Raw genomic sequence first — 57,671 nt, 5'->3', positions numbered from 1 at the left:
GCAACAAACCCGAGGCATGCTCACCAATAATCTGCGCGCCAATTTCCACGTGCTGACGCATCACCGCCCACTCTTGTTCATCGAGTTTGCCCGGCTTGCGCAGTACTGCATCGGGGATGCCGATTTTGCCGACATCGTGCATTGGCGCGGCATTGAGCAACTCTTCGGCTGCGGCCTCGCTGAAACCGGCAGCCAAAGCCAGGACCTTGGAAAAATGGCTCATGCGGATGACGTGTAAGCCGGTCTCGTTGTCCTTGTACTCGGCCGCCATGCCGAGACGCTGGACGATCTGCAGGCGGGTCTGGCGCAATTCATCCATGCGCACCAACGACAGATGCGTACGTACCCGTGCGCGCACAATCGGTGGGCTGACTGGCTTGGTGATGTAATCGACTGCGCCGACGGAGAAGCCACGTGCCTCGTCCTCAACATCGGCCAGGGCGGTGACAAAGATCACCGGGATCGCCCGCAACGGCTCCTGCGCCTTGAGCGACTCACACACGGTATAGCCAGTCATACCCGGCATCATGACGTCCAGCAGGATCAGGTCAGGCCGCTCGCGCTCGGCCATTTCCAAGGCCTTGGTTCCATCCTTGGCAAACAACAAGCGATAGTCATCTTGCAGAATGTGGCGAAGTACCTGCAGGTTGGTTGCCTCATCGTCGACCAGCAAGAGCAACGGGCGAGTATCAACTGGCGTCATCATGGCGTTAGGTTTTCCTCGTCTTGCAACAGACTCAGCAGCTCACTCAGTGATTGCTGCGCCCGGTCAAAGTCAAAATCGTCTAGCGCCAGGCGCATTTGCTCCATGGCCACTTTTTGCGCTGCGCTGTGCAAGCCCTGGTTCAGATAGTTGAGTGCCTGGTCATCCAACCCACCACGACTGAAAGTCTCCTGCAGGCGCTGTAGAGCCCCACGCATTAGCTCAACGTTGTGCGTTTGCGTACTCACAGCGACGTCGGGAACCTGCGGCAAAGCTTCGGCAACCGCCGACAACGCCCGGGACAACTCTTCCAGCAAGCTACGCAGATATAAACTCTTGCGCTGGCTAAACCCTTGCTCGATAGCCAGCCCCAGGCCTGCCAGATGTGTCAGTGCCAGGTTACCCGCAGCCCCGCGGAAACGGTGTGCCAGGCTACATCCGGTATCCCAATCATTCTTCTCCAGCATGCTGCCCAGTTGCTCAACCAGCGCGCTTTGATCGTCGAGAAAGCGCTGGATTGCCTGACTCATTGGCACCGGACCGCCCCACAAAGCAGCGCCGCGCCGCCAGTCAAAGTGCTCGCCATCGATAAACTCTTGGTTGACCGCAACAGGCTCGGGCGTGGCAACCCCCAGTAAACGAGCCATTTCCGCCAGCAGCGCAGCCATATCGAGCGGTTTGGAAGCAAAACCATTCATCCCGGCATCTAGGGCCGCCTGGCGGTCCTGGTCGAGCACGCTGGCGGTCAACGCGATAATTGGAATTGGCTCACGTGGATGAGTCGCCTCAAACGCGCGGATCCGTCGAGACGCTTCCAGCCCATCCACCAGCGGCATCTGCACATCCATCAAGATCAAATCAAAATCTTGGCTGGCAAAGGCCGCGACGGCCGCCTGGCCATCGGCCACACACGTTACCTGATGGCCTAAACGCTGCAGATTAAGCTGCAGCAGCTCCAGGTTTTGTGGCACGTCGTCAGCGGCGAGAATGTTCAGCGGGGGCAGTTGCGGCAGAGCCTGGCGCGACTGAGGCGCTAAGCGCTGCCCCGCCGATAATGACAACTCGACAATAAACCGGCTGCCCTCGCCCAGCGTGCTTTCAACCCGCAGTCGCCCGCCCATTAGCTCGACCAGTTGCCGTGAAATAGTGGTCCCCAACCCGGTCCCGCCAAAGCGCCGGCTCATGGACGCATCCGCTTGGGCAAAGGGTTCGAAGATCTTATCCAGACGGTCGGCTGCAATGCCGATCCCCGTATCCTCAACGGTTAACCGGATTGCACCTGGCTCGCCTTGCACGCGCAGGCATACGCGCCCTTGAGCGGTGAACTTAATCGCGTTACCCAGCAAGTTGGTCAATACCTGTTGCAAACGCAGTGCGTCACCACGGTAAAACTCTACCAGGTGCTGGGGATACTCCAGTTTGAGCAGTAGCCCCTTACTTTCGGCCGTTAAGCGCTGGGTCGCACAAACTTGCTCACACAGTTCGCGCAGGGAGAAATCCAGGTCTTCCAGCTCGATGGCGCCACGGTCCAACTTGGAGGTATCGAGAATGTTGTTGAGCAAGCCAAGAAGTGAGCGCGAGGCCTGCTGCACCGTCTGTAAGTGCCGTCGCTGGCCATCGGCCAGGGGCGTATCAATAAGCAGCTCGGTGAAGCCGATAATGGCGTTCATCGGTGTGCGAATTTCGTGGCTCATATTCGCAAGGAAACTGCTTCGCGCAGCCGCTGCGGCCTCGGCACGATCCCGTGCAGCACGTGTCTCCTGCTCCATCAGGCGCCGAGGCGTCAAGTCAGTGGCCAATTTGACCACTTTGAAAGGCTTGCCATCGATATCGAGAATCGGGTTGTAGGTCGCCTGAATCCACACCTCGCGCCCGCCGTAACCAGTACGCCGGTATTCACCAGCAAAAAACAGCCCATTGCGTAACGTCGCCCAGAACTCTCGATACTCGTCACTATCAGCATATAGCGGGTCGCAAAACAGGCTGTGATGCTGGCCGATAACATCCGCACGCTGGTAGCCGAACAGGTCCAGCGCATTGTCATTGATTTCCAGCACATGGCCGTACAAATCAAACTCAATTAACGCCATGGCTTTGCTGAAGGCATTCACCTTGCCCTCGTACTCAGCATTGCGCAGCTTGTTGTCCGTCTGGTCGAGCAATACGCCATCGATCCAACGCGGTATACCTTGCTCGTCACACACGGCACTGCCGCTTTCCCATATCCAATGTTCCTTACCATCACGATCAAATAGACGGTACTCGACGGTGTAATTGCGCCCCTTATTTATGGCATCCAGCACTTGATCAGCCACCGGCTGATAATCGTCAGGATGATAGAGTGCGCTGATCGACAGCCGCTTACTGATGAAATCATCAGCGCTCCAGCCTGTCAGGGTTTGCACAGCGTCGCTGACAAACAGCATGGTCCAGTCGGCATCCAGCAAACAGCGGAAGGAAACCCCCGGAATATTGCTGATCAAAGAACGGTATTGCTGCTCGCTATCACGCAAGGCCCGCTCCATCTGGATACGCTCACTGATATCCGCCATAAACACCACGAACAGCGGGTGATTGCCCGACTTAGTGATGCCAATGCTAATGCGTACTGGTTTTTCCTGGCCGTCGCGAGCAATGCATTGCAACTCTTGCTCGAAACCCGAGAGCTGGGCGACGCCGCTCTGCAAGTAAGCCCGCAGGTGCGCCTCATACAAATCGGCGTCCCGCTCATTAAGTAACCTACGCAGGGAAAGACCAATGAGTTCATCCAGCGGCCAGCCAAACAGACGTTCTGCAGCACGGTTAGCTGAACGGATAATCCCGGTGTGATCGATGGTCATGATCGCGTCGAGCGCAGTGTCGAAGATCGAGCGCAGATGTTGTTCACTGGCCTGTAACTGACGACTCAAACGGCGGTATCGCAGTAGGGTATTAACGGCGACTACAAATACCGTCAACGCGACCGTAATTAGCGATATGGCGCTACCTAGGTACAAACTATCGACCACCGCTATCGGCTGCTGCGACTCTGCTACGCCAACAAAGCGAGCGGCCGCCATGCCAATGTAATGCATGCCGCTGATGGCCAGGCCCATCACCAAAGCACTGAGCAACAAGGCCGAGAGTGCAGGTAAACGCCCTTCCAGACCAAAGCGCACCCATAGAGAGAGAATGGCCAAGCAGACAGCAACCAGAATCGACAGGGCAAACATCCAAGGGTCGTAGCGCAGCAGCGGAGCCATCTGCATCGCTGCCATACCGCTGTAGTGCATAGCGCCGATACCCAGCCCCACCAACACACCACCGAGGCACAACTGCGGCAGAGTCAAATTCCGTCGCGCCAACACGGTTAATGCCACCCAGGAGGCCGCCAAGCTAGGCAACATCGACAAGAGCGTTACATCAAGATCAAAGCGCACTTCTGCACACAACTGAAAAGCCAGCATGCCGAGAAAATGCATGGCCCAAACCCCAGCACCTAAGGCCAATGTGCCGGTAAGAATAGTCATCTGCCGTGGCCAGGCGGCCTCACTGCTACGGGCAACCCCTGCCAGTTGCAGGGCCATACCTGAAGTGAACACCGCGATGCACAGCGACATTACGACTAACAGGGGGTCGTAATTACTGAGGACAAGAACACTAGGATCGGAGCCGGTAACGAAAAATTGATCAAGAAACTGCATACCACTCCAGGGCTACATCGATTGTGCATGCGCGCCAGTGGCGCAATGACAGCATGACAAACGACCCTGGCTAACCTGTCAATCAGCCGTCAACAAAAAAGCCCGCCGAAGCGGGCTTTCTATGTGCGCAAACAGATCAGGCAGAAAGCTCGACCAACAGCTTGTTCAATCGCTGCACGTAAGCGGCCGGATCTTTCAGGTTGTCCCCGGCGGCCAGTGCGGCTTGGTCGAAGAGGATGTGGCTCAGATCAGCAAAACGCTCTTCGTCAGGCTCGGCATCCAGCTTTTCGATCAGCGGGTGGCCAGGGTTGAATTCGAAGATCGGCTTGGAGTCAGGCACTTTCTGCCCGCTGGCTTCGAGGATCTGGCGCATCTGTAGGCCCATATCCTGTTCGCCAATGGCCAAAATCGCCGGCGAGTCGGTCAGGCGATGCGATACCCGCACCTCGGCAACCTGCTCACCCAGTGCGGTTTTCAGACGCTCGACCAAACCTTCTTTGGCTTTGGCGACTTCTTCCTGGGCCTTTTTGTCTTCTTCCGAATCCAGCTTGCCGAGGTCGAGATCACCACGCGCGACATCAACAAACTGCTTACCATCGAACTCGGTCAGGTAGCTCATCAGCCACTCGTCGATACGGTCGGTGAGCAGCAGTACTTCGATGCCTTTCTTGCGGAATACTTCCAGGTGCGGGCTGTTCTTCACCTGCGCGTAGGATTCACCGGTGAGGTAGTAGACCTTGTCCTGGCCTTCGGCCATGCGCGCGATGTACTCGCCCAAACCAACGCTTTGCTCGCCGTCTTCACTGCGAGTAGAGGCGAAACGTAACAGAGCGGCGATCTTCTCCTTGTTGGCGAAGTCTTCCGCCGGACCTTCCTTGAGCACCTGGCCGAAGTTCTTCCAGAAGCTTTTGTATTCTTCCGGCTGGTTCTTCGCCAGTTTCTCCAGCATATCCAGTACGCGCTTGGTCAGCGCCGACTTCATCGAATCGATGATTGGGTCTTTCTGCAGAATTTCACGGGAGACGTTCAACGACAGATCGTTGGAGTCGACCACACCCTTGATAAAGCGCAGGTACAACGGCAGGAACGACTCAGCCTGATCCATCACGAATACGCGCTGCACATACAGCTTCAAGCCTCGCGGCGCTTCACGCTGATACAGGTCGAACGGAGCGCGGGCCGGGGTGTACAGCAGCGAGGTGTATTCCAGCTTGCCTTCGACCTTGTTATGGCTCCAGCTCAGCGGGTTCTCGAAGTCATGGCCGATGTGCTTGTAGAACTCCTGGTATTCCTCGTCCTTGATCTCGGTACGTGGACGGGTCCACAGCGCGCTGGCACGGTTGACGGTTTCCCACTCAAGCGCTGGCGCCTCTTCCCCTTCTGCAGCCGCTTGTTCTTTCGGCAGCTCGATAGGCAGAGCGATATGGTCGGAGTATTTTTTGATGATATTACGCAGACGCCAGCCATCGGCAAACTCGTCTTCAGCAGCCTTCAGGTGCAGGACGATGCGCGTGCCACGCTCGGCTTTCTCAACGGTGGCAACTTCAAAATCGCCCTCGCCTTTACTCGACCAGTGCACGCCTTCGCTAGCCGGGCTACCGGCGCGACGGCTGAAAACGTCGACTTTGTCGGCGACGATAAAGGCTGAGTAGAAGCCCACGCCGAACTGGCCGATCAGGTGCGAATCCTTCTTCTGATCACCGGTTAGGTGCTGCATAAAGTCGGCGGTGCCGGACTTGGCAATGGTGCCCAGGTGGGTAATCGCATCTTCGCGATTCATGCCAATGCCGTTGTCTTCGAGGGTGACGGTCTTGGCGTCTTTATCAAAGCTCACACGAATTTTCAGCTCAGCGCCGCCTTCGAGCAGCTCAGGCTTGGCCAGCGCTTCGAAACGCAGCTTATCGGTGGCATCGGAGGCGTTGGAAATCAGTTCGCGAAGGAAGATTTCCTTATTTGAATACAGCGAATGGATCATCAGGTGAAGCAGTTGCTTCACCTCTGTCTGGAAGCCCAGGGTTTCTTTTTGAGTTTCCACACTCATGCTCTCTTACTCCACTTTGTTGACGAAGCCGCAGCGCGGCGGATGTCATAGAAGTGGGGGCATGTTGTGGGATTTCAAGTGGTTGACTGTGCTTTGCGTCAGGGCTCCAGTAACTCGATACGACTAATCTCTTGCGGGAGCAGGTTATAACTGACCTCCCCCTGCGCGCCCATGCGTTGGCGCAGGACGATTCGCCCCTCTTGATCGATACCCTGAAAGCGCCCTTCCGCGCTGTTGCCACGCTCGGTAGTGGCTCGCATGTTGAGATTCTGGTAGCGGCTCGGGCTACGCAACAAACCTTCGAGACTGAAACGAACACGGCGATCCAAGGGCCGGCTGACCCGCTCTGGCATAGCAGCGGCGCTGATTACGGTTTTAGCGGGCACAGCGGGAGCCGCGTCGACAGTAGGCAATACAGGGAATCGGTCATCTGCCACCTGCCACCCACGCTGATCCTGTTTTTCTAGCAGCACGGGGAGCTGCTGCAGCTCGCCATTGATCCGCGCCTGCACATTCAGGTCGATGCGCTGCTGGGGGAAACTAAAATTGCCCAGCGGTAGCACCTGCACCTTGCGCGTAGCAAAACGGCGCTGCAGGTAATCTTCGATGACAAAGCTCAGGGTATCTGCCGAGTCAAACTGGCGGTCCACCGCGCCTTTGCGATAACGCAAACCATTGCTGAACAACTCGACCTTGCCGCTAAGCGTCGTTTTGTATTGTGCAGGTAGAACTAAGTGCAAATCCCCGACCAGCTTGTTAGGCGGCACCGGTTGTAGATCCAAGTGCAAGGTATAGCCACGGCTCAAGCGCCGCGCTTCGGGTAACTCCTGCTCCGGCAGTAACCAACTGACTTCGACTTCGGGCAACACGCCCTCATCAGAGGGCAGGACATCAACTCGCACGGGCCCTGGTGAGACCGTCGGCAGGCGAATCAGCAACTCACTCTGCGCAAAAAAATCCGGGCCTTCACGCAGGCTCAATACGCCATCAATTAGCTCGGCTTGTTTTGGGGAGAATTCCCGACCATGCAGCACTCCCCGCAAATCGATAGCTAAGTCAGCCTGTACGGGCGTTTCCGGCTGCAGCCATTGCAAGCTAAGGATGGCTTCCAAGCGTTGAGCATCTTTGCTGGCCAACAAGGCCACACCGACTACTAGCGGGATAATGCCCAGCCCGGACAGAAGCAGTGCTGGACGCGCTGAACGCCAATGACGGACGACATACAGCAAAGTAAACGGTGGTAGAAGACTGGCCCAGCCCCACAACAGGCTGGTAGCAAATGCACGCATAACCAACCAGACCAGGCCGGCAAGTATCAGCAGCAAGCCACCCAGAATCAGCAGCGCATCCATTCAATATTCCTTTGCGGTAGTCGAGCGGCTTGCCAGAAGCATACTCAGGGCTCATCGACTTTGAAGTGCGCCCGGGCAGTGGCAATAGGCTCGGTCTGACTAGTTTGCCAGGCAGTAATAGCCACGTTGGCAACCCTGCGACCCTGCCGCCAAACCTGACATTTTACGAAGGTGTCACGATAAAGGCCGGCGCGAAGGTAATCTATCGAGAAGTCGATAATTTTCGGTAAATGTGGAATACCCATAAATATCAGCAGATGGAGCATTGCCGCGTGCTCCATAAAACCAGCAATCACCCCGCCATGCAGCGCCGGCAAAGTTGGATTGCCAATGCAGTCCTTATTGGCCGGCAAGCGAAACACCATGTCATCGCCGAGCCGCAAACACTCAATACCCAGAAATTTGGCATAGGGCATCAGGTTGAGCAGCGGGTCGTAGTTGTTCTGCTCGTGAGCATCACGTACCAGCTGGTTGAGGTTCAGTGTGCTCATTGGCCACCGTCCTTGGGTGTGCGTTGCAGATCCGCCGGTTTACCCATACGCATAAACGTCCCCACCACATGGGCAATGGGCTGAGAAGGATCATCCTGATAGGCATAGCCACGGGTGAAGATGATGTTCGGCGTTACCCGATAGCATTCGGCAAAGCCATAAACATCCTTACCGGGTTCAGCTGGATGCATGTAATCGATACGTAGATCCAGAGTCGGGCAAATCTCAAACTCCGGCAGTACACAGACGATCGAGATACCACAGGTGGTATCCATTAACGTCGTAATGGCTCCGCCATGAATAACTCCGGTTTCTGGATTACCCACAATCTGCGGGCTGTAGGGTAAGCGCAGCACAAGCCCTTGTTGATCGGCACTGTGCACCGCCATCCTAAGCACCTGGCAATGACGCAACACCGATAGAAAACGCTGCGCCCGCTCAAGAATCGGCGAATTGCTCATGATTTCAGTCCCGCAATCACGTTAAGAGGGCGAGCATGATAGCCCCTGACAATGCTCGCCACACCTCGACACAGCGGCAATCAGGTGAACATATAGAGAAATGCCAGGGAACTTCGGCGAAAGCACAGTGTTTAATGGCTATGCCTGGTAAATCCAGCATTGCGATCACTTACAAGGAGTACTAACCGTGCAAAAGCCATTCACCTACGCCCTGCTTCTCGCCTCCATGCTTGCCCTGACAGCCTGCGAGAAAACCCCAGAAGACAAACTAGAGTCAGCCAAGGAGTCCGCTTCTGAAGCCGTCGAGTCCATGGGTGATGCCGCAGAGGAAGCAGGCGAAGCTATTGAGCAGAAAGCCAACGAAGTGACCGGTCATGAGCCAACCACTGGCGAAAAAATTGAAGATGCTGCGAATGACGCAGCAGACGCCATCGAAGAGACCGGCGATGAAGTCAAAGATGCCGTTGATGGCAAGTAAGCCGTCTAACACGTAAAACCAACAGGCCCGCTTAATGCGGGCCTGTTGGTTTATAGCGCAATCAAAGCGCCGGTGTGAGCATAAGTAGCAAGCTGCACAACAACCCGACTACCCAGACCAGGCTGCGCTGCCAATGCAAATCGGCCCAGTAAAAAACCAGATACAGCACGCGCGCCACCACAAAGGTCACCGCCAGAACATCCACCAAAATGCCGTGATTATTGGTCACATGCGCCATTAGCACGCCCACGGCGAACAACGGAAATGCCTCAAAACTGTTCATATGAGCAGCTAGCGCACGCGCGCCAAAACCGCTCAAGCGCGCCTGCTGAGCGCGAGGATGGTGGTTATCGTAATGCCCATCTCCCTCCCGAGCCATAGCCCTAGCCACGGGTGCCTTAGCGATGAAAATCAGCAGCGCACTGATAAAGATGCACCAAAACGGCAGGCTCATTCGCTTTTCTCCTTGGGTGGGTCAAATGCCGGAGTTTGGGTATACACCATTACTTCCAGCACATCAGAGTGAAACTCGCGGTGGTACAGAATAAGCACGACGCCAGCGCTCACCAGCATGAAAAACCAGGGATTGATAAACCAAGCCAGTGTTGCCATACCAAAATAATAGGCGCGTAAGCCCTGGTTAAACTGGTTGGCTGCCATCGAGATAACCCGCGCAGTGCGTTCGGCAAAAGCCTTGCGTTCCTGCTCGGTGACATGCCGTTCACCAATCATCGGGGCCGAGCCCACTAGCACCGCTGCGAAATTGTACTGACGCATGCACCAACTGAAGGTGAAGAAGGCATAGACAAATACCATCCCCAGGCACAGCAGCTTGACTTCTGACATGCCGCGAGTGGCCTGTTGCACGAAGGGTATGTCGGCCAGCAACGACAGCGCCCGATCAGAGGCACCAAGCACGGTGAGAACACCGGCGAGAATGATCAGCGTACTAGAAGCAAAGAACGAGGCATTGCGCTCCAAATTGCCAATCACATTGGCATCCGCAATGCGGTTTTCGCGCAACAACATGCGCCGCATCCAGTCTTCACGATAGAGGTGTAGTACGCTGGCCAAACAAGGCGTAGTGCGGCCCTTGGCCTGTGCGTAGCGGGTGTAGCCAGCCCAACAAACCACAAACCAGAGCACGGCCAGTAGATGCGGCAGGTAATAATCACTAATCGGCATGAAAACTCCTTGTTAACCTGCGCCGATTATAGACAAGCCTGGCTTGCAACTGGCCAACAAAAAGGCCGCTCAATTGAGCGGCCTTGTTTATCTAGCGGAGACTAGGCTGCCGCCGCTTTTGGGACGCCTAGCAGGCGATCCATCAGTACTGCCAGCACCAGGGTTAACAACACCGGCAACAGCCAGCCGAGACTCTGATCCGCCAGCGGCAGTTTGCTGAAAAAGTCCGGGATCACCGCTTTGCCACCAGCGGCGGTGATGCCGTCAACCAGCCCGAAGAGCAGCGTTACGGCCATCACTGGACGAAACACCCGCGCGGATGAGCGCCAAAAGTTATCCAGCAAGCTCAACGCGACTAATACGATTGCCAGCGGATACAACCCCACCAAAACCGGTATCGAAAAGCTGATCAATTGGGTTAGCCCCTGATTGGCGACCAATAGGCTGAACAAGCCGAATGCGATTACCACGGTCCGGTATGAAACCGGCAGTAGACCGCTAAAAAACTCACCACAAGCCGTGAGCAAACCTACAGCGGTGGTCAGGCACGCCAGCGTAATAACCACAGCAAGAAGCAGGCTGCCGACAGTGCCGAAGGTGTGTTGCACATAAGCAGTCAGAATCTGCACACCATTAAGCGCTCCACTTGCAATGCCATGACTGGTGGCGCCGAGATAGAACAATGCCAGATAGACCAATGAGAGCCCCACTGCCGCGATCAGGCCAGCGGTTACCGAGTACCGCGTAATCAGTTTTCCATCCGTCACACCACGATCACGAATGGCAGTAGCAATCACGATACCGAACACCAAAGCTCCGAGGGTATCCATGGTCAGGTAGCCCTGCAAAAAACCCTGCACAAATGGCGCACTCTGATAATCAGCCGATACCTGCCCGATCTCCCCCGCTGGAACCAGCAATGCCGCGCCACCCAGTACCAGCAGGGAAGCTAATAAAACCGGCGTGATGTATTTGCCAATGCGATCAACCAATCGCCCTGGATTCAGGGAAAGAAATAGCACTGCGGCAAAAAAGGCCAGGGTATACAGCAACAACGCCGTGCTGCTCATGCCGCTAAAAGGCGCGATGCCCATTTCGAAAGACACTACCGCCGTACGTGGTGTGGCGAATAACGGGCCGATGGCCAGGTATACCGCCACGGCGAATAGCACGCCCGCGCGCTTACCCAGCGGTGCGGTAAGCAACGCCATGCCACCGCCAACACGAGCCAACGCGACAATAGTCAGCAACGGCAAGCCTACGCCTGTAAGTAGGAAACCCAACGCAGCCGGGCCAATGTTTTCACCCGCCGCCATACCAGCGCTAGGTGGAAAGATGATATTGCCTGCGCCCAAGAACAGCGCAAACGTCATAAAACCAAGGGCTAGGAGATCCGAGCCTTTCAAACGAGTCATAGAAGGGAATACCACTGGCAGAAAGTTAAAAGTACCGAGGGTTTCCCGAGGGATCGGGGGAAACGTTACCCCACCGGTTAAGCGGGACCACTGCAGCACCCTGAACCGCTTGTGGCGGAACGGATGCTAATAGTTGCAAGCCTAACGAAATTGATGAGTAAACGGCACTGATGCAGGTCAAGCTGTCGGAGTGATGAAAAAAGCTGTCGCATCAGTAACAGTTAATCTCAGCCGAAATAAAAAAGGCCACCCGAAGGTGGCCTTTCTAAAGTCAGCAACGCTTAGGCGTTTTTGACTTCCCAACCAGTCAGTTCGGCCAGAGCCTTACCGATATCAGCCAGGGAACGCACGGTTTTCACGCCAGCGTCTTGCAGGGCTGCGAACTTCTCGTCTGCAGTACCCTTGCCGCCAGAGATGATTGCACCAGCATGACCCATACGCTTGCCTGCCGGAGCAGTTACACCAGCGATATAGGACACAACCGGCTTGGTCACGTTGGCTTTGATGTAAGCAGCGGCTTCTTCTTCAGCCGAACCGCCGATCTCACCGATCATAACGATCGCTTCGGTCTTCGGGTCTTCCTGGAACAGCTTCAGGATGTCGATGAAGTTGGAGCCTGGGATCGGGTCACCACCGATGCCGACGCAGGTGGACTGACCGAAACCGGCGTCAGTGGTCTGCTTAACAGCTTCGTAAGTCAGAGTGCCGGAACGCGACACGATGCCTACTTTGCCTGGCAAGTGGATGTGACCAGGCATGATGCCGATCTTGCACTCGCCTGGGGTGATAACGCCTGGGCAGTTAGGGCCGATCAGGACTACGCCCAGCTCGTCGCACTTAACTTTAGCGTCCAGCATGTCCAGGGTAGGAATGCCTTCAGTGATGCAGACGATCAGCTTTATACCGCCGAAAGCAGCTTCCAGGATCGAATCTTTGCAGAAAGGAGCTGGAACGTAGATCACGCTGGCGGTGGCGCCAGTGGCAGCTACAGCGTCTTTCACGGTGTTGAACACTGGCAGACCCAGGTGCTCGGTGCCGCCTTTGCCTGGAGTTACGCCGCCAACCATCTGGGTGCCGTACTCGATGGCTTGCTGGGTGTGGAAACTACCTTGCGAACCGGTAATACCCTGGCAGATAACCTTGGTGTCTTTATTGATCAGGACGCTCATTATTTGCCCTCCGCAGCTTTGACAACTTGTTGAGCAGCGTCGGTCAGGCTGGTAGCCGCGATGATGTTCAAACCGCTTTCTGCCAGTACTTTAGCGCCCAGCTCAGCGTTGTTACCTTCAAGGCGAACAACAACCGGGATTTTCACGCCAACTTCTTTCACTGCACCGATGATGCCTTCGGCAATCATGTCGCAACGAACGATACCGCCGAAGATGTTCACCAGTACGGCAGCGACGTTGGAGTCGGACAGAATGATCTTGAACGCTTCGGTAACGCGTTCTTTGGTTGCACCGCCGCCTACGTCGAGGAAGTTGGCTGGTTTGCCGCCATGCAGGTTGACGATGTCCATGGTACCCATGGCCAGGCCAGCACCGTTGACCATGCAACCGATGTTACCTTCCAGGGCTACGTAGTTCAGCTCGAACTTGGCAGCGTGCGCTTCGCGCGGATCGTCTTGCGACGGATCGTGGAAAGTCTTCAGCTTAGGCTGACGGTACATGGCGTTGGCGTCGATGTTGATCTTGGCGTCGAGGCAATGCAGATCGCCGTCAGCCTTGATCACCAGCGGGTTCACTTCCAGCAGCGCCAGATCGTGATCTTGGAACAGTTTGGCCAGACCGACGAAGATCTTGGCGAACTGGGCAACTTGCTTGCCTTCCAGACCCAACTGGAAAGCCAGCTCGCGACCCTGGAATGGCTGAGCGCCAACCAGTGGATCGATAGTGGCTTTGAGAATTTTTTCTGGAGTATCGTGAGCGATTTTCTCGATGTCCACGCCACCTTCGGTGGAAGCCATGAACACGATGCGACGGCTCGAACGGTCAACAACAGCGCCCAGGTACAGTTCCTTGGCGATATCGGTGCAGGACTCGACCAGAATCTGGTTGACCGGCTGACCATTGGCGTCTGTCTGGTAAGTCACCAGACGCTTGCCCAGCCAGTTGGCAGCAAAAGCTTTGGCGTCTTCTTTGCTCTTAACCAGTTTCACGCCGCCCGCTTTACCGCGGCCACCAGCATGAACTTGCGCTTTGACGACCCACTCGGTGCCACCAATTTTTTCGCAGGCTGCTGCAGCTTCTTCCGGGGTGTTTACCGCGAAGCCTTTGGATACGGGCAAGCCGTATTCAGCGAACAGCTGCTTACCCTGATACTCGTGGAGATTCATGCTTGTCTACCGTCTTCGTTTAGGTATTGCGCATACGGTGCTGCACTTGTGATGCCGCACCACCTGTGACTGCTTCTGCAGCAATCCGACTGACGTTCCGCGCAGTCGCCTGAGCTGTACGCGGGCAGTCTGCCGTGGTTCTTTCTGGCTAAGCCGTGCCTATACCAAGACACAACGCCGGCAAAGGCACGGCTCAAACCAACAACGTGTTAACGCTTCTTACGGTTGGCGACGTGGATGGCATGACCATTCACTGCCAGAGCAGCTTCATGCAGTGCTTCGGACAGCGTTGGGTGGGAGAAGACCATCATCCCCAGATCCTCGGCGCTAGTGCCGAACTCCATACCGATCGCACCTTGCTGCACCAGTTCGGCAGCGCTTGGGCCAATCACGTGTACACCCAGAACGCGGTCAGTAGTGGCATCAGCGATAACCTTGACCATACCGCCAGTGTCGTTGGCCGCCATGGCACGACCGCTAGCAGCGAACGGGAAGGTACCAACGTTAACTGCCACGCCTTCGGTCTTCAGTTGCTGCTCAGTTTTACCAACCCATGCGATTTCCGGGTGGGTGTAGATAACCGATGGGATCAGGTCGTAGTTCATCTGGGCTTTATGGCCAGCGATGCGCTCGGCAACCATGATGCCTTCTTCAGATGCCTTGTGAGCCAGCATAGCGCCGCGCACCACATCACCAATGGCATATACGCCTGGTACGCTGGTGGCGCACTGGTCGTCTACGAAGATAAAGCCACGCTCGTCCATGTCGACGCCACTATCGGCGGACAACAGGTCAGTGGTTACTGGGCGACGGCCAACGGCAACGATCAGCTTATCGAAAACGATCTTCTGCTCGCCTTCTGAGTCAGTGAAGTTGACGGTAACTTGTTTCTTCTTCACTTCCGAACCAGTTACACGAGCACCCAGACGGATTTTCAGACCTTGTTTGGTAAAGGTCTTCAGCGCTTCTTTGGCGATCTGCTCATCGGCAGCCGGAAGGAACTTGTCTAGTGCTTCTAGTACAGTCACGTCAGCACCCAGACGCGCCCAGACCGAACCCAGTTCCAGACCAATAACGCCAGCGCCAATTACGCCCAGCTTCTTCGGTACGCTCTGGAATTCCAAGGCACCAGTTGAGTCGACGATCACGTCCTGATCAACCGGAGCCGGCGGGATGTCGATTGGCTTGGAGCCGGAGGCCAGGATCACGCTGCCGGCTTCGACGATCTGCGTCTTGCCGTCGGAACCGGTGACTTCAACCTGCTTGTTGGCCAGCAGTTTGCCGTGACCTTCAAGCAGGGTCACGCCATTAGCCTTGAACAAGGTAGCAACGCCACCGGTGAGGTTTTTCACGATGTTAGCTTTGCGACCGATCATCGCAGGCACATCAATGGTCACGCTTTTGGCTTCGATACCATGAATGGCAAAGCCTTCGTGCGCTTCGTGGTATTTCCAAGAGCTGTCCAACAGCGCCTTGGAAGGAATGCAACCGACGTTCAGGCAAGTACCACCGAGTGCGACTTTGCCTTCTTTATCCTGGTACTTCTCGATGCAAGCAGTCTTCAGGCCAAGCTGAGCGGCTTTGATCGCGGCTACATAGCCGCCAGGGCCAGCACCGATGACTACTACGTCAAATTTCTGGGTCATAACGTATTCCTTCTCGAATAAACCGGACGGCCCTGAGTACAGGGCCGCCGTGGGAGAAATTGGCTTTTAGATGTCCAGCAACAGACGCGCTGGGTCTTCCAGCAGGTTTTTGATGGTCACCAGGAAGGTCACGGCCTCTTTACCATCAATCAGGCGGTGGTCGTAGGACAACGCCAGATACATCATTGGACGAATCACCACTTGGCCATTAATCGCCATCGGACGCTGCAGAATGTTGTGCATTCCGAGAATTGCGGCTTGCGGCGGGTTGACGATCGGTGTCGACATCATCGAACCGAAAGTACCACCATTAGTGATAGTGAACGTGCCGCCGGTCATCTCGTCGATCGACAATTTGCCGTCGCGCGCTTTTTTACCGAAGGTGGCAATGCCATTTTCGATTTCAGCCAGGCTCATCAGTTCCGCATTACGCAGTACTGGAACGACCAGACCACGATCACTGGATACCGCAACACCCACGTCAGCGTAACCGTGGTAAACGATGTCTGAGCCATCAATCGAAGCGTTGACCGCAGGGAAGCGCTTCAGCGCTTCGGTAGCAGCCTTGACGAAGAACGACATGAAGCCCAGGCGCACGCCGTTGTGAGACTTCTCGAACAGATCCTTGTACTTCGAACGCAGAGCCATGACTTCAGTCATGTCAACTTCATTGAAGGTGGTCAGCATAGCCATGTTCGACTGTGCTTCAACCAGACGACGAGCCACAGTGGCGCGAACGCGGGTCATCGGCACACGCTTCTCAACGCGATCACCAGCAGCCAATACCGGTGCTGCGGCAGCAGGTGCGGCAGGCTTAGTAGCAGGAGTAGCTGGCGCATTCTTTTTAGCTTCGACAGCTGCAACCACATCTTCCTTGGTCACACGACCGCCCTTGCCAGTACCGGCAATGCTGTTCGGGTCGATGCTATTTTCTTCGGCGATTTTGCGCGCTGCCGGCGAAAGAATCTGTTCTTCGCCAACAGTCACGGACGGAGCGGCAGCAGGCGCAGCGGCTTGAGCAGCTGCGGCAGGCGCAGGAGCAGCTGCACCGCCCTCGCCCAAAGAACCCAGCACTTCATTACTGAGAACGGTATCGCCTTCATTCTTGATGATTTCTGCGAGGACGCCGTCGGCCTCGGCCAGCACTTCAATCACTACTTTGTCGGTTTCAATGTCGACGATCAGTTCGTCGCGCTTGACCGCATCGCCCGGCTTCTTGTGCCAAGTGGCCACAGTGCCATCGGCAACCGATTCCGGGAAAGTAGGGGCTTTGATCTCGATAGCCATTATGTGTAATTCCTTAAATTCGTTTTCTTCTAACAGGCGACCCATTCGGTCGCCTGTCACGCGAAGTCGTTAAACAGTAAAGGCATCTTGCAGGAGTTTTTCCTGCTGTTCGGCGTGCAACGATGCGTAACCACAAGCAGGTGCAGCAGAGGCATCACGACCGGCGTATTCGAGGAACAGCGTTTTCTTATGCGCGGTTGTCACGCGACGCATGTGATGCTGGCTGCAATACCAAGCGCCCTGGTTCATCGGTTCTTCCTGACACCAGACGACGTGCTTGAGGTTTTTGTAGGGGGCCAAGGCCTCCGTCAAATCATCCTCTGGGAACGGATAGAGCTGCTCGAGACGCACAATGGCGATATCTTCGCGGCCTTCGTTGCGACGTTTTTCCAACAAGTCGTAATAAACCTTGCCGCTACACAGAACCAGGCGCTCGACTTTCTTCGGATCGATTGCGTCGATCTCTGGAATCACGGTCTGGAACGAACCTTGGGCTAGATCTTCCAGCGTCGAAATGGCCAGTTTGTGGCGCAACAGCGATTTCGGCGTCAACACGACCAATGGCTTACGCAATGGGCGGATCACCTGACGACGCAGCAAGTGGTAGATCTGCGCAGGCGTAGTTGGCACCGCTACTTGCATGTTGTGCTCAGCGCACAGTTGCAGGTAACGCTCCAGACGTGCCGAGCTGTGCTCTGGCCCCTGCCCTTCATAACCATGCGGCAATAGCATGGTCAGGCCACAGAGGCGACCCCACTTGTGCTCACCACTGGAAATGAACTGGTCAAACACAACCTGGGCGCCGTTGGCAAAGTCGCCAAACTGGGCTTCCCAGATCACCAGCGACTGAGGTTGAGTAGTGGCATAGCCGTACTCAAAGGCCAATACGGCTTCTTCCGAAAGGAAGGAGTCGTACAAGTCAAACTTCGGTTGACCCTCATATAGGTTCTTCAGCGGCACATAAGTGCTGGCGTCTTTCTGGTTGTGCAGCACCGCATGGCGGTGCGAGAACGTACCGCGACCAATATCCTGCCCTGTCATACGGATCGGATGGCCTTCGAACAACAGGGTGGCGTAGGCCATTGTTTCGGCATACCCCCAGTTGATCGCCAGAGCGCCCGCGCCCATCTTCTGCCGGTCTTCAAGAATCTTCGCCACTTGGCGCTGAACAACCACGCCCTCGGGGATTTCCAACAATTTGTTGGATAGCTCTTGCAGCGTTTTCAGCTCAAAACGCGTGTCGTGACGTGCGGTCCAGGCATGGCCCAGATAAGGACGCCAATCGACAAACAGTTCTTTGTTCGGCTCTTTGACCAGACTCTTGACCACATGCTGACCGTTATCCAGTGCAGTGCGGTATTCGTCGATTTTGGCTTGTACCTCATCTGCCGACTGGCGCTCTGCAACAGTCAGGGAATCTGCATACAGCTCACGCGTGGTGCGCTGCTTGGTGATCTGCTGATACATGATCGGCTGAGTACCGCTCGGCTCGTCGGCCTCGTTGTGACCACGACGACGGTAGCAGACTAGGTCGATAACCACGTCACGCTTGTACTGCATGCGGTAATCAACGGCCAACTGAGTAACAAACAGCACCGCTTCCGGGTCATCACCGTTAACGTGCAGGATGGGCGCTTGAATCATCTTCGCCACATCGGTGCAGTACTCGGTGGAACGCGAGTCCAGCGGGTTGCTGATGGTAAAGCCGACTTGGTTGTTGATCACGATGTGGATCGTACCGCCCGTTTTGAAGCCGCGTGTCTGCGACATCTGGAAGGTTTCCATCACCACGCCTTGACCGGCAAAAGCGGCGTCACCATGCAGGGATACCGGCAATACTTTCTCGCCACTTTCGTCATTACGACGATCCTGACGGGCGCGTACCGAACCCTCAACCACTGGAGATACGATCTCCAAGTGCGAAGGGTTAAACGCCATAGCCAAATGCACTTCGCCGCCAGCGGTCATCACGTTGGAAGAGAAGCCCTGGTGATACTTCACGTCACCGGAGGACAGGCCGGCAGTTTTCTTGCCTTCGAATTCGTCGAACAGATCGCGCGGGTTTTTACCAAAGGTATTTACCAGAACGTTCAAACGGCCACGGTGGGCCATGCCGATAACGATTTCCTTGGTGCCGTAAGAGCCGGAGCGCTGGATCACTTCATCGAGCAGCGGGATCAGGCTTTCACCACCTTCCAGGCCGAAGCGTTTGGTGCCTGGGTACTTGGTGCCCAAGTATTTTTCTAGGCCTTCAGCTGCTGTCAGACGCTCGAGCAGATGGCTCTGAACCTCGGCAGAAAATTGTGGACGACCGCGCACGCTTTCCAGACGCTGCTGAAACCAGCTGCGCTGTTCGGAATCGACGATATGAGTGAACTCGGCACCGATGGTGCGGCAATATGTCTGCTGCAACGCATCGTGAATTTCGCGCAGAGTAGCCTCTTCCTTGCCAATGAACAGCTCACCCGTATGGAAGGTGGTGTCCAAATCGGCATCGGTTAGGCCGTAGTGATTGATCGCCAGATCAGCCGGTACAGGGCGCTGCCAGAGGCCAAGCGGATCGAGCTGAGCAGCCTGATGGCCGCGCATGCGATAAGCCTGAATCAGGCGCAGCACTTCGACTTGCTTCTTCTCGTGCCCACTACTCACGCTACCAGCAGACACCGGCTGAGCACGGCGCTGATTTTTAGCGAGCAGCACGAAATGATCGCGAATCGTTGAATGCGATACGTCTGTGGCGGCGCTGCCGTCAGTCGGCAACTTCTGGAAGTAAGTGCGCCACTCTTCTGGCACAGCGTTGGGATCGTGCAGGTAAAGCTCATAGAGCTCTTCCACATAGGCAGCGTTACCACCGGATAGGTGGGCACTGTCCCACATGCGCTGCATCACGCTTTCTTGCATGCTTGGTCACCCTCGGTAAGGGGACACCACCGGCGAAGAAACCGTATGGCTTGCTAGTCCTGAAGCAGCGACTGGTAGCCACTACGGATCCCGCAGATAGTCCGGGCACCAGCCCGGATGCCCCTGCTGGTCGTCATAATTTTCAAATTAAGGCCCACCGCTTTGTGAGCAGCAGTCCTGGCTATAACTGCGACGCTAGCGTTGGGCCAGCGCCGCAGATGTTACGGGTCTAACTAACAACCGTGAATCAAGTACCGCTTTGCAGCAACATGTTGCGGACGTGGCCGATTGCTTTAGTAGGGTTCAAACCCTTCGGGCAAACGTTCACGCAGTTCATGATGCCGCGGCAGCGAAACACACTGAACGGATCATCCAGCGACGCCAGACGCTCTTCGGTCTTGGTGTCGCGGCTATCTGCCAGGAAGCGATAAGCCTGTAGCAATGCAGCTGGGCCGAGGAACTTATCAGGGTTCCACCAGAAGGATGGGCAGCTGGTGGAGCAGCACGCGCACAGAATGCACTCGTACAGACCGTCTAGCTTCTCACGCTCTTCCGGCGTCTGCAGACGCTCAATGGCCGGAGCCGGTGTATCGTTCTGCAGGAATGGCTGCACCTTCTCGTATTGCTTGTAGAAGATGCTCATATCAACAGCCAAGTCACGAATGACTGGCAAGCCAGGCAGCGGGCGAATAACCAGCTTGCCACCTTTCAGGCCAGCACTGGAAATTGGCGTAATACAGGCCAAGCCATTCTTGCCGTTGATGTTCATGCCATCGGAACCGCAAACACCTTCACGACAGGAACGACGGTAAGAAAAGCCCTCATCCTGTTCTTTAACCAGTGCCAGTACGTCAAGGACCATGATGTCCTTACCGCCCGTATCGACCTGGAAGTCCTGCATAAACGGCGCAGCATCCTGCTCCGGGTTGTAGCGATAAACACTGACTTGCAACATATCAGCCACCCTTAATAAGTCCGGACTTTGGGTTCAAACGTCGGAACTGTCTTCGGCGAGAAGTTGACGGCACGCTTGGACACACGCTTCTCACCTGGGAAGTACAGGGAGTGGCAGAGCCAGTTTTCGTCGTCACGTTCTTCAAAGTCTTCACGAGCGTGAGCACCACGGGATTCTTTACGAACCTCAGCGGCGATCGCAGTGGCTTCAGCCACTTCGAGAAGGTTTTGCAGTTCCAAAGCTTCGATACGCGCAGTGTTGAAAGCCTGGCTCTTGTCCGCGATTTTGACAGTCGCGATCCGCTCACGCAGGTCGGCCAGTTGGGCAATACCCTTTTGCATGTACTCACCGGTTCGGAACACACCGAAGTAGTTTTGCATGCACTGTTGCAGTTCTTTACGCAGTGGCGCGACATCTTCGCCGGCCTTACGCTCGTTCACGCCAGACAGACGCTTGAGCGATGCCTCGATATCAGTTTCGCTGGCACCACGGACTTCCACGCCTTCTTTCAGCGCTTTTTCCAGATGCAGACCCGCTGCACGACCGAAAACCACCAAATCGAGCAACGAGTTGCCACCCAGACGGTTGGCGCCGTGTACCGATACGCATGCAACTTCGCCTACAGCAAACAGACCGTCAATGATCTTGTCGTTGCCGTTGGCGTCCTGAGTAATTGCCTGACCATGAATGTTGGTCGGCACGCCGCCCATCATATAGTGACAGGTCGGAATGACCGGAACCGGCGCAACAACTGGGTCAACGTGAGCAAAAGTCTTCGACAGTTCGCAGATACCTGGCAGACGGCTGTGCAGCACTTCTTCGCCGAGGTGGTCGAGCTTGAGCAATACGTGATCTTTGTCCGGGCCACAGCCGTTACCAGCGAGCACTTCTTTAACCATCGAACGTGCTACTACGTCACGACCGGCCAAGTCTTTAGCGTTCGGCGCATAGCGCTCCATGAAACGCTCGCCGTGGGCGTTAATCAGGTAACCGCCTTCACCGCGACAACCTTCGGTGACCAGTACACCAGCGCCGGCAATGCCGGTCGGGTGGAACTGCCACATTTCGATGTCTTGCACCGGCACGCCTGCACGCAGCGCCATACCAATGCCGTCACCGGTATTGATCAAGGCGTTAGTGGTGGACGCATAGATACGACCCGCACCGCCAGTGGCCAGAACCACTGCTTTAGAGCGGATATAGACGGTTTCGCCAGTCTCGATGCAAATAGCGATGGTGCCAACCACGGCGCCATCCTGGTTCTTCACCAGATCGACTGCATACCACTCATTAAGAAACGAGGTACCAGCCTTGAGGTTGGCCTGATAAAGGGTATGCAGCAGCGCGTGACCAGTACGGTCAGCTGCGGCACAAGTCCGCGCAGCCTGGGTAGGGTTGTTTGGCCCCTTGGACTGACCACCGAACGGACGCTGATAGATGCGACCCTGCTCAGTACGGGAGAACGGCAGACCCATGTGTTCGAGCTCAAATACCGCTTCCGGACCAACGGAGCACATATATTCGATAGCGTCTTGGTCACCGATATAGTCGGAGCCTTTGACGGTGTCGTACATGTGCCAGCGCCAATCATCGTTCGGATCTGCCGAAGCGATAGCGCAGGTAATGCCACCTTGAGCAGATACAGTGTGCGAGCGGGTCGGGAAGACCTTGGTCACCACTGCAGTTTTATGACCACCCTGAGCCAACTGCAATGCAGCGCGCATACCCGCGCCGCCGCCACCAACAATAATGGCGTCATAAGAAAGAGTGCGAATGCTTGTCATGGATCAGTTACCCCAAAAAATCTGCACGCCCCAGGCAAAGAACGCGAACATGGCAACGCCACACGCAGCCTGAAACAGAAAACGCACGGCAGTAGCCCACTTACCCAAAGCCATTGGTGTCAGGTAGTCAGTGGAAATTGTCCACATGCCAACCCAGGCGTGGACGCTGAGCGCCACTAGAGCTAACAGGCTGAAAATGCGCATAGCGTTATTGGAGAACAGTGCATGCCAGTCGCTGTAACCCAGACCCGGGTTACACACAACAAAACCCAGCAAGAACAGCACGTAAGCCGCGAGAACGACAGCAGACACACGCTGCGCCATCCAGTCATAAAGACCCGAACGCGAGAAGTTCGTAACGTTGGTTACCATATCCACACCCCCAGCAGCACGATCACGATCGCCGATACGACGAGAACGATTTTCGAACCCAGCTTGCCGCCTTCCAGCGTCTCACCGATGCCCATGTCCATGATCAAGTGGCGTACACCGGCCACCAGGTGGTACAGCAGAGCGGACAACAGACCCCAAATCACGAACTTGGCCAGCGGACTGGTCAGGCATTCCTGCACCTGGGCAAAGCCCTCTTCAGACGCCAGCGACTTGTCGAGGCCATATAACAGAATGGCAATACCAACAAAGAGGATGACACCGGAGATACGGTGAAGAATGGACGTGTAAGCAGTGATTGGGAGTTTGATAGTCCTAAGGTCTAGGTTTACAGGTCTTTGGCTATTCACGGCTTTTTTATCACACTGAGAGCCCCTAACTATCAGGGCAAAGTTGTCGGGAGGTGCACTGGTCAGGTACCCATCACCCAAGGAGTGACAACTACCAGAATACAGGCGTAAAGCCCTTGGTAGTTGGGCGCAGAGTATAGACAGTTAGGTTACTAATGACAACGCAAAGCCCTGCACCTAAAAGCTCATTGCGTGGCACCAATAATTGGCGTAAAGAGCGAGCTTCATGCACCTAAAATTAGCCGCAAACCCTTCTGCCACATGGGTTTTAGCAAATTGACATTCGCATTTATCTCACTATAGTGGTGCGGGCCCTGCGTGGGGGGCTGTCAGATGATTTCAAGCATAACTAGGAGGCCACACATGGCTGACAAAAAAGCGCAGTTGATCATCGAGGGCGCAGCCCCCGTCGAGCTGCCCATTTTAACCGGCACCGTTGGTCCCGATGTAATAGACGTGCGGGGCTTAACCGCCACGGGCCGTTTCACATTTGATCCTGGCTTTATGTCTACCGCCTCGTGCGAATCGAAGATTACCTATATCGATGGCGATCAAGGCATTTTGCTGCATCGTGGCTACCCCATTGAACAGCTAGCAGACCAATCTGATTACTTGGAAACCTGCTACCTGCTGCTGAACGGCGAACTGCCGAACGCAGAAGAAAAAGCCATTTTCGTCAGCACCATCAAGAACCACACCATGGTTCATGAGCAACTGAAGACCTTCTTCAACGGCTTCCGCCGTGACGCTCACCCGATGGCCATTATGTGCGGTGTAGTTGGCGCCCTTTCGGCCTTCTACCATGACTCGCTGGACATCAAGAACCCGCATCACCGCGAAGTTTCGGCCATGCGCCTGATCGCCAAGATGCCAACCATCGCCGCCATGACCTACAAGTACTCCATGGGTCAACCGATGATGTATCCGCGTAACGACCTGAACTACGCGGAAAACTTCCTGCACATGATGTTCAACACCCCGTGCGAGATCAAACCGATCAGCCCGGTATTGGCTAACGCAATGGATAAAATCTTTATCCTGCACGCCGACCATGAACAGAATGCCTCAACATCTACCGTGCGCTTGGCTGGTTCCTCGGGTGCTAACCCGTTTGCCTGTATCGCTGCAGGTATTGCTGCGCTATGGGGCCCAGCACATGGAGGGGCTAACGAAGCCGTTCTGGCGATGCTTGACGAGATTGGTAGTGTCGACAACATCGACACATTCATCGCCAAGGCCAAAGACAAGGACGACCCGTTCAAGTTGATGGGCTTCGGTCACCGTGTTTACAAAAACCGTGATCCACGCGCCACCGTGATGAAGCAGACCTGCGACGAAGTACTGAAAGAACTGGGCATCAGCAATGATCCACAGCTGGCACTAGCCATGCGACTGGAAGAGATCGCCCTGACCGACCCGTACTTTAAAGAGCGCAATCTGTACCCGAACGTCGACTTCTACTCGGGCATCATCCTAAAAGCTATCGGCATTCCAACCAGCATGTTCACCGTGATCTTCGCCCTGGCGCGGACTGTCGGCTGGATCTCACACTGGAAAGAAATGCTCTCTAGCCCATACAAGATTGGCCGCCCACGCCAGCTGTATACCGGCTATACGCAACGCGACCTGAAGAAATAACTCAGTTCCGACGCACAAAAAAGGCTGCCCTTGGGCAGCCTTTTTTGCATCTAAAATCCACCACCAACCTCAACGCTGACCACAAAAAAATCTACCTGCAACATGTAGAGCCCCAGAATAGCCACTGTTAATGACCATGCATCACAGTATCAGGGCGCAACGGCAGTACTCTGCTCCAACCAGCCCAGCAGTTGAATAGCCTGCTCGGCATTGTTACCGCACACCTCAACATCCGCATGGAATGTCGAACAGACAGCAGGTCGCTCAGACATACCAAAGATCAAACAGTAGTTATTGGCGTCTAACTGCAAGCAGCGCACACCCGCAGGTTTGCCGTACGGCATGCCTGGAATGGGCGAAGTAATCGAAGGCGCAATACAGCAGGCGCCACAGCCCGCACGGCATTCCATCAGGCAACCCTCGGTTTAGCAGAAAAGGCGGCAGATGATACGCGCCCTCAACAACTCCCGGCAGCCTGCACGCATAAATTCAGGCGAGCGGTAGACGCAAACTGAATCGCGTTCCTTGACCCTCAATACTCCACACGTGCAGCTCACCCCCCAAAATATCAACGGCAAGTTGGTGTGTGATGTGCAACCCCAAGCCAGTGCCACCCCTGCCGCGACGCGTGGTGAAGAATGGATCAAAAATCTTACCCAGCACCTCCTCACTCATGCCACAGCCGTTGTCGCACACTTCGATAGCGCACTCATGACGCAGAGCATCATGCTGAACACACACAGTCACTACGCCCTGTTCAAGGTTTTCAAAAGCATGAACTAACGCGTTATCGATCAGGTTCTGCAAAATTTGCCCAACAGGCCCCGGATAACTATCCAACATCAGGCTTTGCGGCAACTCAACAACAACTCGATGCGCTGACTGCTTAAGCTTTGGAGTAAACAGCAACAACACCTCATGCACGAGCTCAACCAAATCGAAAGTACGTCGCTCGGTACTGGCGCGATCAGTCGCTAGCTGTTTGAACGCCCGCGTTAACTGCGCCATTCGCGTAAGACTGGTGATAATGATCGCCAACCCTTCCTCATTACGCTGCAAAAATCGCTCAAGTGTTGAACGCTGCAAGCCATGTTCTAGCGAATTACGCATGCTTTGATTAGCTGAGTTCAAACTTGACCCAACAACACTAGCAGCACCGATTGGCGTATTAAGCTCATGAGCCACCCCAGCAACCAACGTGCCTAGCGAGGACAATTTCTCCGCCTGCAATAAGGCACCACGGGTACGCTGCAACTGCTCAACTGTATCAAGCAACTCACTATTGCTCTCGCGCAATGCGCGACTACTTGCCTCCAGCGCCTCTCGCCCCCGATCACGCTCAACCTCAGCCAGCCCCATACGCAGCGCAACAAAAAGCCCTATTGCAAGTAATGAACAACCCAACAACAGCACTTGCCAGAGCGCTGCTAGACGCTCGACTTGTATTTGCTCACGGGGCAAATGCGAAACCAACAACCATTGCCCAGTTGCAGCAGATGTTTTGCTGCCTCCCTGATAAGGGTCGAACCAACTGAATGCCCATGCACCATCTGCATCCGTGAAAACCCCACTTTGCTCCGTCTGCATAAGCGCCCAGCTAGCAGGGTAACGCCTGGCTAACGTTGCCTCCGTGTTACCCAAAGCAAAACCCCAGGCATCTTGCGCCTCCTCTGCCAGCATCCAATACCCACCATCATCGACTAGGGTTAAATTGTTGCCATAGGTCCTGGAAACAGCATTCAACCGCTGCAAAGGCACCTGTCCTAGATAATTCAAAACAAGCACTCCACGGCGCTTATTCTCACGATCAAAGACGGGCTCTGCACTGCGTAAGGTTGGCTTTATAGGGCGCTCGACGACACCATGCTCTTTGTTGAGGTCGAAACGTGACAAATAAAATGAGCCCTTATCTAGGCTCATAGTTTCAAGAAAATAGTAAGAGCTCGCCTTGCTCTGTAAGTGCACCTGATCAAGCACCACTGGCGAACCATCCAACCAATCAACTCTTACCCGTTCCGTACCATCTTCATCCAACCAACGAATTTGATCGTACAACGCAGTGCTACGCGCAAACTCGACAAAAAGTTGGCCCAAAGCATTTCTATTATCCGCACTAGGGTTGGCGAGGACATTGGCCAGGAGCGGCTGCTGAATAAGGAATTTTAGATTGCCGCGTAGAGTTGCAAGATGCCGGTCAAGCACCCCCGTTCCTTCATCCAAACTAACTTGTTGATTGCGCAGTAATGGCTCAAGTCTGACCTCAAGCATGCGTTCGTAAAGTAGCAGCATCAACAACAGAACGAGCAACGCCCATGGCACGAACAGCAGCAGTAAGTAACGTCTGACGGGACGAGACAAGGCCAAGCTACGCTTATGACCGGGCATCAGACCAAGCACCAAGCCAGTCGAGCAACTCGGCGCCGGCCATTGGCTTGGCAAAAAGGTAGCCTTGAGCTTGCCGACAGCCATGCTGAAGAATCCAGTCAGCCTGCTGTTGCGTTTCGACACCCTCGGCAATCACCTGCATACCAACCCTTGCAGCAATCTGGATGATTGCCTCGGCAATCATTTGCTGATCGCTTACCTCACCAATTTCAAGCACAAAACTGCGATCAATTTTTAACCGATCTGCAGGTAGAACGCGCAAATAGTTAAGCGATGAAAACCCTGTCCCAAAGTCATCAATCGCCACCTCTACACCCATACTGCGTAGAGCCCTTAATTTTTCGCAAACCGCATCAAAATTCCGCATAGCCACTGACTCGGTAATCTCCACCTCAACCTGCTCGGGAGCGACCCCAGCTGATACCAAGTGAGACTTGAAGCGCTCGACAAAATCATGCTGCAGCAACTGCGGCGCAGAGACGTTGATGGCTACGCGGATCTGCGGATACCCCGCATCGGCCAACTGCTTGGCTGCTTGCAAAGCAAGGCGCATTAGCAAGTCACCCAGCAGCAGTATGTAACCCGTTGCTTCCGCCAGGGGAATAAAACTCAGTGGCGGGACCATCTGACCATCACTATTACGCCAACGAGCCAAGGCCTCCACACCTATAACACGCATTGTTTGCAGATCAACCTGCGGCTGTAAGGCCACGCTAATCTGTCCTGCATCGACAGCATCACGTAAAGCCAGTAACAACCGATAGGACTCAGCATGTGCCCGCTGAAGCGTAGGGTCATAGATACCATGCTGATCATGCCCCAGCTGCTTCGCTTGTTTAAGCGCCAAGAGAGCATCCTGCAAGGCCGCTCTAGCAGAGCCGGAAAAGTCGCTCAGGTGCATAGTGACGCTGCTCAGGCTATGCACCTGGCCTAGTTCATGAGCACGGCTATGATGATGAAACAACGCCACAATATCAGCGGCACACACTTGTTCCTTTAAGCCAAGAATCGCAAAAAGATCATCGCGCACTCGTGCTATCAACACACTGCTATCAAAAGCATCACGCAACCTCTTGGCCACCAAACCAAGGATGAAGTCGCCGTAGCCAGTACCAAACGCCGTATTGGCACCCGAGAAGTTATCGATATCGACAAGCACCAAAACCCGTTGATCTTTCGCCTCTGAGTTAAGCGCCATATCCAGCATGCGTATCAATGCATTACGGTTAGGGATAGCCAGCAAATCGTCTTGGTAGGCCATTTCTTCCAGGCGACTGAACAAAGCAACGCTATGCAAGCCTCGGCTGATACTGGCGCTGAACACCTTGAGAAGCTCCATCTCGGTGGAGCTCAATGTGCGCGAACTGGCGATATAACAGGCGTAATCAGCGCCGGCCTGATACTGCGGAAAGAACAGCACCGTGCAATCACTTAAATTAAGGGTTTGTTGCTCTAGCAAGCAGCGGCGTAGAGCAGCCACCACTTGGGGATCCTGTAGGCTTTCCAGATCGCCATCAATGCTGTTGGTAAAGCGCCCACTGGCACTGACTACCCGCGCATTCGGTGCTGCGTCCAGAACCTGATCCTCAACACGAACACAGACAATTCCCTCAGCTTGCAAGCCGAGCAATGAGGTTATTTCAGAGAGAATTTTCGCCGATAAATCACGAGTACTCTTCGAGCAAAACAACGCATTACTCGACTCAACAATCATCTGCAGCCCACGGCGAGCACTGGATACGACTTTAAGCTGGGAATAACCACGCACGGCTGCAGTCAGTACGGTTAACAGCCGGTCTGCGCCTAACTCGCTTTTCGTCCAGTAATCGTTGATATCGTAATCACGCATCACTTCATGGGCTGGAGCCAATCCAGGTTCACCAGTCAGCAGCACCACACGTGTTTCGCGATTACCGATCACCTCTCGCAGAGACTTGACCAAGCGCAGGCCGGCGTCTTCGGTTTCCATCACCACATCTAGCAAAACCAAAGCGATATCATCGTACTCGGCCAGCAACATCGACGCCTCACGGCTACTGAATGCCTGAATCAGCTCAATGCGCTTACCCAGCACCGCCATGTCGCCGAGGGCAAAAGCCGTGGCACGCTGAAAATTAATATCATCGTCAACCGCAAGAACCCGCCAAACAAGCTGACTGGCACTGCCGGTGAGGTCATCACTGAACGCAAGTTGCTCATCCATGAAAAATGCTCGTATGCAAAATGGGCAGAGGTAACAGCCAGCGCTTATCTGGCTGCCAACTGAAGTATAGACACTACGTACCAGACACCAGCTAATCGCTCAGCACATACCAGCGACTAAACTGGCCGCCCGCTGCTACTGTCGAAAACGTTATAAATGAGCCTCAACGGCAGGCTTTACCCAGAGACTGCAGTGATTTCATACTCGCAGCACGCTAAGGAGGGCCTATGCAGCATTGGCTGGTAATTGACCTGGAAGCCACCACCGATGAAGGCGGTTGGCCGGTCACAGATATGGAAATCATCGAAATAGGCGCCAGCCTGGTCGACGCCTCCGGCCATGAGGTCGAGCACTTTCAACGCTTTGTTCGCCCCCTGCGCCGCCCCCTGCTAACCCACTTCTGCCGCCATCTCACCCAGATCAATCAAGCTGATGTCGACTCGGCAGCGCCGCTAAACAAAGTCTGGGCGCAATTTGAACGCTGGTTACTCAACCATAAACAGCAACTAACCGGCTGGGCTAGCTGGGGCGACTATGACCGTCGCCAGCTTGAACAAGAATGGCGCAGCCACGAGCTAAGTAGCCATCTGAGTCAAATAACCCATATCAATTTAAAGAAGCGCTTTGCCGAGGCCCGCCAACTCCCCAGCCCGATAGGCCTGAAAATGGCACTTAACCTGGCCGGACTGAAGTTTCAGGGCCAACAACACCGCGCCCTCAGCGATGCGCGCAATACAGCCCGGTTACTGCCGCTGGTTTTGCCTGTGCAAAGCAGATGACGAAGAAAAAACGCTTGGGCATACTGGCAAGCCTTTTTATGGTCTGCGGCCTAAAGCCGCGAGCCTTTTAATTCCCACGTTAAGGAACTGCAGATGTTCAAGGTCAATGAATACTTCGACGGCACCGTCAAATCCATCGCCTTCGATATGACTGAAGGCCCTGCCACCATCGGTGTGATGGCTGCAGGCGAGTACGAGTTCGGCACTAATCAACTAGAGATCATGCACGTGGTCGCTGGCGCCCTGAGCGTCAAACTACCAGGCAGCGACACCTGGGAAACCTTCGCCGGCGGCAGCAGCTTCACCGTCCCAGCCAACAGTAAATTCCAGCTCAAGGTGGCCACTGACACTGCCTACCTGTGTGAATACCGCTAAGCCTGGCTTGGTGCCTGAAAGCCGGCCCGAGGGCCGGCTTTTTTATGCTCGCTTACCACCTGCAGTGACAATGCTGACAACTGCTGCACACTATTCAAATTGATGCTCTAGGTAAAAGGGACCCACCATGCCGCGCTCAAGCCAGTTCTCTCTGGTGATTTTGCCAATCCTCCTGCTGCTGATTGCCATGACGTCAATTCAGGGCGGCGCATCCCTGGCAAAGGGGTTGTTTCCGGAGATTGGCGCAAGCGGCACCACGGCCCTGCGCCTGAGCCTTGCCGCGCTGATTCTGTGCGTGGTGATGCGCCCCTGGCAGGCGCAGCTAACCTTAAAGTCCTGCCGCTCGCTGCTGGCTTACGGGCTGTCGCTAGGCAGCATGAATCTGCTGTTCTACCTGTCGTTGAAAACCATCCCGCTGGGTATCGCCGTCGCGCTGGAGTTCACCGGCCCGCTCAGCCTGGCGCTATTGTCATCACGCCGTCTGCTGGATTTCGTCTGGATTGCTTTAGCAGTTTTCGGTCTCTGGCTGCTACTGCCCACAACACAGGCTGACGTGCCGCTTGATCCTTTAGGCATGGCGCTGGCCTTGGCTGCTGGCTTGTGCTGGGTGCTATACATCATCTTCGGGCAAAAAGCGGGAGCCGAACACGGCAAACAAACTGTGGCACTCGGCACCATAGTTGCCGCCCTGCTGGTCTTCCCTATTGGCCTGTGGCAAGCCGGCGGCAGCTTATTTTCGCTGGACTTGCTGCCCATTGCCCTGTGCGTTGCGGTGCTCTCATCAGCCCTGCCCTACAGCCTGGAAATGGTCGCCTTAACCCGCTTACCCGCGCGCACCTTCAGCATCTTGATGAGCATGGAGCCCGCCGTTGCCGCACTCTCTGGCCTATTGTTTCTCAGCGAGCGCCTCACGCTCAGCCAATGGCTGGCGATCAGCGCCATCATCCTGGCCTCGGCCGGCGCCGCAGCGACCATCAAGCCAAAAGCCAAGCCGCTTTAAATAGAAAATAGACTAACCGGCATACCCATAACCCAGTACAAACTTGCCGGAAAACCTACTAACAAAGAGTGAGCAGATGAACAAATTGACATTGATCGCACTGCTATTTTTGAGCGGGTGCATGGACTCGACACAACTTATCAAAAACACTGATAGCGGCGGCCTGCCCGCACGCGCAGCTTATTATGTCGCTCAGCCAGAAGATGGTATGTACGGTGCCAAGCCTTATCCTGGCTCAGGCAAGATGACCGCTGCCATCATCCGAAATGCACTATTGAAGAACATGCAAAAAGCCACAGCAGCAAACCGAGTTGCAGACTGGGAGCAGGCTCTTCAAGCTGCTCGTCAAGGTGGCTATGACTATCTTGTTTTCCCCTCCATCCTGCACTGGGAAGATAGAGCCACCGAGTGGAATTTCATGCGCGACAAAGTGCAACTGAAGCTTGAGCTGGTAGATGTATTTACCGGCCAAACAGAAAGCACCGTCGTAATAGAAGGCAAAAGTGGAATTGCCACTCTCGGAGGTGACCACCCACAGGATCTACTGCCTGCCCCCATAGACGAATACTTTCAAGCCCTCTTTAAACCTTGACCTGCGGGCTAACGCGCTCGGTCGAACCATTCAAAGAACAGATACAAAGCAAGCTTTAACTATGACAAAGGATAAAAGCTGCGCATCTCGTCTACAGCTTCATTACTGAACTGCAATTCCGCCAGGCGCGCATACAACGGGCTACTCGTCACCAACTCGCTGTGTGTGCCAATGGCGGCAAGCTTGCCGCCCTCGATCACGGCAATGCGATCAGCGCTTTTAACCGTTGCCAAGCGATGGGCAATCACCAACGTGGTACGGCCTTGCATAAGACGCGGCAGCGCCTGCTGAATCAGATGCTCACTCTCGGCATCGAGGGCGCTGGTGGCTTCATCGAGCAGCAGAATCGGCGCATCAACCAGCAGCGCGCGGGCGATTGCCAAGCGTTGACGTTGACCACCCGACAAGCCCAGCCCGGCATCGCCCAGATGAGTTTGGTAGCCCTGCGGCAACTTCATGATGAACTCATGGGCATGGGCCACTTTCGCAGCGGCTTCTACTTCCGCCAGGCTGGCATCCATGCGGCCGTAACGAATGTTGTCCTCAACGGTGCCAAAGAACAGCGCCGGGTTCTGCGACACCAGGGCAAAGCTGCTGCGCAAATCAGCGGGGTCTAGCTGCTGAATAGGCTGACCATCAATCAAAATCCGCCCCTCTTGCGGGTCGAAAAAGCGCAGCAGCAAATCGAACAGGGTCGATTTGCCCGCACCCGAAGGTCCGACCAAGGCCAAGGTCTGCCCCGGCGTGACCTGCAGATCAATGCCGTCGATGGCAAAGCTGCCCGGGCGTGAGGGATAAGCAAAACGCAGCCCCTGCAATTCAATCCGGCCTTGCACCGGCTGCGTCAACTGCAGGCCATTGGTGGCAGGCGGGGTAATTTCATTGCGCGCCTGCAGCAGTTCAGCGATGCGTTCAGCAGCACCCGCAGCGCGCTGTAGCTCACCAATCACTTCACTGAGGGTGCCGAAGGCCGAGCCTACAATCAGGCTGTAAAAGACGAAAGCGGCCAGCTCACCGCCAGAAATCCGCCCAGCGATCACATCCATCCCGCCGACCCAGAGCATCACGCCTACCGCACCGAGCACCAGGACGATAACTACGGTAATCAGCCAGGCACGCTGAGCAATACGTTTGCGCGCGGTATCAAAGGCGGCCTCGGCGGACAGACCAAAACGACGTTTATCTTCAGCCTGGTGGTTGTATGCCTGCACCGTTTTGATTTGACCGAGCACTTCGCCGACATAGCTGCCGACATCCGCCACGCGATCCTGACTCTGTCGTGACAACGCCCTCACCCGGCGGCCAAAAATCAGAATCGGTGCGACCACCAACGGCAGGGCCATCAGCACGATGCCACTGAGTTTGGCGTTGGTCACCACCAGCAGCACGCTACCGCCAATCAGCATGATCAGGTTACGCAGCGCCATCGACAGCGATGAGCCAATCACCGACTGCAACAGCGTGGTGTCGGCGGTCAGTCGCGACTGGATTTCCGAACTGCGGTTGCTCTCATAGAAGCCCGGATGCAGCTCGATCAAGTGATTGAACACGCGCATGCGGATGTCCGCGACAAAGCGCTCACCAATCCACGACACCAGGTAGAACCGCGTGAACGTGCCAATGGCCAAGGCCAGCACCAACACAAAGAACAAACCAATCGAATGCTGCAAGGCTGCCGGCGATTGAGTCGCCAACCCCTGATCGACCAGCAACTTGATGCCCTGCCCCATGGACAACGTGATCGCAGCGGTAAACATCAGCGCCAGCAAGGCACCGAGCACACGCCCGCGATACGGCGCGATAAAACGCCAAGCCATACGCAAGGCGGTGCGCTGGCGGGAAGACAGAATCGAGAGCATGCAGACTCGCTATGGGCGCTAGCGCCGATTAGTGAAGTGGCGGCTTAGGCTCGGACTCAAGCCGCCACACCACCCAACACAGGGCCAAGGCTGCAAGGTTGGTGGACAACGGATTGAACGCCTGCAGCAGTAGATGGGGGTTCATGAGCGATACATCAAGCAGCAGAACAACCAATAACGCGGCTGCCAGCAAAACCGGCCAACGCCTGCTGCGCATCAGCAACAGGCCCCCGAGGAGGATTTCCGCAGCGCCGGCCATCCGCGCCACCCATTCCGGCGCAGGCAAGCCATGGGCTTGGATCATCATCAGTTCATCCGGGCTTAACCAAAGAATCTTCGGCACCAGGCCATGCCAGACAAACACCAGGGCCAGGGTGATTCGCGCCACCCAGGCAACTTGCCGTAAACGCGGATCAATCATGTAAAAAGCGTCTTTTATGGTCCGCACTTGGTAGCAAACAGCTGTCATAGCGACCGAACAGCCGGTAGCGATTCAGCGCGACCCGGTCATAACACCAGTCCCGCACAGGCCGGGGGATAACCCGCATCCACGCCATAAACCGCCATGCCCCCGGCAGCTGAGCGACGATGCGCAGCACCGCATCCGAGCGCACATACAAGGTGCCAGCTTCAACATAGCCCATGGTGTCGAATCTATCAGTGGGCAGCGCAAACCAGCGCAACAATGCCTGCCCCTCGGTGGACTGCACCGAAGCTAGACGAAACACCTGCTGCGGATCATGGCGAATCAGAAACTTCGCCCAGCCATTGCACAGCTTGCACACGCCGTCGAACAGCACCACGCGCTCGCCGCTTTGGATAGAGGGTGGCGGTACTTGATCGGTCATGCTCAACTCCTGCCTGCGCGGCCTTTAAACAGCTGGAATGCGGTAGTGCCCGGTGATTTTGAAGGCGAACAGAATGTCTTCTTCCTGAGTCCCACGCCCAATATTGTGCAGCACCAGCGGTGCCCCACTGCTAGCTTGGCGATCACTGACGATGCCGATGTGAGTCAAGCCGCCACCCAGATCCCAAGTCACAATATCACCGGCACGGTAGCCTGACGCAGCCTGACTGAGCGGCTGGCTCCAACCCTGGCGCTTAAACCACGTCATCAAGTTGGGCACACGGCGGTGGTCGATATTGCGGTCGGGCCGGCTTAGCCCCCAGCTTTGCGGATACAGGCGAAAGTTTGCCCGCATATCCTTGTGCACCGCTTGCTGCAGGTCCAACCCCTGCCGGCGCAACGCGCGGATCACCACATCTGTACACACGCCGGTATTGAGCGGCACATCCCCCAAGGGATAACTCAACCGGCGGTATGCCGGGTCATAACCCAAGGTCACACCGACCTGGCTGCGCGCATCCTGCACCAAACGCTGCGCCTCGATCGGCCCGGCCGCTGCCGGCAAGGCCAACAGCAAAAACAGCAGCGCCGCCAGCAGCCTCACGGCTTGAACGCCGGAGACTGCGGGAGGTCGTCGTGTATGTCCCACCAGTTGGCCCGCGAAGCGGTGAACGCATGCCAACCCGGACGTGTCGCCAGATCCCCCTCCAGGCTACCGGCACGAATGCGCAACACCCCCGGTAGTTTGCTAGTGCAGCTGTAGATCGGTGAGCCGCAGTTGCCGCAGAACACCCTCTGCTTGCCCGGTGACGACTCGTAGGCCTTGAGCTGTTCGGCACCACTGAGCAGCGCAAATGCGGACTCCTGCACCGGAATATTGGTAACGAACGCAGAGCCTTGGGCTTTGCGGCACTGACTACAGTGACAGATCTGAATCGGCGCCAGCTCACCTTCAACCTGATAACGCACCGCCCCACAGAGGCAACCTCCCTGATGCATGACACGCTCCTTTCAATGACCGAGGGGATACAACAGCTCTTCCTTATAGCCCGCCCAGACGCGTACGACATCGGGGAAGGCATCATCGAGCTGCACATCACCGCTATCAACCAGCAGCGGCCGACCTTCTAAGGTGCCGAGTTTGCGTTTAGTGGCGACCACCCGCAGATGCTCAAGGCCGATAGCGCGCAGCACCCGTGGGCTGATCTGCTGATTACCACGGCCGATAATATGGCCCTGGCCGCCAATGGCAGTGACCAGCAAACGTGCCGGATGCTCAGCCACCAGCTCAAACAGCTGCGCCTCGTTCACGTCACGGGCTAACACCTGGCCGTTTTCGATCACATCGACGCCAAGCAGCGTGGTGGTTAAGCCAAGGTTTTGCGCCAGGCCATGCAAGGTCGAGCCAGGGCCAAATACATAGCGCACATCGGCCTCCCAGCTGTCCTGCAGCCAGTCCGCCAGATCGCCCAGCACCAGTTCTTCGGATTCCATGCCGCCCTGTTTGACCTGCTGCACATAGCCGCCTTCCTGCGGCACCGTCAGCTCGCCATACCAGCGGGCGCTGACCCGTCCTTCGCGCAGCGCACTTTCATCAATATCGCGCACTTCACCGCTGCTCAAGCGCACCAAACCACCTTCGATCAGCCGTGCTGTAAGCTCGCCCGCCGCACGTGGGCTAATGCCATACACCCCCGACTGGATCTTCACTCCCGCCGGAATCCCCAACACTGGCTGGCCTTCACGCGCAGCGCTGCAGATATCCCGCGCCGTGCCGTCACCACCGGCGAACAGGATCAACGCCACACCGGCGTCTTGCAGCAACGTAACAGCCTGCTGAGTATCCGCAGCGCTACTTGGTCCGACCGGCAACGCGCCCACCACACGGTGAGCGAAGCCCATTTCAGCCAGCAAGTCAGCGCCCATGGCACCTGGGAAGGTGACGAACTCTAGCCGCTCACGCAGCGGCAACAACACCTCAAGAGCCGTTTGTGTGCGTTGCGCTGACTTGGCCTCAACGCCCAAGGCCAACGCCTGCTGCGCCATACCATCACTGCCCTTGAAGCCTGCCGGGCCACCCAGCCCGGCCAACGGGTTGATGATCAGACCAATATGGAAAAACCCCATAGCATCCTCAATCCATAATTACGTCAGACAACTGGCACGTTGCCTGCTTATTGCCTGTATGTAGTTATTGCCCTGTGTCTTGCGCCGGTTTTCTGCCGCCACTTGTCATAGCGCCTTCATCTAACACTTATAAAATCGCCCTAACCGATGAGGAGACCATCATGCAAAGCTCACAACAGAACGCGCAAAAAGCCACGACAATGCCGATTGGTGGCTTTGTCATCGACGCCCAGGGCCGTGAAATCCCGATCACCGAAGAGATGATCCAACAGGCCTGCAAAGTGCTGGAAAAAGCCCAGCAGCAAGCAGCAACGCGTAAGTAAGCCTGCCACCTTGTAGGGTGGATGACGCCTTTATCATCCACCATAAGAGCGCAAATGGTGGATGGGTGTAGCGCCCTCCACCTTACACTTCCAGCTTTGCGCCCAATGCCTGCACCAGGCTGACCAATGCCGGCGCATCCCCTTTTATACAAACCTCCAGTCCGTCGATTTCCCGACGCATCGGGTAGCGTTTGCGCAGCCGATCAAAAGCCGCACGTCGAGTAGGCGCATTACCCTGCAAGCTACGGCGAAAATCCGCATCATCACGGCGCGGGTCATATACGCTGCGGCAGATGCTGGCTAAGGCCCAGGCTGGATCGGCACTGGCATCAATAGTCAGGCTACTCAGCCAAGCGGCAGGCATCAGTTGTTCCAGGGCAACGCTAGGCATAACGCCCTGGTGCTGACAAAACGCCTGATAGATCTGCGCCGTGCCGCGCAGTTTGCCATCCAGGCTGTAACCGGCAATATGCGGCGTGGCGATGCGGCAGAGGCCAGCCAACTCAACATCCGCCTGCGGCTCGCCCTCCCAGACATCCAGCACCACCTGCAGATCACCACGCTGGCTGAGTAACTCACGCAACGCCTGGTTATCCACCACCGCACCACGACTGGCATTAATCAGCCAACTTCCCGGTTTTAGTGCAGCCAGACGCGCGCTATCGAAAAGATGATGGGTTGGATGCTCGCCCAAACGCTCAAGCGGTGTGTGTAGACTGATCACGTCGCACTCATCCAGCACCTGCTGCACGTTGACGTAGTCGCCGCCCTCCAGCGCCTGACGCTGCGGATCACAAACCAGCACGCGCCAACCCAGCCCGCGCAGCACCCTGATCAAGCGGCTACCGACCTGGCCCGCGCCGATCACGCCGTAGGTCCGCGTCGCCAGCTCAACACCCTGCTGCTCAGCCAACAGCAACAGGCTGCCCAACACGTAGTCGACCACACCACGGGCGTTGCAACCTGGCGCACTGGCCCAGGTAATGCCGGCCTGCTGGAAGTAATCGAGGTCCAGATGATCAGTGCCAATGGTGCAGGTGCCGACAAACTTAACCGCCGAGCCTTGCAGCAACCCACGATCAACCTGGGTAACCGAACGCACCAACAGCAGGTCGGCATCGGCCACAGCGGCCGCATCAATGCCACGGCCGGGCAAGCGGCGTATCGGGCCAAAGCCGGCAAAAAACTCATCAAGCAGCGGGATATTTTCGTCGGCAACAATGCGCATGGCAGGCTCCATAGATCAGCCCGGCATTCTAACCTGACGCACGATGCTGGTGAGGACACTGGTATCGCCGCAGGGTGATTGATTAAAGATGTCGCCTTTGGGATTTCTGACCGCTGCGTCAAGGCGTAGACTGCGCGGCTTCCTGAGATTTAGCCGGATACTTGTCATGCTCACCCAAACCCGCCTGCAACGCAGCTGCACAGAACTGTGCAGCCTGCTGAAGCTGGCAACACCGATCATCATTGCCCAGTTGGCCAATACCGCGATGGGCTTCGTCGATACGGTGATGGCTGGCCGGGTTAGCCCGCAGGACCTGGCAGCCGTGGCGCTGGGCAACTCAATCTGGGTGCCGGTATTTCTGCTGATGACCGGTATTTTGCTGGCCACTACACCGAAGGTCGCGCAACGCTTTGGCGCAGGGGCCCATACCGAGATCGGCCCATTGGTACGTCAGGCCATGTGGCTGGCGCTGGCAGTAGGCATCGCAGCGGCAGTGATGTTGTGGAATGCGGAGATCATCCTCAAGCTGATGAACGTCGACCCCGCCCTGATCGGCCCGGCCATGGGCTACCTGCGGGCGGTAGCCTGTGGTTTTCCGGCGGTGGCGCTATACCACGTGTTGCGCTGCTTCAGCGACGGTTTGGGCCATACCCGCCCCAGCATGATCATGGGTCTGATGGGCCTGGCCCTGAATATCCCGCTCAATTACATCTTCATTTACGGCAAGCTCGGTTTGCCCGCCATGGGCGGCGTCGGCTGCGGCTGGGCGACTGGCCTGGTGATGATATTTATGTTTCTGAGCATGCTTGGCTGGATTAAATGGGCGCGTTTTTATCAGCCCAGTAAAATTTTCAGCCACTTTGAATGGCCACAGTGGGCCGTGCTCAAGCGCCTACTTTCGGTCGGCCTGCCGATTGGCATTGCGGTGTTTGCCGAGTCGAGCATCTTTGCCGTGATTGCCTTGCTGATTGGCGGCCTGGGTGCCACGGTGGTAGCCGGACACCAAATCGCCCTAAATTTCAGCTCCATGGTGTTTATGATCCCCTACTCCCTTGGCATGGCCGCCACTGTGCGGGTAGGCCACGCCCTTGGCCGAGGCGAACCACGTGAGGCACGCTTTGCTGCCGGCGTCAGCATGGCGGCGGCATTGGGTTATGCCTGCATATCGGCCAGCCTGATGCTGCTACTGCGCGAGCAGATCGCACAAATCTACACCCCTGACCGCACGGTAATCGCAGTGGCAACCACCCTGCTGGTGTATTCCGCGCTGTTCCAATTCTCCGATGCCATCCAAGTTACCGCTGCCGGCGCGCTGCGCGGCTATCAGGACACGCGCGTGACCATGATCCTGACCCTGTTTGCCTATTGGGGCATCGGTCTGCCCGTGGGTTACGCCCTCGGCCTAACCGACTGGTTCGGCGCGCCCAGTGGGCCAAGCGGCCTCTGGCAGGGCTTGGTGGTCGGCCTGACCTGCGCCGCCGGCATGCTCGCCGTACGCCTGGCCGGTAGCGCGCGCAAACGCATTCGAGCCGCTAAGATGGCCTGATGAACGCCCGCCTATTGCTGCTGATCACGACACTTTGCCTGTACGCCTGCACGCCAGCCGATGACGGCTTGGCGCTGCAAACAGACTATTTAAAGCGCTTGAGCAACGCGCTGGATGTTGAACAAGCAGCGCCATTCAACCCCAGCGAACTGACCCGCTACCGCCTACCTGCCCGCCGCGAGCGGTTGATCGAAATTCCCGAACTGCGTATCAGCCTGCTTGAGCTGCTGGTCGAGGTGCGCCGCTGCCCTGCCCTGCAGCAACAGATCAGCCTGCGCAACAGTAGCCTGGGCAAACAACTGACACCCAGCAGTCGCCTGGCCTATGAAGGCGACCTGCTGCGCACTCTCGACAGCTGCATCGAGCACTTACGCGAGCAGAAGCAGCAACAACTACGCGGCACCCTGGAGCAACTGGCGCAGGACAAACGCGCACAACTGCACGCGGTATTCTGGAATGCCTTGAATGCCAGCCCTGAGGTCGAGCGCTATCTGCGCTTCGCCAAACTAGCGCTACCAATGGACGCCATGGAAGACGACGCCGCCCTGGATGCCCTGGCACAACTGGCAAACATCGGAAACAGCCTGCCCGCTAGCTTGCCACCAAGTGCCGAGCAGCTTGATCCGCTGTTCTTTGCCCTACACGCCAGCGATCAGGGTGGCCAACTGATTACCAGCCTGGCCAGCCTGACCCACACACTCAACCAGGGCAGCGCGCTGCTGGAAAGTCGCCAGCAAGCCAGGCCGCTGTGCCCCATCGGCAAAGCCACAGAGCGCGGGCGCATTGCGCAGAACATCTTCGTCAAGTATTACGCCGGCCGGTTGCAGCCTTACCTGGCCCAGGTCGACCAGCGCGGGCAACGTTGGAGTAACAGCCTGCAGCGCCTTAGCCGCGTGGAGCAGATACCGCCAGCCAGCCAGCACTACCTAGCGCGCCTAAGCGCGCAAGATGCTTCGTTGTGGGCAGACTTCCAGCAGGCAACCAAACGCCATGTGCGCAGCTGGCAACGCTTGCTCAACAGCTGCGGCTTGGCTCCCGGTCAGTCGGGATGGCACGGCAACGCCGCCAACACCGACCAGTAAGCCTCAGACAGCAACTCGCGCCCCACCAACAGGTGGGCCAGGTAATCGGCACTGGGCAGCAAACCCTCTTCGCGAAAGGCCGGGTTGGCGATATACACCCAGGCCGGCTGCACGCCATGCCCGGTGACAATCGGCAAACACTCGCGACTGTAAAAAACCGGCGTGCCTTCGAAGTGATCCAGCTTGGCAATTTCGCCAGCGTCCGGCAGGCGATAAAGCACGCCCTCCACCACGCAGTCGCGCTGATGGCGAATATTCGCGTAGGCACGGCCAGGGGCGCGGTTGGTCGCACGCTTGTTGAAGCACAAGCTGTAGCCCGGCAGATGACCTGGCAGCGCCTCCAACACCGTCAGTCCGCGCGCCTGCATTCGCGCCGGGTTCATGTTCGAGCCGTAGGCGAAGTACCAGTTTCCCCAGGTGCTGTGAGCACGTAACGAGCGAAGGCCAGGCAAGGCAAAAACAGGTGAGGACGCAGAGTTTACTGGCTGTAAATGAGTGCCCGAGCCGGTTTTTAACGCAGCATGGTCGAGCGCAGTAGTGCTCACATCGCCAGGCATTAGTCGAGCTTCTTGCGGATCAGGTACAGGTAAGTCGCACCGTCTTCAGCCTGCTCCACCAGCTCATGGCCGAGAAACACGCAGAACTTAGGGATATCGCGACGGGTCGAGGGGTCAGTGGCAATTACCTTGAGCAAGCCGCCGGCCGGCAAGTCGCGCACTTTGTTGTGCAGCATCATCACCGGCTCCGGGCAATTCAGCCCAGTGGCGTCGAGGGTGTCATCAGGAAGCGTAGGGGTTTGCAAAGACATCAGTGGGCTCCAGTTGCAGGCGGCCATTCTCGCGCAATGCCGTTCTTGAGGCCATCTAAGCGTGGCGAAACAGTGCAAACGCCACGCAGGGAGATCCACACAACCTTGGATGGGCAGGCAACATCAGCCTGGTCAGGCACGCTGCGCAGCGCCAACTATTCCAATAAGAGCCAGCCATGCGCCTTTTTCTGTTGCTTACCGCCCTCCTGCTCAGCGGCTGTGCCGCCCGTGACCATCTACCCGACTTCAGCGCCAGCGCGCAGCAGGATCTGCCTGCGACTTATTTCGACGCGGTAATCTACGGCCGCGACGGCACGCGCTTGTCGGCCACGGTGTTCCAACCAGCCCTCAAAGTCGGCGAACAGGCCCCAGTCATCGTTCACACCCATGGCTGGGGCGGTTGGCGTGTCACGGGGCCGAACGGCTTCTACGGCACCCAGATGATGTCCGGCCGCGCCGCGCTAAAAGCCTGGCGCGCCGGTTACTGGGTGATCAGCTATGACCAACGCGGCTGGGGTGGCAGCGAGGGCAACATCGAAATGATGGACCCCAGGTTCGAGGTGCAGGATGCCCTGGCGGTGATCGACTGGGCCGCCGCCAACTTGCCGCGCCTGAGTATGGACGCGCCAAACGACCCCAAGGTCGGCATGCTCGGCGAAAGCTACGGCGGTGCCGTGCAACTGCTGGCATCCGCAACGGACCCGCGCATCGACGCCATTGTGCCCATCGCCACCTGGTACGACCTCAGCGAAGCCCTGGCCCCGGACAGCCACCTGAAAATCGGCTGGGGCAGCGTATTGCTCAGCCTGGGCCTGGCGACTGGCTATGACCTGGGCAAATTCATCCAGACGCCCTACCTGAAGAGCGCCGACGGGCGCATGCGCGAACCGGTGCGCGCCGAACTCAAGGACCATAGCCTGACCAGCTACTGCGCACGCGGCCAACGCCCGCAGGCCGACGCACTGCTGATTCAGGGCATGCGCGACACGCTGTTCCCGCTCAATCAGGGCCTGGCGATTCGCGACTGCTTGCAACAAGGCGAGCATGACGTACGCCTGCTCGGCATGCAGGGCGGGCATATCTTGCCGCCACCCTTACAACGCTGGAGCGGCCTGCCACCGTTCAATAACGAAGCCGTGCTGCACTGCGATGGTCGGGCGATCAACCTCTACCAGAGCATCATCAGTTGGTATGAAGACAAACTGCGTGGCCGCAAAGGCGTGGCTGCGAGCATTCCCGAGCTCTGCATCAGCCTAGATCTGGATCAGGGCCTAACGTTACAGCAGTTACCGAGCAGCCAACGTTTCGAACTGCCTGCCACGACAATTCGCCCAATCAGCAGCGGGCTGTTGCAGCCCTCACGGTTTATTGCCTTACAGCAGGTGCAGCAACTCAGTGCACTGATCGGCGTGCCGCGCGTACTGCTGGAGAACCCAGAGCAACTACCGACGCTGTTCGCTGCTCTGGTGGTCAAGCGTGCCAGTGGCGGCAGCGAAGTGCTAAGCGAACAAGTCACCCCACTCAAGGGCCACCCCAGCACCGAACTGGCCGCCGTCAGTGCGCAGTTGCAACCGGGCGATGTGCTTGGCCTGCAGCTCAGTGGTTTCAGCGGCCAGTACCTGTTCAACGGTTCCTGGCAACTGCACAACAGCACCCTGCGCGGGGCCGTCGAGCTGCCGCAGTTGCTGCTGTTACAGCCGCAACTGGCCGGGCATTAAAACTATTTGCTTAAGCGGCGCAGGTGACAGGTCACTTCCTCGCGGTCGTGATAAAGCTGCTTACAAGCAATCGAGACCTTGATCTTGCGCTCGGCAAAACCATCCTCCAGGCGCTGCAATAGGCGGCGCACCTCGGCATAGCGTTGCTTCATCGGCAGCTTCAGATTGACCACCGCCTCACGGCAGTGGCCTTCGCCAATCCAGGCTTCCAGCAAGGCGGCGCTGCGGGCGGGCTTTTCGACGATATCGCAGACCATCCAGTCCACCGGCTGCTTGGGCTTCCAGGTGAAGCCATCAACCATCAGGTGCTGCACCAGCCCCGTATCCATCAAGCTTTCCGCCATTGGCCCGTTGTCGATGGCGGTGACCAGCATGCCGCGCTTGACCAACTGATAGGTCCAGCCGCCTGGCGCTGCGCCGAGGTCAACCCCGGTCATGTCACCCGACAGGCGCTCATCCCATTGTTCACGGGGGATAAAGGTGTGCCAGGCCTCTTCCAGCTTGAGGGTCGAGCGGCTGGGGGCCTCGCGGGGGAACTTCAGGCGGGGAATGCCCATAGGCCACAACGCCGAGTTATTCACCTCGGCCATACCGGCAAACACCTCGCGGCCGCTTTTGAAGGTCAACAGCAGGCGTGGCTTCTGTGCATCCTCGACCAACTTGCCGGCCTTAGTCAGCGCGTTGCGCAGTGGTGCCTCGAACTTCTTGCAGAAATTCGACAGTTCCTTGCCATCGTTGGTATCCAACACTTCCAGCCACAAGCTGCCGAACACTGGTGAGTCCGCGAGATGGCCGAGCAGCACACTGATACGGTCCAGCTCGGGCAGGTTGATAAACGCGCCGCGCGCCCATTGCCGTGGAAATATCAGCTGATTAAAGCACACGCCACGCATCAAGCGCTCCGCGCCATCCTCTTCAGTGCAGATAAATTCAGCGCAGGCGTTGCTCGGCTTTGCTTTGGCGTAGCCGGAAACATCTAAACGTGCCGCATGCTCGGAAATTTCCGCGCATACCTCATTCTCAAAACCAGGACGGCAGTGCAGCAGCAAGCTATTCATCGGTCACTCTCCTCAAGGCGCGCATCATAGCGGACTCGGGAACCCTTAGCCCTGTGACCTGTCCAGTTTGAACACCCTATGCTTAAACCCCGGGCTGCGACGCCGCAAAATATCTATTAGATGGCGACCAGCCGCAGGCCCTTAAATGGCAAGCCTGGCCAAGCACAGCTAGGGTGAACAGTCAGCAGCAATTAATCCGGCTTGCACCGTGGCAAGCCCCAGGAGATGCGCAATGCCTTCCTTAGACAGCCTGAACAGCCGCCGCAGCCTCGAAGTAGAGGGCCAAAGCTACCAATACTTCAGCCTGCCCGAAGCCGCTAAATCCCTCGGCAACATCGACCAGCTACCGATGTCGCTAAAAGTCCTGTTAGAAAACCTGCTGCGCTGGGAAGACGGTAAAACCGTCACCGGTAGCGACCTGCAAGCCATGGCCGACTGGCTAAAGAGCCGCAGCTCCGAGCGAGAAATCCAGTACCGCCCAGCCCGCGTATTGATGCAGGACTTCACCGGCGTACCAGCCGTAGTCGACCTCGCTGCCATGCGTGACGCCATGGCCAAAGCTGGCGGCGACCCGCAGAAGATCAACCCGTTATCGCCGGTTGATCTGGTGATCGACCACTCGGTAATGGTCGATAAATACGCCAGCCACAGCGCCTTCGAGCAAAACGTCGACATCGAGATGCAGCGCAACGGTGAACGCTATGCCTTCCTGCGCTGGGGTCAACATGCCTTCGACAACTTCAGCGTGGTGCCGCCAGGCACCGGCATCTGTCACCAGGTCAATTTGGAATACCTCGGCCGCACCGTCTGGACCAAGGAAGAAGACGGGCAAACCTTCGCCTTCCCCGACACCCTGGTCGGTACCGACTCGCACACCACCATGATCAACGGTCTTGGCATTCTCGGTTGGGGTGTTGGTGGCATTGAGGCCGAAGCAGCAATGCTCGGCCAGCCGGTATCGATGCTGATCCCCGAGGTAATCGGCTTCAAACTGAGCGGCAAACTCAAAGAAGGCATCACTGCCACCGACCTAGTGCTGACCGTCACCCAGATGCTGCGCAGCAAAGGTGTGGTCGGTAAATTTGTCGAGTTTTATGGCGACGGCCTGGACGATCTGCCGCTGGCGGATCGCGCCACCATCGCCAACATGGCCCCGGAATACGGTGCCACCTGTGGCTTCTTCCCAGTTGATGCGATCACCCTGGGTTATCTGCGCCTGTCCGGCCGCCCACAGCAAACCGTCAAACTGGTCGAGGCCTACTGCAAAGCCCAAGGCCTATGGCGTGAAACAGGGGTTGAGCCGCAGTTCAGCGACAGACTAGAACTCGACATGGGCAGCGTGGAAGCCTGCCTGGCCGGGCCGAAACGTCCGCAAGATCGCGTCGTATTACCTGACGTCAAACAAGCCTTCGACGACTTTATTGGTTTGCAGCTCAAGCCCGAAGCCAAAGCCGATGCGCGCCTGCTTGACGAAGGTGGTGGCGGTGCGGCGATTGGCAGCGCCAATCTGGTTGGTGAGGCTGACTACGAATATGAAGGGCAAACCTACCGCCTGAAAAACGGCGCAGTGGTGATTGCCGCCATCACCTCCTGCACTAACACCTCCAACCCCAGTGTGATGATGGCCGCCGGGCTGCTGGCGAAGAAAGCCGTGGAAAAAGGCCTGCAACGTAAACCCTGGGTAAAAAGCTCGCTGGCCCCGGGCTCCAAGGTCGTCACCGAATACTTCAACGCGGCCGGCCTGACCCGCTATCTGGATGAACTGGGCTTCGACCTGGTTGGCTACGGCTGCACCACCTGCATTGGCAACTCCGGGCCGTTGCTTGAGCCGATTGAACAGGCCATCCAGCAGTCCGACTTGAGCGTCGCCTCGGTATTGTCCGGTAACCGCAACTTCGAGGGTCGCGTGCATCCGCTGGTGAAAACCAACTGGCTGGCCTCTCCGCCCCTGGTCGTGGCTTATGCACTGGCCGGCAGCGTGCGCCTGGATATCACCCGCGAAGCCTTGGGCCAGGACCAAAATGGCCAACCGGTTTACCTCAAGGACATCTGGCCGAGCCAGGCAGAAATCGCCGAGGCAATCATCAAGGTCAACACCGCGATGTTCCACAAGGAATACGCCGAGGTTTTCGCTGGCGACGAACAGTGGCAAGCCATCGAAGTCCCGCAAGCCGCCACCTACACCTGGCAGGACGATTCGACCTATATCCAACATCCGCCGTTCTTCGACGCAATCACCGAAGCACCGCCACATATTGGCGACATCCATCAGGCGCGCATCCTCGCCCTGCTCGGCGATTCGGTAACCACCGACCACATCTCCCCGGCCGGCAACATCAAAACTGAAAGCCCGGCTGGGCGTTACCTGCGCGAACAAGGCGTTGAACCGGTCGACTTCAACTCCTACGGCTCACGGCGCGGTAATCATCACGTCATGATGCGCGGCACCTTCGCCAATATCCGCATCCGTAACGAGATGCTCGATGGCAAGGAAGGCGGCAATACCCTGCACGTCCCGAGCGGCGAACAACTGTCGATCTACGACGCGGCCATGCGCTATCAAGAGGAACAAACCCCATTGATGGTGATTGCCGGCAAGGAATACGGCACCGGTTCCAGCCGCGACTGGGCCGCCAAAGGCACCAACCTGCTCGGCATCAAGGCCGTGATCGCCGAAAGTTTCGAGCGCATTCACCGCTCCAATCTGGTCGGTATGGGCGTACTGCCGTTGCAGTTTAAGCCGGGCCAAGACCGCAAAACACTGCGCCTGACGGGCAAGGAACAACTCACGCTTCGCGGCCTGGATGATGTGGAGCTGCATCCTTCAATGACCCTGACCCTGGATATCCTGCGCGAAGACAACAGCCAGGAAAGCATCGACCTGCTGTGCCGCATCGACACCCTTAATGAAGTGGAATACTTCAAGGCTGGCGGCATTCTTCACTACGTACTGCGGCAGATGATCGCCAACTGAGGCCCTTGCCCTGCTGCCTCGTGCAGCAGGGTGGCAAGACGCCGTCAAGCAAGAATGGTAAATTTTGCGACAAAAATGTGACGTCAATCAAAAAGCGTTACACTCGCCAAAAATGGACTCAACCCTCAACTTCGCCGGCCCAAGGCCGATGAAGGGGTATTACAACAACGGATATTTGCCATGCGTAATAACCAGCCGGTCACTCAGCGCGAACGCAGCTTCCCCGCTCAACAGCGATTGATCTCGACGACCGACCTCAAAGGTCAAATCAGCTACTGCAATGACGCCTTTGTCGAAATCAGTGGGTTCACTCGCGATGAATTGATTCGTGCGCCGCATAACCTAGTGCGCCATCCCGATGTACCGGCTGCCGTGTTCCAACACATGTGGGACACCCTGAAAAAGGGTCGGCCGTGGATGGGCATCGTCAAAAACCGTTGCAAGAATGGCGATCACTACTGGGTTAATGCCTACGTCACCCCCGTGACGGAGAATAATCAGGTCGTGGGCTATGAATCCGTACGGGTAAAGCCCACCGCCGAACAAGTGCGACGCGCTGAAGCGCTGTACCTGCGGATTAACAACGGTAAGTCGGCCGTCCCCAGCCGTGATCGCTGGTTACCGGTGCTGCAAAACTGGCTGCCGTTTATTCTGATCAGTCAGCTTGGTTTCCTGATCGGCGCCTGGCACGGCTCCAGCTGGGGCTTTGCCTTGGCTGCCGTGCTCTCAGTGCCGTTAGGGCTAGCCGGGGTGAACTGGCAACAACGTGGCCTCAAACGCCTGCTGCTATTGGCTGACCAGACCACCTCCGACCCGCTGATCGCGCAAATGTACACCGACAGCCGCGGTGCTCAGGGCCGTCTGGAAATGTCTATTCTCAGCCAGGAAGCACGCCTGAAAACCTGCCTGACGCGCCTGCAGGACACCGCCGAGCAACTGACCAAGCAAGCCAAACAAGCCGATACCCTGGCGCACAACAGCTCTGCTGGCCTGCAACGTCAGCGCCATGAAACCGACCAAGTGGCCACTGCCATCAATGAAATGGCGGCTACAACCTTGGAAGTTGCGAGCAACGTCGCGCGCACAGCAATCGCCACCCAGGACGCCAACCGCCTGACCAGCGCCGGCCGCAGCATCGCCAGCGAAACCCGCCTGGCAATTCAGCGCTTGTCGCAGTCAGTCGGTGATACCGGTGAAACAGTCACCCGCCTCGCTCATGACAGTAATGAAATCGGCGGCGTGGTTGATGTGATCAAAGGCATCGCCGACCAAACCAACCTACTCGCCCTAAACGCTGCCATCGAAGCAGCGCGCGCCGGCGAAATGGGCCGAGGCTTTGCCGTGGTGGCCGATGAAGTTCGCTCCCTGGCGCAGCGCACAGCTGAATCAACAGGGCAGATTCATCAGTTGATCGCCAAGCTACAGCGCACCGCCGAAGAGGCCGTATTGACCATGGAAGTCGGCCGCAAACAAGCCGACGAAGGGGTTGAACGCGTACAGCAAGCCGACGAAGCCTTGGCCGGTATCAGTGATGCAGTGGCGAACATAGCCGACATGGCCAACCAAATTGCCGCCGCCGCCGAGGAACAGAGCGCAGTGGCCGATGAAGTCAATCGCAGCATCACCACGATTGCTCAGTTGGCCGATCAAACCGCTGGCGAAGCGCATGACACCGCCCTGCTCAGCGAGGCCCTAACGGCCACGGCACACGGCCAGTACGCTCTGGTAGAGCGCTTCAACAGGTAGCCTGGGGCGCACAGTTGTGCGCCCTCTACCGCCCCGCTACAAACACTCCGCTACAGGTTCTCGTAACGGTTCATATCCAGCACGCCAGCCTCAACAGGGTTGGTTTCCTGGATATACGCCGACATGTCATGGAAGTAGCGCCAAAACTCCGGGTGCGTGCGGCGCACGCCCCAACGCTCAACCACGCTCTCGAACGCGGTTTGATCACGCACTTGCTCCATTGCTGCAACAAACTCCGCCACCTGCTCCGCTGGAACGTTGAAGATAAAGTTCGGGTAACTACTGAGCACGCCCGGATACACCGTCAAAGTATCCAGCGCGGGCTGGTAGCGCAGTTCCTCACCCAACATGAAAGCCACGTTACTGTGCGCGCGATTACGCAGCAGGCTGTACACCTCACGCTGACCATTGGCGAGCTGCACCCTTAACAAGGTAGCCTCCGGCAACTGCTCAATCACCCTGAGTGCGGCACCGGGCTTGCCGGTCAGGCGGCTCAGCGACTGCTCGGCGTGCTGCAACTCAATCGCGATACCTGAACGATGACAATACGCGCCGTCGCAACGGTTGATCGGGTCCGGGCGCGCATTCAAGCTGCCATAACGCTCAAGCAGCGCGGTTACAAAACTGCGTTTAGGGTCGCTACCGGGCAGTTGCAAGGCGCTCGGGCTGTCAGTGTCAATCGACTGATAATCCAACCAAACCTTCAGCTTGCCGCTGCTCTGATACCAATCATCCAGATAGCCCTGGCGGGACTCAGCAGGCATCAAACGCAGAAAGTTGACCTCGGCACCGTTGCGGATCAGGTCGAAATACAGCCGCGTTTGCGCTTGGTGCGAAACATTGCCGAATACATCGAAGTTAACCACCAGTTGATAGTAGGTGCGCTCAAGTAAAGGGAAATCCAGCCACCAGATCGTCTGCGGCACTTCGCCAACCAGACCTTTGCCCACCGAGGCGCTGTCGTGCTGACGGAAGATCGACAGCAAGGCATTGTCGTTACCGGCCCAGATATGCGACCAACTCGCTGCCGGCGCATCGGCATATCGCTGCATGCGCAGCGCCTCGTAGGCATTGCGCTTATCACGGTATGAGCGCCACAACCCCAGCATGTCGCTAATGCCATCCAACTGCCCGGGCATTGCCAATAAATGAGTGGCCTCGGCGCGATACTCAGGGTCGGTGAGATACAGATCGTGTTTCGGATCTTGGAACAACGCCCAGAAATTATCGCGAATCACATCCGTGGCGATCTGCCCACGGCACACCGGGCCACGGATAAACGTACGCACGAAGTACTCCGCGTTATCCAGCATGAACTGGTAGCGCGCCTGCGGCGGAATCGCCGCAAAGGTTTCAAACGGGTTAGCGCGGCGTTGAATACCGTAGCCCGGCACGGCGTCGACTTGCCAGTCGCTGGCGAAGAACAGCTCTTTGATCCGCGCCAACTTCGCCGCGCTAAGCCCGTAAGTGATGTGGGTCTTATGCACAATGACCCCTTGCACCGGCTGTAGGCGGTAATAGAAATCGGTGCCAGGATCATCATTGGGCTGGCGCGTGGCGATGATATTAACTGGCTGACCGCTGGGCGTACGTGAGCGCACCAGCTGAAAGAAATGGCCCGACTCGCCACCAGCAAAATACAGATGAGCCAGGAACAGGTGCTCGTATAGCCAGCGCGAAACCAATGACTCACGTGCGCCGTGAGCATTCATAAAGGCTTCCCAGGTGGCCACTTGCTGCTCTTCTGCGGCACTGGCCTGCACGGCCTGCTGATCAACCGGCGCGCCTTGGGCAAGCCAGCGTTGCAGGGTTTGATAGTCGGTTTCGCTCAATCCGGTAACGGCGAATGGCATGCCGACTTGCGGGCTCTTGCGGGTAAATTCGGCGAATTCTTCGGGCAATGGACATTGATTGGCGCGGTCGATGCCAATATCCAGTTGCACCGGCAGTTTGCTATTGGCGGTAAAGGATTGCTGATGGCCCTGTTCCAGCATGCGCGTCATCAAAGCGGCCTGACTGCCCTGCTGATCCAGCACCGAGGTAAAGCCCTTACGCTGCCAGGCCGCAGTGCCATGGGCATCAACAAACAAGCGGGTGGTAGCCTGCGCTTCTCTGCGCGTACCGTTGTACACCGCCGCCTTACTCGCACCGCGCAGCGCACCCTCGGCACTGCCCAAGTTCAGCTGGCATGGCGAGTCGTAGCAGGCATGGCAGGCCACGCAGTTCTTGGTGAAAATCGGTTGGACGTCACGGCTGTAAGAGATGGGCTCAGCGGCTTGCAATGAGCCGATGAACAAAAAACACGCGCCAAGCAGTAAGCGGCAGAACATGAAAACGTCTCTAAAAGGGCTTGAGGGGCGATTTTAGCTGGCTCCAGCCAGTAAAGGTTAGCCCGCGAACATGAATAGGATTCATGTGAAAGCACAGACCACTGCAAAAGCGCGCAGCTTTGCTATCATCGCCGCCTTTGTTTACGCGCCTCAGGTAGCTCCCCATGTCCGATCGTAATGCCCGCCTTCATGCCCTACAGAAGGCTCTCTCCGAGCGCATCCTGATCCTCGACGGCGGCATGGGCACCATGATCCAGAGCTACAAGCTGGAGGAAGAGGACTACCGTGGCGCGCGCTTTGCCGACTGGCCGAGCGACGTCAAAGGTAACAACGATTTGCTGATTCTCAGCCGCCCGGACGTCATCGGTGCCATCGAGAAGGCCTACCTGGATGCCGGCGCGGACATCCTGGAAACCAACACCTTTAACGCCACCCAGGTATCCCAGGCCGATTACGGCATGGAGAGCCTGGTGTATGAGCTGAACGTCGAAGGCGCGCGCCTGGCCCGCCAAGTGGCCGATGCCAAGACCCTGGAAACCCCGGATCGTCCGCGCTTTGTTGCCGGCGTGCTCGGTCCAACCAGCCGCACCTGCTCGCTCTCCCCCGACGTCAACAACCCCGGTTATCGCAACGTCACCTTCGATGAGCTGGTGGAAAACTACACCGAGGCAACCCGCGGCCTGATCGAAGGCGGCGCGGACATGATCCTGATCGAAACCATCTTCGACACCCTCAACGCCAAGGCGGCGATCTTCGCCGTGCAGGAAGTCTTCGAGCAGCAGGGCTTCGAGCTGCCGATCATGATTTCCGGCACCATCACCGACGCCTCCGGCCGCACCCTGTCCGGGCAGACCACTGAAGCGTTCTGGAACTCGATCAACCACGCCAAGCCGATCTCCGTAGGCCTCAACTGCGCCCTGGGTGCCAAAGACCTGCGCCCATACCTGGAAGAGCTGTCGGCCAAAGCTGGAACCCACGTCTCCGCCCACCCCAACGCCGGCCTGCCGAACGCCTTCGGGGAGTACGACGAAACGCCGGAGGAAATGGCGGTGGTGATTGAAGAGTTCGCCGCCTCGGGCTTTTTGAACATCGTCGGCGGCTGCTGCGGCACCACGCCGGCGCATATTCAGGCGATTGCCGAAGCGGTGAGCAAATACCCGCCGCGCGCCATTCCGGACATCCCTAAGGCCTGCCGCCTGTCTGGGCTTGAGCCATTTACTATCGACCGCAACTCGCTGTTTATCAACGTCGGCGAGCGCACCAATATCACCGGCTCGGCCAAGTTCGCCCGCCTGATCCGCGAGGACAACTACACCGAAGCCCTGGAAGTCGCCCTGCAGCAGGTGGAAGCCGGCGCGCAGGTGATCGACATCAACATGGACGAGGGCATGCTCGATTCGCAGAAGGCCATGGTCACCTTCTTGAATCTGATCGCCGGCGAACCAGACATCTCCCGCGTGCCGATCATGATCGACTCCTCCAAGTGGGAAGTGATCGAAGCCGGCCTCAAGTGCATCCAGGGCAAGGGCATCGTTAACTCGATCTCGATGAAGGAAGGCGTCGAGCAGTTCAAGCACCACGCCAAGCTGTGCAAGCGCTACGGCGCGGCCGTGGTGGTGATGGCCTTCGACGAAGCCGGCCAGGCCGACACCGCCGCGCGCAAGCGCGAAATCTGCCAGCGCAGCTACGACATTTTGGTCAACGAAGTCGGCTTCCCGCCGGAAGACATCATCTTCGACCCGAACATCTTCGCCGTAGCCACCGGCATCGAAGAGCACAACAACTACGCGGTCGACTTTATCGAAGCCTGCGCCTACATCCGCGACCACCTGCCCCACGCGCTGTCGAGCGGCGGCGTGTCCAACGTGTCGTTCTCCTTCCGTGGCAACAACCCGGTGCGTGAAGCGATTCACTCGGTGTTCTTGTACTACGCGATCCAGAACGGCCTGACCATGGGCATCGTCAACGCCGGCCAGTTGGAAATCTACGACGAGATTCCCAAAGAGCTGCGCGACGCCGTGGAAGACGTGGTGCTCAACCGCCACGACGGCGCGACCGAAGCGCTGCTGGCGATTGCCGACAACTACAAGGGCGACGGCAGCGTTAAGGAAGTCGAAACCGAAGAGTGGCGTACCTGGAGCGTGGTGGACCGCCTCAAGCACTCGCTGGTCAAAGGCATCACCAGCCACATCATCGAAGACACCGAGGAATGCCGCCAACAGTGCGCACGCCCCATCGAAGTGATCGAAGGCCCATTGATGGCCGGGATGAACGTGGTCGGCGACCTTTTTGGCGCGGGCAAGATGTTCCTGCCGCAGGTGGTGAAATCCGCCCGCGTGATGAAGCAGGCGGTCGGTCACCTGATCCCCTTTATCGAGCTGGAAAAAGGCGACAAGCCGGAAGCCAAAGGCAAGATCCTCATGGCCACGGTAAAAGGCGATGTGCACGACATCGGCAAGAACATCGTCGGCGTGGTACTCGGTTGTAACGGCTACGACATCGTCGACCTCGGCGTGATGGTGCCGGCCGAGAAAATCCTGCAAACGGCGATTGCCGAAAAATGCGACATCATCGGTCTGTCCGGGCTGATCACCCCATCGCTGGACGAAATGGTGCATGTCGCCCGCGAAATGCAGCGCCAGGGCTTCCACCTGCCATTGATGATCGGCGGCGCGACCACCTCGAAAGCCCACACGGCGGTAAAAATCGAGCCCAAGTACCAGAACGACGCGGTGATCTACGTTACCGACGCCTCGCGCGCGGTCGGCGTGGCCACGCAGTTGCTGTCGAAGGAACTGAAAGCCGATTTTGTCGAGCGCACCCGCCTGGACTACATCGAAGTACGCGAGCGCACCGCCAACCGCAGCGCCCGCACCGAACGCCTGAGCTACGCCAAATCGATAGAGAACAAACCCAAGTTCGATTGGGCGAACTATCAGCCCAGCGTGCCGACTTTCACTGGCGTGAAGGTACTGGACAATATCGACCTGAATGTTCTGGCCGAATACATCGACTGGACGCCGTTCTTTATCTCCTGGGACCTGGCCGGCAAGTTCCCGCGCATCCTCACCGATGAAGTGGTCGGCGAGGCCGCCACCGCGCTGTATGCCGACGCCCGAGAAATGCTGAAGAAGCTGATCGACGAGAAGCTGATCAGCGCGCGTGCCGTGTTCGGCTTCTGGCCAGCCAACCAGGTGAATGACGACGACCTGGACGTCTACGCCGATAACGGCGACAAGCTGGCCACCCTGCACCACCTGCGCCAGCAAACCATCAAGCCGGACGGCAAGCCGAACTTCTCCTTGGCCGACTTTGTTGCACCGAAAGACAGCGGCATCACCGATTACGTTGGCGGCTTTATCACCACCGCCGGTATCGGCGCGGAAGAAGTCGCCAAGGCGTATCAAGAAGCCGGCGACGACTACAACAGCATCATGGTTAAAGCCCTGGCCGACCGCCTGGCCGAAGCCTGCGCAGAATGGCTGCACAAAGAGGTACGCACCACCTATTGGGGCTACGAGCCGGGCGAGGCGTTGAGTAACGAGGAACTGATCAAGGAAGCCTACAAAGGCATCCGCCCTGCTCCCGGTTACCCGGCTTGCCCCGACCACACCGAGAAAAAAGCCCTGTTTGAATTGCTCGACCCGGCGGCCGAATTCAATAAGGCCGGCGACAGCGGCGTGTTCCTCACTGAGCACTACGCCATGTTCCCGGCGGCTGCCGTGTCCGGTTGGTACTTCGCCCACCCGCAAGCGCAGTACTTTGCCGTCGGTAAAATCGACAAGGATCAGGTGGAAAGCTACACCGCCCGGAAAAAGCAGGACCTCAACGTCAGCGAGCGCTGGTTGGCACCGAACCTGGGTTACGACAACTAACACACGGCGGCGGGTACACACGGCAGCGGAGGGCTTGCAGCTGAGCCCTCCGCCGTTGTGATGAGGCCTTTCTCAGCCAACCACTGCTGGGCATTGCCCCCGGTGCGCGAGCCCTCCTTATGCACAGCCTTGATCAACTTCGCAGCGGAGAACTGGCCGGTATTCCTCGGCTAGACCTTTGCTGCGATCTGCACGACTTTCCAGAGGAAATTTTCTCTCTGGCCGACAGCCTCGAAGTGCTCAACCTCTCGGGCAACCGCCTCAGCGCACTCCCCGCCGACCTAACGCGCCTGCACAAACTGCGTATTGTGTTTTGCTCAGACAACCTATTCACCTCAGTACCTGAGGTGTTGGGCCGCTGCACGCAACTCGAAATGATCGGTTTCAAGAGCAACCGCATTCAACACCTGCCCGCTGCGGCACTGCCGTCCGCGTTGCGCTGGCTGATCTTGACCGACAATCAACTCCAGCAGCTACCGGCTGAGTTAGGTGACTGTGCCCACTTACAAAAGCTGATGTTGGCGGGCAACCAGCTGCGCGCCCTACCCGAAAGCCTGGCCAATCTGCAGCGCCTGGAGCTGCTGCGCATTGCCGCTAACCGCCTAGAACATCTGCCGGAATGGCTCACGGCATTACCGTCCTTGTGCTGGCTGGCCTTTGCCGGCAATCCATTCAGTGACGCCAGCGAAGCTGCAATTCTCCAGCAACATCCACTGCCAACCATCGCCCGTGACACCCTTGAGCTGGGTGAAATACTCGGCCAGGGCGCCTCGGGGATAATCCGCAGTGCAACCTGGCAGGAGCCCAATCAGCCGGCGCAGGCCATGGCGGTGAAACTGTTCAAAGGCGATGTAACCAGCGACGGGCTTGCCCACAGTGAGATGGCCGCCTGTATAGCAGCCGGGGCACACAACAACCTGATCAGCGCTGCCGGCCCACTGCAACCCCTGCAGGACGCCCCGCCCGGCCTGCTACTGGCGCGTATTACACCGAGCTTCCAAGCACTGGCCGGACCGCCCTCACTCGCCAGCTGCACGCGCGACTGCTATGCCGAGCAGCGTCGTTTCACCGTGGCAGAAGCCTTACGCATTTTGCGCGACACCGCGGCGGCCGTCGTTCACCTGCATCAACGCGGCATTCTCCACGGCGATTTGTATGCCCATAACCTGCTGGTCGACCCAGCCGGGCACACCCTCCTGGGCGATTTCGGCGCAGCGTCGTTTTTTGACCCACAGAGCAACAACGGAATTGCCCTGCAACAGCTTGAGGCCCGGGCCTTTGCCTGCTTGCTAAAGGAGTTGTTAGTGCGTTGCAACAAAGACGACCAGCCCGCTCAACAAACCCGCTTGTGGCACCTGCATACGCGCTGCAGCCACCCGCAACCGGCCGAGCGTCCGTTGTTTGCCGAGATTCAAGAGTGCCTGCAAGGCTGCAACGTGGCCTAAATAAATCATCAACGTTCAAAAGGCGTCGGCGATTAATTATCTAGCTGCCTGACCACTGCGAATTGATCAGAAATAAGTCACGCGCCTTATTTGGCTCGACGTAATCAGCAGGCACCGATTGGCCGAAGGCAGAAATCGGCCGATTCTGTTGAAAAAGTAGCGGCCTCCCCATGCCGTTGGCAAAATTGCTTTGTCAGCGAGCGTGGGGGCGAACAGCATGATGGGACAGTTACCGGGAGGACAGCAGCGCCTGTTCTACTCGTTCAATCTGGAAGA

46 protein-coding genes (1 of these 46 running past the window's edge) are annotated in these 57,671 nt (G+C 57.1%); 14 read left to right on the top strand and 32 right to left on the bottom strand.

Features of this window, described 5'->3' with window-relative positions; translation table 11 throughout:
* The 6 genes from VCA57_RS00230 to VCA57_RS00205 form a co-directional block, all read right to left on the bottom strand.
* Positions 1 to 706 carry the 5' portion of a two-component system response regulator gene (locus tag VCA57_RS00230; RefSeq protein ID WP_411182953.1) on the bottom strand. 293 nt of this gene lie to the left of the window's left edge, so only the first 706 of its 999 coding nucleotides appear in the window; it begins with the start codon at positions 704 to 706; its stop codon lies off the left edge, out of view.
* On the bottom strand, positions 703 to 4,386 hold the full coding sequence (locus tag VCA57_RS00225; protein ID WP_411182952.1) for a PAS domain S-box protein: 3,684 nt from the start codon (positions 4,384 to 4,386) through the stop codon (positions 703 to 705). Before VCA57_RS00225 ends, VCA57_RS00230 begins: the two co-directional genes overlap by 4 nt.
* A gap of 136 nt (positions 4,387 to 4,522) precedes the next feature.
* Positions 4,523 to 6,427, bottom strand: coding sequence for a molecular chaperone HtpG (gene htpG / locus VCA57_RS00220; protein WP_411182951.1), 1,905 nt, complete (start codon positions 6,425 to 6,427; stop codon positions 4,523 to 4,525).
* 98 nt (positions 6,428 to 6,525) lie between these two features.
* Complete coding sequence (locus VCA57_RS00215; RefSeq protein WP_411182950.1) at positions 6,526 to 7,779, bottom strand: MFS transporter; 1,254 nt, start codon at positions 7,777 to 7,779, stop codon at positions 6,526 to 6,528.
* A 44-nt stretch (positions 7,780 to 7,823) separates the two neighbouring features.
* A complete protein-coding gene (locus VCA57_RS00210; protein WP_411182949.1) occupies positions 7,824 to 8,270 on the bottom strand; it encodes a PaaI family thioesterase in 447 nt (148 codons plus the stop codon).
* Positions 8,267 to 8,731, bottom strand: a complete 465-nt coding sequence (locus tag VCA57_RS00205; RefSeq protein WP_411182948.1) for a PaaI family thioesterase — start codon at positions 8,729 to 8,731, stop codon at positions 8,267 to 8,269. Before VCA57_RS00205 ends, VCA57_RS00210 begins: the two co-directional genes overlap by 4 nt.
* Before the next feature lie 187 nt (positions 8,732 to 8,918).
* Here VCA57_RS00205 and VCA57_RS00200 point away from each other — a divergent pair, with 187 nt between their 5' ends.
* Positions 8,919 to 9,209: a hypothetical protein gene (locus VCA57_RS00200; RefSeq protein ID WP_411182947.1), complete on the top strand. Its 291-nt coding sequence runs from the start codon at positions 8,919 to 8,921 to the stop codon at positions 9,207 to 9,209.
* 61 nt (positions 9,210 to 9,270) lie between these two features.
* Here VCA57_RS00200 and VCA57_RS00195 read toward each other — a convergent pair whose 3' ends face one another.
* From VCA57_RS00195 to sdhC, 12 genes are all read right to left on the bottom strand, one after another.
* Positions 9,271 to 9,663 carry an MAPEG family protein gene (locus VCA57_RS00195; RefSeq protein ID WP_411182946.1) on the bottom strand — a complete coding sequence of 131 codons (393 nt, stop codon included), beginning with the start codon at positions 9,661 to 9,663 and terminating at the stop codon, positions 9,271 to 9,273.
* The gene (locus tag VCA57_RS00190) at positions 9,660 to 10,394 is read right to left on the bottom strand and encodes a DUF599 domain-containing protein (RefSeq protein ID WP_411182945.1); all 735 of its coding nucleotides are present in this window, start codon (positions 10,392 to 10,394) and stop codon (positions 9,660 to 9,662) included. Before VCA57_RS00190 ends, VCA57_RS00195 begins: the two co-directional genes overlap by 4 nt.
* Positions 10,395 to 10,495: 101 nt before the next feature.
* Positions 10,496 to 11,809, bottom strand: a complete 1,314-nt coding sequence (brnQ, locus tag VCA57_RS00185) for a branched-chain amino acid transport system II carrier protein (protein ID WP_411182944.1) — start codon at positions 11,807 to 11,809, stop codon at positions 10,496 to 10,498.
* A 281-nt stretch (positions 11,810 to 12,090) separates the two neighbouring features.
* Complete coding sequence (sucD, locus tag VCA57_RS00180) at positions 12,091 to 12,978, bottom strand: succinate--CoA ligase subunit alpha (RefSeq protein ID WP_411182943.1); 888 nt, start codon at positions 12,976 to 12,978, stop codon at positions 12,091 to 12,093.
* Positions 12,978 to 14,144 (bottom strand): ADP-forming succinate--CoA ligase subunit beta, encoded by a 1,167-nt coding sequence (sucC, locus tag VCA57_RS00175; protein WP_411182942.1) that lies wholly within the window; start codon positions 14,142 to 14,144, stop codon positions 12,978 to 12,980. The genes sucD and sucC overlap by 1 nt, the downstream gene beginning before the upstream one ends.
* Positions 14,145 to 14,353: 209 nt before the next feature.
* Positions 14,354 to 15,790, bottom strand: coding sequence for a dihydrolipoyl dehydrogenase (gene lpdA / locus VCA57_RS00170; RefSeq protein ID WP_411182941.1), 1,437 nt, complete (start codon positions 15,788 to 15,790; stop codon positions 14,354 to 14,356).
* A 66-nt stretch (positions 15,791 to 15,856) separates the two neighbouring features.
* Positions 15,857 to 17,077 carry a 2-oxoglutarate dehydrogenase complex dihydrolipoyllysine-residue succinyltransferase gene (odhB, locus tag VCA57_RS00165; RefSeq protein ID WP_411182940.1) on the bottom strand — a complete coding sequence of 407 codons (1,221 nt, stop codon included), beginning with the start codon at positions 17,075 to 17,077 and terminating at the stop codon, positions 15,857 to 15,859.
* Positions 17,078 to 17,146: 69 nt separating this feature from the next.
* Positions 17,147 to 19,978, bottom strand: coding sequence for a 2-oxoglutarate dehydrogenase E1 component (locus VCA57_RS00160; RefSeq protein WP_411182939.1), 2,832 nt, complete (start codon positions 19,976 to 19,978; stop codon positions 17,147 to 17,149).
* Positions 19,979 to 20,225: 247 nt separating this feature from the next.
* On the bottom strand, positions 20,226 to 20,933 hold the full coding sequence (locus tag VCA57_RS00155; protein WP_411182938.1) for a succinate dehydrogenase iron-sulfur subunit: 708 nt from the start codon (positions 20,931 to 20,933) through the stop codon (positions 20,226 to 20,228).
* Between the two features lie 11 nt (positions 20,934 to 20,944).
* Complete coding sequence (sdhA, locus tag VCA57_RS00150) at positions 20,945 to 22,717, bottom strand: succinate dehydrogenase flavoprotein subunit (RefSeq protein WP_411182937.1); 1,773 nt, start codon at positions 22,715 to 22,717, stop codon at positions 20,945 to 20,947.
* Between the two features lie 3 nt (positions 22,718 to 22,720).
* Complete coding sequence (gene sdhD / locus VCA57_RS00145) at positions 22,721 to 23,089, bottom strand: succinate dehydrogenase, hydrophobic membrane anchor protein (protein WP_411182936.1); 369 nt, start codon at positions 23,087 to 23,089, stop codon at positions 22,721 to 22,723.
* Positions 23,083 to 23,457: a succinate dehydrogenase, cytochrome b556 subunit gene (gene sdhC / locus VCA57_RS00140; protein ID WP_282876112.1), complete on the bottom strand. Its 375-nt coding sequence runs from the start codon at positions 23,455 to 23,457 to the stop codon at positions 23,083 to 23,085. The genes sdhD and sdhC overlap by 7 nt, the downstream gene beginning before the upstream one ends.
* 363 nt (positions 23,458 to 23,820) lie before the next feature.
* Here sdhC and gltA point away from each other — a divergent pair, with 363 nt between their 5' ends.
* On the top strand, positions 23,821 to 25,095 hold the full coding sequence (gene gltA / locus VCA57_RS00135; RefSeq protein ID WP_411182935.1) for a citrate synthase: 1,275 nt from the start codon (positions 23,821 to 23,823) through the stop codon (positions 25,093 to 25,095).
* Positions 25,096 to 25,244: 149 nt separating this feature from the next.
* Here the strand turns inward: gltA and VCA57_RS00130 are convergent, their stop codons facing one another.
* The 3 genes from VCA57_RS00130 to VCA57_RS00120 form a co-directional block, all read right to left on the bottom strand.
* A complete protein-coding gene (locus tag VCA57_RS00130) occupies positions 25,245 to 25,505 on the bottom strand; it encodes a YkgJ family cysteine cluster protein (protein ID WP_411182934.1) in 261 nt (86 codons plus the stop codon).
* Positions 25,506 to 25,584: 79 nt separating this feature from the next.
* Positions 25,585 to 27,480, bottom strand: a complete 1,896-nt coding sequence (locus tag VCA57_RS00125) for an ATP-binding protein (RefSeq protein WP_411182933.1) — start codon at positions 27,478 to 27,480, stop codon at positions 25,585 to 25,587.
* Complete coding sequence (locus VCA57_RS00120) at positions 27,467 to 29,683, bottom strand: EAL domain-containing protein (RefSeq protein ID WP_411182932.1); 2,217 nt, start codon at positions 29,681 to 29,683, stop codon at positions 27,467 to 27,469. Before VCA57_RS00120 ends, VCA57_RS00125 begins: the two co-directional genes overlap by 14 nt.
* A 227-nt stretch (positions 29,684 to 29,910) precedes the next feature.
* Between VCA57_RS00120 and VCA57_RS00115 the strand changes: the two genes are divergently transcribed.
* The 4 genes from VCA57_RS00115 to VCA57_RS00100 all read left to right on the top strand — a co-directional run bounded on the left by VCA57_RS00115 (position 29,911) and on the right by VCA57_RS00100 (position 32,429).
* Complete coding sequence (locus tag VCA57_RS00115; RefSeq protein WP_411182931.1) at positions 29,911 to 30,462, top strand: exonuclease domain-containing protein; 552 nt, start codon at positions 29,911 to 29,913, stop codon at positions 30,460 to 30,462.
* Positions 30,463 to 30,555: 93 nt separating this feature from the next.
* Positions 30,556 to 30,837 (top strand): pyrimidine/purine nucleoside phosphorylase, encoded by a 282-nt coding sequence (locus VCA57_RS00110; RefSeq protein ID WP_411182930.1) that lies wholly within the window; start codon positions 30,556 to 30,558, stop codon positions 30,835 to 30,837.
* Between the two features lie 127 nt (positions 30,838 to 30,964).
* A complete protein-coding gene (gene rhtA / locus VCA57_RS00105; RefSeq protein ID WP_411182929.1) occupies positions 30,965 to 31,837 on the top strand; it encodes a threonine/homoserine exporter RhtA in 873 nt (290 codons plus the stop codon).
* A gap of 76 nt (positions 31,838 to 31,913) precedes the next feature.
* The gene (locus VCA57_RS00100; RefSeq protein ID WP_411182928.1) at positions 31,914 to 32,429 is read left to right on the top strand and encodes a DUF4823 domain-containing protein; all 516 of its coding nucleotides are present in this window, start codon (positions 31,914 to 31,916) and stop codon (positions 32,427 to 32,429) included.
* Positions 32,430 to 32,488: 59 nt separating this feature from the next.
* On the opposite strand, the gene VCA57_RS00095 is transcribed toward VCA57_RS00100, so the two are convergent.
* From VCA57_RS00095 to VCA57_RS00070, 6 genes are read right to left on the bottom strand one after another with little or no spacing between them, the layout of a single operon-like run.
* Positions 32,489 to 34,288: an ABC transporter transmembrane domain-containing protein gene (locus tag VCA57_RS00095; RefSeq protein ID WP_411182927.1), complete on the bottom strand. Its 1,800-nt coding sequence runs from the start codon at positions 34,286 to 34,288 to the stop codon at positions 32,489 to 32,491.
* A 28-nt stretch (positions 34,289 to 34,316) separates the two neighbouring features.
* On the bottom strand, positions 34,317 to 34,709 hold the full coding sequence (locus tag VCA57_RS00090) for a DoxX-like family protein (RefSeq protein WP_411182926.1): 393 nt from the start codon (positions 34,707 to 34,709) through the stop codon (positions 34,317 to 34,319).
* Positions 34,702 to 35,136, bottom strand: a complete 435-nt coding sequence (locus tag VCA57_RS00085) for a thiol-disulfide oxidoreductase DCC family protein (protein ID WP_411182925.1) — start codon at positions 35,134 to 35,136, stop codon at positions 34,702 to 34,704. The genes VCA57_RS00090 and VCA57_RS00085 overlap by 8 nt, the downstream gene beginning before the upstream one ends.
* 24 nt (positions 35,137 to 35,160) lie before the next feature.
* Positions 35,161 to 35,739: a DUF1287 domain-containing protein gene (locus VCA57_RS00080; protein WP_411182924.1), complete on the bottom strand. Its 579-nt coding sequence runs from the start codon at positions 35,737 to 35,739 to the stop codon at positions 35,161 to 35,163.
* On the bottom strand, positions 35,736 to 36,134 hold the full coding sequence (locus VCA57_RS00075) for a GFA family protein (protein WP_411182923.1): 399 nt from the start codon (positions 36,132 to 36,134) through the stop codon (positions 35,736 to 35,738). Before VCA57_RS00075 ends, VCA57_RS00080 begins: the two co-directional genes overlap by 4 nt.
* Positions 36,135 to 36,146: 12 nt before the next feature.
* Positions 36,147 to 37,262 (bottom strand): ATP-NAD kinase family protein, encoded by a 1,116-nt coding sequence (locus tag VCA57_RS00070; protein ID WP_411182922.1) that lies wholly within the window; start codon positions 37,260 to 37,262, stop codon positions 36,147 to 36,149.
* A gap of 161 nt (positions 37,263 to 37,423) precedes the next feature.
* Between VCA57_RS00070 and VCA57_RS00065 the strand changes: the two genes are divergently transcribed.
* Positions 37,424 to 37,585: a PA1571 family protein gene (locus VCA57_RS00065; protein WP_411182921.1), complete on the top strand. Its 162-nt coding sequence runs from the start codon at positions 37,424 to 37,426 to the stop codon at positions 37,583 to 37,585.
* 82 nt (positions 37,586 to 37,667) lie between these two features.
* Here VCA57_RS00065 and pdxB read toward each other — a convergent pair whose 3' ends face one another.
* Positions 37,668 to 38,813, bottom strand: a complete 1,146-nt coding sequence (pdxB, locus tag VCA57_RS00060; protein WP_411182920.1) for a 4-phosphoerythronate dehydrogenase PdxB — start codon at positions 38,811 to 38,813, stop codon at positions 37,668 to 37,670.
* Positions 38,814 to 38,979: 166 nt separating this feature from the next.
* Between pdxB and VCA57_RS00055 the strand changes: the two genes are divergently transcribed.
* Together VCA57_RS00055 and VCA57_RS00050 are read left to right on the top strand one after the other, a co-directional pair.
* On the top strand, positions 38,980 to 40,359 hold the full coding sequence (locus tag VCA57_RS00055) for an MATE family efflux transporter (RefSeq protein ID WP_411182919.1): 1,380 nt from the start codon (positions 38,980 to 38,982) through the stop codon (positions 40,357 to 40,359).
* Entirely contained in the window at positions 40,359 to 41,441 is a 1,083-nt protein-coding gene (locus tag VCA57_RS00050) for a DUF3080 family protein (protein ID WP_411182918.1), read from the top strand. The genes VCA57_RS00055 and VCA57_RS00050 overlap by 1 nt, the downstream gene beginning before the upstream one ends.
* Here the strand turns inward: VCA57_RS00050 and VCA57_RS00045 are convergent.
* Both VCA57_RS00045 and tusA read right to left on the bottom strand, forming a co-directional pair.
* Positions 41,399 to 41,893 (bottom strand): gamma-glutamylcyclotransferase family protein, encoded by a 495-nt coding sequence (locus VCA57_RS00045; RefSeq protein ID WP_411182917.1) that lies wholly within the window; start codon positions 41,891 to 41,893, stop codon positions 41,399 to 41,401. The genes VCA57_RS00050 and VCA57_RS00045 overlap by 43 nt on opposite strands.
* A 104-nt stretch (positions 41,894 to 41,997) precedes the next feature.
* Positions 41,998 to 42,249: a sulfurtransferase TusA gene (gene tusA, locus VCA57_RS00040; RefSeq protein ID WP_411182916.1), complete on the bottom strand. Its 252-nt coding sequence runs from the start codon at positions 42,247 to 42,249 to the stop codon at positions 41,998 to 42,000.
* A 176-nt stretch (positions 42,250 to 42,425) separates the two neighbouring features.
* Here tusA and VCA57_RS00035 point away from each other — a divergent pair, with 176 nt between their 5' ends.
* Positions 42,426 to 43,967, top strand: coding sequence for an alpha/beta fold hydrolase (locus VCA57_RS00035; protein WP_411182915.1), 1,542 nt, complete (start codon positions 42,426 to 42,428; stop codon positions 43,965 to 43,967).
* A gap of 2 nt (positions 43,968 to 43,969) precedes the next feature.
* Here the strand turns inward: VCA57_RS00035 and rlmM are convergent, their stop codons facing one another.
* Positions 43,970 to 45,025 carry a 23S rRNA (cytidine(2498)-2'-O)-methyltransferase RlmM gene (gene rlmM, locus VCA57_RS00030; protein ID WP_411182914.1) on the bottom strand — a complete coding sequence of 352 codons (1,056 nt, stop codon included), beginning with the start codon at positions 45,023 to 45,025 and terminating at the stop codon, positions 43,970 to 43,972.
* A gap of 232 nt (positions 45,026 to 45,257) precedes the next feature.
* Here rlmM and acnA point away from each other — a divergent pair, with 232 nt between their 5' ends.
* The gene (gene acnA, locus VCA57_RS00025) at positions 45,258 to 47,999 is read left to right on the top strand and encodes an aconitate hydratase AcnA (protein WP_411182913.1); all 2,742 of its coding nucleotides are present in this window, start codon (positions 45,258 to 45,260) and stop codon (positions 47,997 to 47,999) included.
* 180 nt (positions 48,000 to 48,179) lie between these two features.
* Complete coding sequence (locus tag VCA57_RS00020) at positions 48,180 to 49,745, top strand: methyl-accepting chemotaxis protein (protein WP_411182912.1); 1,566 nt, start codon at positions 48,180 to 48,182, stop codon at positions 49,743 to 49,745.
* Between the two features lie 50 nt (positions 49,746 to 49,795).
* Here VCA57_RS00020 and VCA57_RS00015 read toward each other — a convergent pair whose 3' ends face one another.
* Positions 49,796 to 52,075 (bottom strand): fatty acid cis/trans isomerase, encoded by a 2,280-nt coding sequence (locus tag VCA57_RS00015; protein WP_411182911.1) that lies wholly within the window; start codon positions 52,073 to 52,075, stop codon positions 49,796 to 49,798.
* A gap of 164 nt (positions 52,076 to 52,239) precedes the next feature.
* Between VCA57_RS00015 and metH the strand changes: the two genes are divergently transcribed.
* Both metH and VCA57_RS00005 read left to right on the top strand, forming a co-directional pair.
* A complete protein-coding gene (gene metH, locus VCA57_RS00010) occupies positions 52,240 to 55,950 on the top strand; it encodes a methionine synthase (RefSeq protein ID WP_411182910.1) in 3,711 nt (1,236 codons plus the stop codon).
* A gap of 119 nt (positions 55,951 to 56,069) precedes the next feature.
* Complete coding sequence (locus tag VCA57_RS00005; RefSeq protein ID WP_411182909.1) at positions 56,070 to 57,395, top strand: leucine-rich repeat-containing protein kinase family protein; 1,326 nt, start codon at positions 56,070 to 56,072, stop codon at positions 57,393 to 57,395.
* The last annotated feature ends 276 nt before the right edge of the window (positions 57,396 to 57,671 follow it).

Origin of the sequence: Pseudomonas sp., assembly GCF_046581935.1 — a bacterium.
In the GTDB taxonomy this organism is placed as follows: Bacteria; Pseudomonadota; Gammaproteobacteria; order Pseudomonadales; family Pseudomonadaceae; genus Aquipseudomonas.
The sequence above is the reverse complement of the archived record's forward strand: the minus strand, read 5'-3'. Positions and strand labels throughout refer to the sequence as shown.

What these genes read in the sequence shown, in the direction of transcription:
- VCA57_RS00125 (WP_411182933.1), bottom strand. Translation starts at nt 27,480, where the DNA reads ATGCCCGGTCATAAGCGTAGCTTGGCCTTGTCTCGTCCCGTCAGACGT.
- brnQ (WP_411182944.1), bottom strand. Translation starts at nt 11,809, where the DNA reads ATGACTCGTTTGAAAGGCTCGGATCTCCTAGCCCTTGGTTTTATGACG.
- VCA57_RS00015 (WP_411182911.1), bottom strand. Translation starts at nt 52,075, where the DNA reads ATGTTCTGCCGCTTACTGCTTGGCGCGTGTTTTTTGTTCATCGGCTCA.
- VCA57_RS00085 (WP_411182925.1), bottom strand. Translation starts at nt 35,136, where the DNA reads ATGACCGATCAAGTACCGCCACCCTCTATCCAAAGCGGCGAGCGCGTG.
- VCA57_RS00110 (WP_411182930.1), top strand. Translation starts at nt 30,556, where the DNA reads ATGTTCAAGGTCAATGAATACTTCGACGGCACCGTCAAATCCATCGCC.
- VCA57_RS00215 (WP_411182950.1), bottom strand. Translation starts at nt 7,779, where the DNA reads ATGGATGCGCTGCTGATTCTGGGTGGCTTGCTGCTGATACTTGCCGGC.
- VCA57_RS00035 (WP_411182915.1), top strand. Translation starts at nt 42,426, where the DNA reads ATGCGCCTTTTTCTGTTGCTTACCGCCCTCCTGCTCAGCGGCTGTGCC.
- VCA57_RS00155 (WP_411182938.1), bottom strand. Translation starts at nt 20,933, where the DNA reads ATGTTGCAAGTCAGTGTTTATCGCTACAACCCGGAGCAGGATGCTGCG.
- sucD (WP_411182943.1), bottom strand. Translation starts at nt 12,978, where the DNA reads ATGAGCGTCCTGATCAATAAAGACACCAAGGTTATCTGCCAGGGTATT.
- VCA57_RS00130 (WP_411182934.1), bottom strand. Translation starts at nt 25,505, where the DNA reads ATGGAATGCCGTGCGGGCTGTGGCGCCTGCTGTATTGCGCCTTCGATT.
- VCA57_RS00100 (WP_411182928.1), top strand. Translation starts at nt 31,914, where the DNA reads ATGAACAAATTGACATTGATCGCACTGCTATTTTTGAGCGGGTGCATG.
- VCA57_RS00210 (WP_411182949.1), bottom strand. Translation starts at nt 8,270, where the DNA reads ATGAGCACACTGAACCTCAACCAGCTGGTACGTGATGCTCACGAGCAG.
- VCA57_RS00195 (WP_411182946.1), bottom strand. Translation starts at nt 9,663, where the DNA reads ATGAGCCTGCCGTTTTGGTGCATCTTTATCAGTGCGCTGCTGATTTTC.
- odhB (WP_411182940.1), bottom strand. Translation starts at nt 17,077, where the DNA reads ATGGCTATCGAGATCAAAGCCCCTACTTTCCCGGAATCGGTTGCCGAT.
- tusA (WP_411182916.1), bottom strand. Translation starts at nt 42,249, where the DNA reads ATGTCTTTGCAAACCCCTACGCTTCCTGATGACACCCTCGACGCCACT.
- gltA (WP_411182935.1), top strand. Translation starts at nt 23,821, where the DNA reads ATGGCTGACAAAAAAGCGCAGTTGATCATCGAGGGCGCAGCCCCCGTC.
- VCA57_RS00070 (WP_411182922.1), bottom strand. Translation starts at nt 37,262, where the DNA reads ATGGGGTTTTTCCATATTGGTCTGATCATCAACCCGTTGGCCGGGCTG.
- VCA57_RS00065 (WP_411182921.1), top strand. Translation starts at nt 37,424, where the DNA reads ATGCAAAGCTCACAACAGAACGCGCAAAAAGCCACGACAATGCCGATT.
- metH (WP_411182910.1), top strand. Translation starts at nt 52,240, where the DNA reads ATGTCCGATCGTAATGCCCGCCTTCATGCCCTACAGAAGGCTCTCTCC.
- VCA57_RS00190 (WP_411182945.1), bottom strand. Translation starts at nt 10,394, where the DNA reads ATGCCGATTAGTGATTATTACCTGCCGCATCTACTGGCCGTGCTCTGG.
- VCA57_RS00095 (WP_411182927.1), bottom strand. Translation starts at nt 34,288, where the DNA reads ATGCTCTCGATTCTGTCTTCCCGCCAGCGCACCGCCTTGCGTATGGCT.
- sdhA (WP_411182937.1), bottom strand. Translation starts at nt 22,717, where the DNA reads ATGACAAGCATTCGCACTCTTTCTTATGACGCCATTATTGTTGGTGGC.
- VCA57_RS00225 (WP_411182952.1), bottom strand. Translation starts at nt 4,386, where the DNA reads ATGCAGTTTCTTGATCAATTTTTCGTTACCGGCTCCGATCCTAGTGTT.
- VCA57_RS00075 (WP_411182923.1), bottom strand. Translation starts at nt 36,134, where the DNA reads ATGCATCAGGGAGGTTGCCTCTGTGGGGCGGTGCGTTATCAGGTTGAA.
- rhtA (WP_411182929.1), top strand. Translation starts at nt 30,965, where the DNA reads ATGCCGCGCTCAAGCCAGTTCTCTCTGGTGATTTTGCCAATCCTCCTG.
- VCA57_RS00205 (WP_411182948.1), bottom strand. Translation starts at nt 8,731, where the DNA reads ATGAGCAATTCGCCGATTCTTGAGCGGGCGCAGCGTTTTCTATCGGTG.
- VCA57_RS00005 (WP_411182909.1), top strand. Translation starts at nt 56,070, where the DNA reads ATGCACAGCCTTGATCAACTTCGCAGCGGAGAACTGGCCGGTATTCCT.
- htpG (WP_411182951.1), bottom strand. Translation starts at nt 6,427, where the DNA reads ATGAGTGTGGAAACTCAAAAAGAAACCCTGGGCTTCCAGACAGAGGTG.
- acnA (WP_411182913.1), top strand. Translation starts at nt 45,258, where the DNA reads ATGCCTTCCTTAGACAGCCTGAACAGCCGCCGCAGCCTCGAAGTAGAG.
- sdhD (WP_411182936.1), bottom strand. Translation starts at nt 23,089, where the DNA reads ATGGTAACCAACGTTACGAACTTCTCGCGTTCGGGTCTTTATGACTGG.
- VCA57_RS00050 (WP_411182918.1), top strand. Translation starts at nt 40,359, where the DNA reads ATGAACGCCCGCCTATTGCTGCTGATCACGACACTTTGCCTGTACGCC.
- sucC (WP_411182942.1), bottom strand. Translation starts at nt 14,144, where the DNA reads ATGAATCTCCACGAGTATCAGGGTAAGCAGCTGTTCGCTGAATACGGC.
- rlmM (WP_411182914.1), bottom strand. Translation starts at nt 45,025, where the DNA reads ATGAATAGCTTGCTGCTGCACTGCCGTCCTGGTTTTGAGAATGAGGTA.
- VCA57_RS00090 (WP_411182926.1), bottom strand. Translation starts at nt 34,709, where the DNA reads ATGATTGATCCGCGTTTACGGCAAGTTGCCTGGGTGGCGCGAATCACC.
- VCA57_RS00120 (WP_411182932.1), bottom strand. Translation starts at nt 29,683, where the DNA reads ATGGATGAGCAACTTGCGTTCAGTGATGACCTCACCGGCAGTGCCAGT.
- lpdA (WP_411182941.1), bottom strand. Translation starts at nt 15,790, where the DNA reads ATGACCCAGAAATTTGACGTAGTAGTCATCGGTGCTGGCCCTGGCGGC.
- VCA57_RS00055 (WP_411182919.1), top strand. Translation starts at nt 38,980, where the DNA reads ATGCTCACCCAAACCCGCCTGCAACGCAGCTGCACAGAACTGTGCAGC.
- VCA57_RS00020 (WP_411182912.1), top strand. Translation starts at nt 48,180, where the DNA reads ATGCGTAATAACCAGCCGGTCACTCAGCGCGAACGCAGCTTCCCCGCT.
- VCA57_RS00115 (WP_411182931.1), top strand. Translation starts at nt 29,911, where the DNA reads ATGCAGCATTGGCTGGTAATTGACCTGGAAGCCACCACCGATGAAGGC.
- pdxB (WP_411182920.1), bottom strand. Translation starts at nt 38,813, where the DNA reads ATGCGCATTGTTGCCGACGAAAATATCCCGCTGCTTGATGAGTTTTTT.
- VCA57_RS00160 (WP_411182939.1), bottom strand. Translation starts at nt 19,978, where the DNA reads ATGCAAGAAAGCGTGATGCAGCGCATGTGGGACAGTGCCCACCTATCC.